The sequence below is a fragment of the Bacillus sp. FSL R5-0447 genome (genome assembly GCF_038606125.1).
Lineage (GTDB): Bacteria > Bacillota > Bacilli > Bacillales > Bacillaceae > Bacillus > Bacillus velezensis.
The window spans coordinates 3,780,943-3,838,613 of sequence record NZ_CP152012.1; the positions used below are offsets into that span (position 1 = coordinate 3,780,943).

Below are 57,671 nucleotides of genomic sequence, written 5' to 3' on the forward strand. Positions count from 1 at the left end.
CATAAAACACCACGAAGCCTTGATAAAATGCAGGCGCTCAATTTCTCTATAGACAAACCATGTTTTTTTGGCGGCTTTCCACTTGTTGCTTGAAATCGAATTCTGCACAAGCCTGTATTCTGAAAGGCACTCATTCAGGCCGTAAGCCGTAAATCCCCTTTTCAGCAGGGAAAGCCATGTCGCTAAATCCTGCCGCGTTCTGATATCAGGCATTTGAATCTGTCCCGTCTGCTCTCTGTCAATCATGACCGTTAAACATCCGATAATCGTGTTTTTTAAAGCTTCATCATATGACAGGCTTTCAGGGGCTTGAATCGTTTTGTCCGTCGGCGTTCCGTCCTGCTCCATGACGCTGTAGCCCGTAAATGAAAAAGCGCAGGACCGCTCTGCCATAAACGCAAGCTGTTTTTGAAGCTTTTCCTTTTTCCATCTGTCATCGCTGTCCAGAAATGCGACATAACGGCCCTTGGCATGTTTAAGGGCTGTATTTCTGGCAGCCGCGGCTCCCCCGTTTTTCTCTAAATAAACGACGCGGATCCGCTCATCCTTTTGTTCATATTGCCGTAAAATATCTCTCGTTCCGTCCGTTGAACAATCATCCGCGATAATCATTTCCCAATGCGGGTGGCTTTGATGTAAAACGGACTGAATCGTGTCTTCGATATATTCACTTGCATTATAAGACGGTGTAATGACAGATACGAAAGGTTTCCAGTTTGTCATGGTCACATCTCCATCGCAGATTTTTACAAGGACTCTCTAAAAAACTCAGGAATGACAATGAACATAAATGCAACTGCAATGCCGATTAAAACGCCCAGAACCGCTTTCTTTTTCGGCGGCATGCCTTGTCCCGCCGTTTCATTCATCGGCTCTGAATTGATGATGCCGGCCGCTTTCAGGTTCAGCTGCGTATTTTTCAATTCGTATAAAAATCGTTCCTTATCCACTTTGGCGTCCGCGCTGACGGTTTCTCCTTCAAGCGCAGCAATACTCTGCCGCACTACTTTTGCCCGTTTTTCAAACAGGTCCTGATCATTCTTCAGAAAAGTTTTTATGACGGCTTGAAACACCGATTCGGTCTCCTGTTTGTTTTGGCCGCTGTAGCTGACCGTGATCAATGAATCTGATTGTGTTTCGACAGTCAGTTTACTTTTCACGGCCGCTCTTTCTTCGTCTGTTTTATCAGGCAAAGCCTGCTTTAAAAAGGCATCGCTCGTCAAAAGGAGCGGGATTTCTTTTGTATTGTTATAAAGCGGATGATCATAATTTCCCGCGGCGATCGCGGCTTCTGATGTAAAACTGCTGCTCCCGCTGATTTTTGACGGCAATACATATCCCGCCGCCCCTAACACAACGGGCAGCGCAATGATCCAAATAATATTCTTTTTGATACGCCGGGTTATTCTTGTCAACATATCCTTCATCTCGCATCTCCCTGTTTTTCATAGTACGCCGTGACGGCAGGCTCCTTTTGTAAACGCCTCAATATATTGACCGCCGCGATCACGAGCGAGAGAAATACCCAGTGGAAAAATAAATTTGATACGGAGCTTGGGCTGATGCTGCTTACCAAAAAACCGGCCATCGCCGTGATAAGTCCTTCTGTGATCAGTCTTGACTGATTTTCCGATTTTCTTTCATGACATTTATAAAGTGTCCAAAAAAGGAACAAATAGACTGTCAGGTAACCGAGCATCGTAAACACGCCGAAGTTCGCCATAATCTCGACGAGCCAGTTGTGCACCTCAACTACGCCGCCCGTATCATAAACGGGCTCCGCTTTTAAATAGTAAGAGACGTTTCCGGCACCCACTCCAAACCCCCAGGAATCAATCACATAGTGAAAGGCGTTTTTTAAAAGATTCGCCCTCGCGAGGTTGGAAGGAAGCGGTTGCTGTCCCGGCATCGCCTGCGGAGCTGAAAACAGATTCAAGACGGCGTTGGTGATACGGCCCGCAAATAAAACCGCAAACAGCGCCGCACCCGCTCCCGCTGCGTACAGCGCGAGCTTTTTCAACAGGGAAGGCAGCAGAATGAAGACGTATACAGCCGCCCCCGCGCATATGCCCAGCAGACTCGCGCGCGAACCGGTCAAAATGATTAAATACAAAGCGCTGATCGCAAAGAGCAGGCTGACGGCCTTCACATAGCCGTTTTTCATATTTTTCACCGCCGCCGCATACAGAAAGAAACTGATGCACAAAAACGTCGCGAAATCATTTTGATTAAAGAAAACGGACGTCGGATAATGCTGTTTGTACTGCGGGCCGTTATAAAGCGTGGAGCTCGGCAGATGGTGGTGTGTAAAATGGTTGTAAAAGCCGATCGCCATCACAAAAATGGTCATCACAAGCCATATGCCGTAAAAAACCATCAGCTGATCAAAGCGCTGAATGAACATGACAATAAGATAAATCAGAAACATGCCCATTCCCATTAAAGCTAAATATTTAATCCCGTACGTCACGGATTTTGCCCACAATAACGATAGGAGACCGTATGTAAACCATAAGGCGAAAAACATCAGAACCCCTTTTACATTCACCCGATTCCATCTGTCAATATGATGACGGTTTGTTAGGATGCCGGCGACGTGAAGGGCGCCTGCTCCGATTAATAACAGCCGGTATATAAATAAGCTGAAAAAACCGAGATGGACCGCAAAGAAGGCCTGGTTTAAAAATGTACACGCGATCAGTATGTAAATGAGCCCCATAAACATCTGACCGTTTGTTGTAAAGGCGGATAGCAAAGCAAGTCCGGCAATGCCGATCATGGTGGCAAGCAGCAGCACGGTGATTTTTCCGAATCCGGCATCCGTCCTGACCGCCTCCAGCATGATGAATCCTCCTGTAATGAGAGCGGCAAGCAGCACAAGAACATGAGCCGCTGAACGTTTGATACTCACATGGCAAACCCCTTTCCAAAACCGGCAGCCGAGCCGGACTGCCGAGAGCCTGAAGACAAATCTTTTTCTATCTTGCCAGTTCTTTTATTTGCCGATCGGCATGAACCGCCGGACGTCCGACGGAATGATAAGTGAATCCTGAAACCCGCATATATTCCAGCGGGAACATATTTCTGCCGTCAATGATGACCGGCTGTTTGAGCAGCTGCTTCGCCCTCTGAAGATCCATCTCCTTGACTTCCGGCCAATCGGTTGTAATCAGGCATGCGTCCGCGTTTTTGATGGCACTGTACAGCTCTGTGTGATATTCAATGCCGCCGTCTCCTAATATCGCTGACGCTTCGGGAATCGCGATCGGATCATACGCTTTCACGTGAGCGCCCTGCTCTTTAAGACTTGTGATGATATCAAGAGCGGGGGCGGAGCGGACGTCATTTGTGTGCGGTTTAAAGGCCAGCCCCAGTACGGCCGCGGTTTTCCCTTTTAAGGGACCGATGGCGCGGTTCAATTTTTCCGTAATACGGACCCGCTGCTTCTCATTGGTTTCAATGACGGCTTCCATCATTTGAAACGGATAGCCGGCGGCGTTTGCGATATGCAATAAAGCCGTTGTATCCTTCGGAAAGCAGGATCCGCCGAATCCGATGCCCGCCTGGAGAAATTTATTCCCGATCCGGCTGTCAAGACCGACGCCTTCTGACACGTGGGAAATGTCCGCCCCGACACGTTCGCAAATATTGGCGATATCGTTAATAAAAGATATTTTGGCGGCTAAAAAAGCATTTGCGGCATACTTAATCATTTCCGCGCTTTCAAGATTGGTCTTTACGATCTTCGTACGGAACGGCTTATGAAGCTCTTCAATGACCGAAGCGGCATGTTCGCTTGTGGCGCCGATGACCGCCCGCTCCATCTGCATCGTATCCCGCACCGCCGAACCTTCGCGGAGGAATTCAGGATTTGACGCGACATCAAACGGATATTTTCCCTTTGACGCTTCGCTGACGATTTGGTAAACAAGCTTTCCTGTCCCGACCGGAACAGTGCTTTTGGTGACAATGATTTTGTATCCGTTCAGCTGTTCTCCGATTGTTTGCGCCGCTGCCTTAATGTAGGTCAGATCGGCTTCACCCGTCTTTGACATCGGCGTACCGACGGCGATATAGATGATATCAGCGGCTTTCACAGCCGGCTCGATTTCGGCTGTAAAGGATAACCGTCCGGTACTGACATTTTTTTCGGCTAATTCCTCAAGCCCCGGTTCATATATCGGGATGACTCCGTTTTGCAAGCTTCTGATTTTCGCTTCATTGATGTCACAGCAAGTCACATGATGGCCGATTTCCGCAAAACAAGTTCCAGATACAAGACCTACATACCCTGTTCCTAATACAGCGATTTTTTTCACAGCTTCATCCCTCTTTCGAAAGGTTCTCCTCTTGCCCGGCCCGGTTCATTACGGATCGGTATTTCTCTTTCAGCGCTTTCGCGTTTTGGCTTGCGTCAAAATACGTGCGGACGGTTTGATAAAGTTCCTCGGCTGTTTGCGGCGTCCAAGCCTCTCCTTCGTCATATTGCAGAATCGATTCTGCCAGCGTCTCAGGTGAACCCGGCTTGATCAGCAACCCCCGGTGTTTCCCGAATAAAGAAGCCAATCCTCCGACATCGGTGCAGATCACCGGCACCTTCAGAGCGAGCGCCTCAATGACCACAGTCGGCATGCCTTCGCTGTAGGACGGCAGCGCCATTACATCCGAAGCCAGCAGATAGTCCTGTACCTTGTCGTTCGGCACTTGCCCCGTGACGATATGAGCGGCTTCACGCAATGAAGATGCGGCGGGACCGTCACCGACAAAGACGGCTTCATATCTTTCATCCAATGATTGAACGGCTTTTGATAAGTCGAAAACACCTTTCTCTTTGACAAGCCTGCCGATGAACACGATCAGTTTTTTATCCGGAGGAAGGCCGAGCCGTTTTCTAACGGCTTCTTTCGTCTCGTTCCTTTTTCGGAAGGCGTCAAGCGTGATGCCGATCGGAAGCACGGTGCACTCCGCTTCGATGAGCTTTTTCATTTGTTCCCGCAGACTGCCGCTCACAGCGTAAATATCGGCTGCTTCCCGCACCGCAAATGTAAATGCGCGATGAGCGCTTTTGCTGTAATGCGGATAGACATTGACATCACTGCCATGCAAGGTCAGCACATATGGAATGCCTAAAGCCTTTGACACAATGGCGGCCGCTCCGCCTGACGGCATGGCGAAATGCGCGTGAATCAGATCGGGCTTCAGGCCATGATTTTTGATTTCGGAAAGAATGGATTCCGCCATTCTTTTATGCGGCTGCGCCCATTTCAGCTGCCCGGGAACCGCCTGATAAAACGGCCGGTGGACGGACACGCCTTTCCGCCATTCATACGCCGGCCTGATATCCTTTTGCCGATACGTCTTTTTCAGCACCCGGAATGGCGCGGCGAGTTTCGGCCGCGGACAAATGACGGTCATCTCCGCGCCAAGCTTTCTCAGTTCTTGGGCCTGCGTCTCATGAAAAACGCCTTCCCCCGGCTTCTCACTGCTCGGATAGACACTTGTCATCCACAATACCTTCATAGCAAACGTCCTTTTCTTAATTTACTTTTCATATGCGGATAAGCTTTTCCCAACAGGAATAAATAACACAACGCGCCGCAGGCTACGGAGATCGCCAGCCGCAGCTTGACATCAAGGCTGATCCGCTCCGTGCCGAAGCTGGCTGTAAAGGCGATGACACCCATTGCCGCCGTAAGCAGAAACGGTTTGGCCACGGCTTTGAAGTAAGCCGACAGCCGCAGCTTAATGACATATGCCAACAGCCAGCGCCCGATCAGGAAATTCAGGATGCTGATGAAAGCGTACGTCCAGGCTACCGTCAAGAGATTTCCGGACAGCACGGCGGCGTACAAAGATGCACCATACAGCAGCATCACCCCGGCGTCCCAATAAAACGCCAGATCGGCCCGCCCTTTTGCGAGCAGCACAGATCCGTTCGGATTCATCAGAACCCTTAATATCCCGACGATGGCGAGAACGTTTAAAACCGGGACAGCCGCCAGCCATTTTTCTCCGAATACCGAAGCCACGAATGCATCCGACACTGAAACCAAACCGAGCAAAAGCGGAAAGGATATCAGCGCGAGTATTTTGGTCATATTGAGAAATCCTTCTCTGATAACGCTGTTTTCATGCTTGTTTTTCGCAAAGACGGGAAACGCGACTCTCGTAATGATCGGATTAATTTTTAATACCGGAAGCGTGACAATCTGGTAGGCCAGATTGTAAATGCCGAGCGCCTCAGCGCCGATAAAACTGCCGATCAGAATCATATCAATATTCGCTCCGAGCCGGTTCACAAGCCGGGAAGACAGCTGAAAGGCCCCGAAAGAAAAGAAGCCTTTCATTCCTTTCAGATCAAAAACCAACGCCGGTCTCCATGTTTTTCTGCAGGCCATCCAGTACAGAATCCCTTTCGACGATTGCAGCAGCACCTGGGAAATCACATAGGCGAGAATCGGGTCCGTATAAAAAACCGCGGCCGCCAAATACACGAAGGACAGCACATTTGAAAAGATTTCAATCTTGCTTAACGTGTTAAATGCCAGCGCTTTTTGCAGCATATACTGGTATTGCTGACCGATGGGCGCGATTAAAAACATGACGGCCAGCACGCGGATTAAATAGACAAGCTCCTCCCGCCGATAAAAATCGGCGATGAGCGGACTGCTGAAAAACAGCAGCGCAAACAGCGCAAGCCCCGTTATGATATTCAGCCAGTACAAGGAAGACATCTGTTTATCAGTCACATGATCTTTTTGAATGAGAGCGGCGCCAAAACCCATATCAAGCGCAATTTGGGCAAACACCACTACCGTTGTGATCATGCCGACAAGGCCGAATTCAGCCAGTGACATGACCCGCCCGAGCAGGGCGAATTGGATGATTTGAATGACCGTAATACACGCTGTCGAAATACTTGTCCATTTGGCGCCGCTCAAGATTTGATTTGTAATACTAGGCATCGTTTTCCCTACTTTTTTGTCTGCTGACCAGAATTTTTATCGCGCCCCGTCACCGGTCCAGATCACTTTGCACGTTTTGAGCATAATCTTCAGTTCCAATGAAAAGGTCAGGTTGCGGATATAATATAAGTCAAACATTAGTTTTTCCCTCGGTGTCATGTCATATCCCCCGTTGACCTGCGCCCAGCCGCTTAATCCCGGCTTAACGGCCAGCCGCTCCGTAAACCCCGGAATCTCAGCCTGAAACTGTTCCGTAAACACGGGCCGCTCGGGACGCGGGCCGATCAGGCTCATTTCTCCCCGAAGCACATTTACCAGCTGCGGCAGCTCATCAATACGGGTCCTTCTGATAAAAGCGCCGACCTTTGTCACGCGGGGATCCTTTTTCAGCGCCCAGACCGCCCCCGATTTTTCAGCATCTATTTTCATAGAGCGGAGCTTATACAAATAAAACGGCTTCCCGTCTTTGCCTACCCGCTCCTGCTTATAAAAAGCCGGGCCGGGCGACTCCAAACGAATCAGGATGGAGAACAGGCCCATCACCGGGAGCGCCGCCAAGAGCCCCGCAAGCGCAAACACAATGTCCATGAATCGCTTAAAAGCCAAATAACGGGCCGTTCTTTCCGTAACGGCAGCGGAAGTCCCCTGCCGCACTGCATAGTTATTATTTACATTCATGCTTTTCTCTGCTCCCACTGACACACACCTCACGATTTGTTGGGATGTTTGATGACCTATGCCGTGAGTTTAGCAGATGGATGTTAATTGGAAGTAAAGGAAGCGTTAATGTTTATTAGAATGTTTCGATTATTGTTTTTTTATTGTAAATCTATTCATATCCATAAACAGCGGTTACTATAATTGAAAAGGATCACAACGAAAAAGCCTGCCGATCAATTTTGACCAGCAGGCTCGTACACAAATATATAAAAGTTTTACTTATAATAAGACACGATTCCATCATTGATGGCTGCAGCTGCCTTTTCCTTATAGGATGCTTGCTTTAATTTACTTGCATCAGACGGATTCGTAATAAAAGCCGTCTCTACTAATACACTAGGCATTTTGGAATACTTAATGACATAGAACGGAGCTGTTTTAACCTCTCTGTCTCTTGTTTTTAATGCATTAACAACCCTAGGCTGAATTTGTCCTGCCAGGCGTTTGCTTGCAGCGGCTTGATATGTCTCATCATAGTAGGTCTCAGTTCCGTTTGCAGAAGTTGCATCATTTGCATTGCCGTGAACGCTGATAAATAAATCCGCTCCTGCGGTTGCACCTTTATTTACCCTTTCCTGCAAGGAATAAAATGTATCATTAGACCTCGTCATGACCGGCAGAGCACCTGAAGCATTTAATTTTGTATTCAGCCTTTTAGCGATATCAAGATTGACGTCTTTTTCTAAAATGCCGTTACCTATAGAACCGGAATCTTTTCCCCCATGACCCGGATCAATTAAAATTGTTTTTCCTGCTGCCGGATTTTTCAGCTGGTTTGCAACATTTGAGCTGACAGCCGGGGTATTCCCGATAATGGTAAAGCTGCTTAATTTTTTTCTCCCGATAAAGACTCTTGTTTCTTTTGAAAGATTGCTGCCGTTTGTCAGAATGATAGATTGTTTTTTCTTTGCAGCAAGAGCAGCACCCGCTATGGAGTCTGCATACCCGAAACCATTGCTGACGAATACATTGCCTGTCGGAAGATTTAATTGCTGAACTAGATTGGCCGCAAGTTCGTATCGATTGCTTCCGCTGATTCTTTTTGGAGAAGGGAGTTTTTTAAAGACAGAGGCATTTATGCTCCCGGTTCCCCCTGCTACAATAGAGCTTTTGATCCCCTTGCTTTTTATAGCTCCTGCTGTGGCACTGTTGATAGCTGTTTTATTCGTAAACAAAATTGGATATCCGTTCTTTGCGGCATATGGAATTGCAGCTATTGCGTCAGCATATAAAAATCCGTTTGCAATAACGGCTTTTGAGGCGGCAGGCATTTCCTTTGCTACTTTAGCTGCCGTATCATATCGGTTGCTTCCTGAAATTCTCTTAACACTGATGCCGAGCGCTTTGATTTGATTTGCTGTATTTGCTGACACAGCAGGCGTTCCGCCGACAATAATGACCGTTTTTGTTTTTAATTCTTTCAGACGGGTTTTCGTCTCTGATGACAAATTATCTTTGTTTGTGTAAAGCAGCGGCGCATTTTTCTGATATGCCATCGGGGCAGCAGATATAGCATCTGCATACGAACCTCCTCCGACGACAACAGCTGTACTCGCTGTTGAATACACCTGCTTGGAAAGCGCAGCAGCCGTACCGTACCTGTTGCTTCCCCCTACTCTTTTAACCGCGTTGTCAGCTAAGGCTGACGGGATAAATAAGATGAGTCCCAGCATAGAAATGATCAGGACTTTAAGATAAGAACGCAATTGCCTTCCTCCTGCTCTCGTTTATTTAATAGTCAGTCAATGTGGTGCCCGGATAATAAAATTTTAAAATTGAACTATATGAATCTCCCGAATCCGCTCTTGCCTTAGCGCCGTATTGGCTCATACCGATGCCGTGTCCATATCCCTTTCCGCTGATTGTAAAAGCAGAACTGTTTTGACTGACGGTCACATAAGTGCTTTTAAACACGGAGGCTCCGATCATCGTTCTCAGTTCAGTCACCGGCACAGTCATTGCAGATGTTTTATTTGCCTCGTAATTTCCATTGTTTTGTTTGACAGCGTAATTCACTTTCAAAGTTGCTGTTTTAGCCCGCTGTCCTTTAGTTGTTCCGCTGAATGTAAGATCTTCTATTTTTAAAATTTTAATGGCGGAAGCGCCCGTTTCCTTATTTTTCAGAATCCAATTTTTAATACCGCTCAGTTGAGCTGCATTTGTCTCATTCTTTGAAGCAAACCAAGAGGCCGGCTTATTTACATCAATTGAATCCGGATTGATTTGCTGCTTAGAAAGCGTCAGACTCCAGGCAGTTTGAGGATCTTTTGTGTCTTTTTTCGCAGTTAAATAAGGAACGCTTGAACCCCATACTTCGCCGCTTGATTCTGTATAACCGCCATTACTCGATGAATAAGCCGCCGTAATTAAATTCCCTTTGTAAGTCAGCACCTTATTTTTTGTCTGCTGCACCGCTTTCGTTGTATTGGCATTCCAGCTGTACCCGCCATATACTTGAAAAGCAGTAGTATCAGCAACAGTGCTCCCGGTCTTCGTAATTGAGTATGTTCTTGCCGCAACCGTTTGCGCCTTCAGCGCTTCAAGAGACCAGCTTGCAGGCATTTCATTCGGTACGACACCTTTTAAATAATCTTCAAAAGGAATGTTTTCATTTACAGGTCTGATATATTTGCCTGACTCTATTGAAAAATTAACCGTCCCCAAGTATTCTTTTCCATTCAAACTGATCCGGTTGGATTCATTGTACGTTTCCGGTTTTATTCTCAATGAATTCCCATATGTTTTAATATGATTAAGATTTAACTTTCCATTATTGATTTGTAAGTTGTATGTGCTTCCGCCGGCTAAGTAAAAATGGTTTGAAAGCTCATTTTCAACCCCGGCGGAAATGGAGCTTGTACTTCCGATAAAGTCGTATGCATACGACGCCTTCTCTTTTGTCACTGATTTAGCTGCTGAAGGAACATCATCTTGTTTGATATATAATATTTGGCTGTTTTTTTTGGCGGCTAAAGAAGCGCCAACCAGGACATCAGCATATTTCGTTCCATTAGTCATGACGACTTTATCAGCCTTCAACTTTAGCTGATTAATGATATTAGCAGTCAATTCATACCGTGTTGATCCGGGTATTCGCTGCACATTTGAAGTTTTTTTAATTTGATTTTCTACAGCATCACTCACGCTGAACGAACTCCCGATAATTATGACTTGCTTCGGAAGATCATAATCCGGCAATTTATCCTTTTCAGTCAGTAAAATGGGATAGCCGTTTGCAGCGGCATACGGAGCAATGGCTAAAGCGTCTTGAAAAACATTACCTGTTACAACAATTGCTTTATCGTAATTTCCCATTTGTTTTGCAATGTTTTCAGACAGAACATAACGGTTTTTCCCGCTGATTCTTTTCACAGCTCCATAAGACTTAAGCTTATTTTCAACGTCCTTTGAAATACTTTTAGCCCCGCCGATGACCAGAATATTATCGGGATTGAACTTAGCAATCTGTTTTTCTGTTGTTTTTGTCAAAGCGTCCGGCTGTGTAAATAACACCGGCGCATCCAATTTTTTTGCCAGAGGAATTACTGGTAATGCATCGATAAAAACATCACGATTGACGAGAATAACGGTTTTAGGATTCGTCCATTGGGAGTCAGATGCAAGAGCCGCCGTCTCATATCGGGATGCCCCCGAAAAGCGGTTGGTTACAGACACATGATCACCGGTAACCTGATAAAAACCGGTTGGAGATAAAGAAATGCTTGATTGATTTCCTATGTAATTTGTCAGCTTAACAGATATATTTGAATCTGCCGCAAAGGAAACCGCCGGTATAAGCAATATAACAACAGCTAGAGTCAGTCCTATTAAATGTTTGCAAGTTTTCAAGATTACAGCATCCCCCTGTTCATTAATTTGCCGGTTCGATATCCTTCAGCATAAGCTGTCCCTTGCTATTTTTTTGATATTTTACTGTCACTTTGTCGCCATTATCCAAATTCTTAACATCGTCGGCTGATTCTTCAGTGATATCAAAACTTACCGGTTCATGATCCACAGTGACTTCTATTGTATGAGTATCCGCCAGTCCTACATAAGTGCCCTCTTTCGTTACCAGCTTTTCACCCGCATCCTCACCCTGAGATTTTTCATTATTAACTCCGCACCCGGCGAGAAGCAGTATAAAGAACAAACATCCAAAAATTTTTTTCATTTTTTTCACCTCATTATGGATTATCGACAATATATTATCTATTTTAAAGAAAAATTAAGAAACATTGAAACTTTTTTCGATAACATTCGACTATATTAGGATTTATTGTATTCTATTATAAAATATTGCATTTACTGGGAGTTCGATTTCCAATTTAAAACAGATGGGGTGTATTGAGATGAGAAGTAAACGAAGAAAAAAGACTTTGTTACTGGTCTTTCTGACAATCATCGGCATTTTTATTTTAGTTTCCGGCGGCTTTACATACTATCTATGGCATAAAGCGGCATCAACCGTCGCCAGTATTCACGAAGACATTAACAAATCGAATAAACGCAGAACTGAGGTGAAAATAAATAAACACGAACCGTTCTCTGTCTTGATCATGGGAGTGGACGAACGTAAAAATGATAAAGGAAGAGCCGACTCGCTCATTTACCTTACAGTCAATCCAAAGACAAAAACAACGGAAATGGTCAGTATTCCGCGTGACACTTATACAAAAATTATAGGCAAGGGCACGATGGATAAAATCAATCATTCATATGCATTTGGCGGTACGCAAATGGCAGTAGATACTGTGGAGAATTTCTTGAACCTGCCTGTAGATTATTTCATTAAAGTAAACATGGAAAGCTTTAAAGATGTCGTTGACACTTTAGGAGGCATCACTGTCAACAGTACATTCGCTTTCAACTATGACGGTTATTCCTTCAGCAAAGGCAATATTTCATTAAACGGTGATGAAGCCCTCGCTTACTCACGAATGAGAAAAGAAGATCCTAAAGGGGATTTCGGGCGCCAAGACAGACAGCGGCAGATTATAGAGGGTATTATCAATAAAGGGGCAAGTATCTCTTCTGTCACGAAATTCGGAGATATGTTTAAAGTAGTAGAGAACAATGTAAAAACGAATTTAACCTTTGATGATATGTGGGATATTCAATCCGGCTATAAAGATGCCCGCAAGAAAGTGATTCAGCATGAGCTGAAGGGTGACGGCACCAAAATCAACGGAATTTACTATTATAAAGCAGATGAAAACGGTCTTGCTTCCATTACTAAAGAATTGAGAAGCAGCCTCAACCTTTAAACTAATGCAGAAAAAGCAGCTTCGCATACTTTATGCGGAGCTGCTTTTTTGTTACACTTCAAAAGAATCAGGATGCTCTGAACGCAGTCCGAATTGATAGAGCAGTCCCTCAGCAATCCTTCTTGACGCCATGCCATCTCCATAGGGATTAGATGCCCGCGACATTTTTTCATATTCCTGCTTGTCTGTCAGCAGCTGTTTTGCCATCTGATAAATCGTTTCTTCATCAGTACCGGCTAATTTCAGAGTGCCCGCCTCCATTCCTTCGGGCCGTTCAGTCGTATCGCGCAATACGAGAACCGGCTTTCCTAAGGAAGGAGCTTCCTCCTGAACGCCTCCTGAATCAGTTAAAATAAAATACGACCTTGACGCAAAATTGTGGAAATCAATCACTTCAAGAGGTTCAATTAAATGGACGCGCTCCGAATCACCAAAGTGCTTATCAGCAGCTTCACGTACAGCAGGATTCAGGTGTACCGGATAAACGACTTGCACATCACTGAATTCATCTGCGATCCGGCGGATGGCTTTAAACATATGTTCCATCGGCTGACCTAAATTTTCCCGGCGATGCGCCGTCAGTAAAATCATTCTGTCATTGCCGATTTTCTCAATAATGTTATGGGAATATTCAGAGTGAACCGTTGTATGCAAAGCATCAATCGCTGTATTTCCGGTAACAAAAATGGAGCTTTCTTTTTTATTCTCATTCAATAAATTTTGCTTCGCTCGCTGAGTCGGAGCAAAGTGGATATCAGCAATCGCTCCGGTCATTTGGCGGTTCAATTCTTCCGGAAAAGGTGAATATTTGTTGCCCGTCCGCAATCCGGCCTCCACGTGTCCGACTGCAATCTGGTGATAGAAAGCTGCAAGGCTTCCGGCAAAGGTTGTTGTCGTGTCACCATGAACAAGAACAATATCAGGTTTGATTTCCTTAAACAGGCCGTCCAGTTTTACCAGGGCGTTTGAAGTAATTTCAGCCAGCGTCTGCCGTTCTTTCATAATATTCAAATCAAAGTCAGGCTTAATTTGAAATGCGTGAAGAACTTGATCCAGCATTTGTCTATGCTGGGCAGTCACAGTGACATATGATTCTATTTCAGGGCGTTTTTTTAATTCGAGCACAAGGGGCGCCATTTTTATCGCTTCAGGCCTTGTACCGAATACCGTCATGACTTTAAGTTTTTTCATATCTCTTTCTCCTGTATCAAGTTTGTGATCATTTTTCATTATCAACCCATTTTACACGATATGATCCGCCGGTTAAATATCTTGTATTATTTTTCCCCTAAATGAAAAAGGATATATCATTAAGGCTTTACGGATAAAACTTGTTTAATAATGGTTTATCTTATATCATTAAAAGTGTTAAAAATGAAATATCGGGTATACAGAAAATATCAGCAAGCCTGAGTCTGTATAGATATCATAACTTATATTTAAGTGATGCTAAGGAAGGTGCTTTAAAGTGAAAAAAGTACGCAAAGCCATAATTCCCGCTGCAGGTTTAGGGACACGCTTTCTGCCGGCAACAAAAGCCATGCCGAAAGAGATGCTTCCGATTGTAGACAAACCAACGATTCAATACATAATTGAAGAAGCGGTTGAAGCGGGTATTGAAGACATTATTATTGTTACGGGAAAAAGCAAGAGAGCCATTGAAGACCATTTTGATTACTCACCAGAGCTGGAAAGAAACCTAGAAGAAAAAGGGAAAGTCGAACTCTTAGAAAAAGTCCGAAAAGCCTCTAATCTTGCTGACATTCATTATATCCGGCAAAAGGAGCCAAAAGGTCTTGGACATGCCGTTTGGTGCGCACGTAATTTTATCGGTGACGAGCCATTCGCCGTCCTTCTCGGAGATGATATCGTTCAAGCTGAAAAACCAGGGCTTCGCCAGCTGATGGATGAATATGAAAAAACACTTTCTTCTATTATAGGGGTTCAGCAAGTGCCTGAAGAAGAAACCCATCGTTACGGAATTATTGATCCGCTGACAAGTGAAGGCCGCAGATATCAGGTGAAGAACTTTGTTGAGAAGCCGGCTCAAGGGACTGCTCCGTCCAATCTGGCAATACTGGGACGTTATGTCTTCACTCCTGAAATCTTCATGTACCTTGAAGAACAGCAAATTGGTGCCGGAGGAGAAATTCAGCTTACAGACGCTATTCAAAAGCTGAATGAAATCCAGCGGGTTTTTGCTTACGATTTTGAGGGCAAAAGATATGATGTTGGTGAAAAACTGGGTTTTATTACCACTACATTAGAATTTGCGATGCAGGATCGTGAACTGCGTGATCACCTTATCCCTTTCATGGAAGACCTGTTAAGAAAAGATGAATTATAAGAAAAAAAGCTGTTGGATTTATTCCAACAGCTTTTTATTTTATAATGCAGGTTAAAGTTTGATTATCGTTATTGATAATAAAAGCGTATTTATCATTTGCCGCAATATATTGCCGATTACTGCTGCCCTTTATAACATCTTTATTATTCAGGGATAGATCTGCCGGAGTAATAGCTGATATTCCTCTGAAAACAAGCTGCTCGGCCTTGCCATTATTCACTGCATAACTGACCTCGCCATTTTTAAGATATAGCGTCTCCCGGCCGTTCACTACTTCTTTCTGCAGCTCTTTCATTTCTTGCTGAATATCATTAACGCGCTCACCGAGATGTGACACAAGTTGATCAGTATCACCCTGCTTTACATACGGAGAAAAAGCGGATGCTTTCACATTTGAACTTTTTTCGTTATAGACCGCTGCATTTTCCGGGATATAGTACGTTTTATTATTGACCTCAATCTTTGCTGATTGCCTGTCTTCAGATACCACTTTCACCTGAGCACCGAACGGAATAAGGAAGTCCGCCTTTTTTTTCAGCTCTGTATCTTTATAGGCCTGCGTCTGGTCTTTTAATACGAAACCTTTTTTGTTCACCAATATCTGGTCTTTCCCCTTGTTAACATCATCTTGATATCCGATCTTACCGAAGGAAGCGATCGTACGAAGCGGGGCGCTGAAAAACATGGTTCCTGCCATAAACACAAGCAGTATTGATAAAATAGCAATTTGAATAGCATTGACTGCTGATCCGGATTTACTATTTTTCTTTTGTTCCTTCACAATTGCCTGCTGCTCAGGCGATTCTTTTTTACGTTCAGCAACCTGATCTTTCTTATATTTCTCTTTGTCTTTTTTGGAGAGTTTATTAAACCAATCGATAAATGCTTTGTACTCTTTGACGACGGTTTCAGTGTCGTCGAACATTCTTAATTCACCATAGTGCATCCAAGCCACACGGTCACACATTTTTTCAATCTGACCGATGGAATGACTCACAAAGAAAATGGTTTTTCCTCGTTCTTTAAATTCCTGGATCCGGTCAACACACTTCTGATAAAATGTCTGGTCTCCTACGGAGAGGGCTTCATCAATGATTAAAATATCCGGATCTATATGCACGGAAATAGCAAAACCAAGGCGGGACTTCATACCGCTTGAATAGTTTTTCACCGGCTGATTAATAAAATCACCGATCTCAGCAAACTCAACTATGCTTTCATACATCTCATCGATTTCTTTATTTGTCAGCCCCATCATTAAACATTTGAGTCTTATGTTATCCCGGCCCGTCAAAGCATTATTTAAACCGGCTGCAATCGCAATCAGCGACGGCTGGCCGTTCATTTCAATTTCACCGCTTGTCGGCGGTATCACTTTTGCAAGCAGATTGGACATCGTCGATTTACCCGATCCGTTAATTCCCACAAAGCCGATTGTCTCCCCTTCATATACATCAAAGGAGACATTTCGCACAGCGAAAAAACCGTTATCTTTAGCAGGGAAAAACAAACCTTTTATTTTGTCCGACTGTTTTTCATAAAGATGATACTGCTTTGAAACATTTCGAAACGAAACCTTTAGTTTCATCGTACAATCTCCTTACGTATTAAAGAAAGTCAATAAACTTATCTCTGAATTTCATGTGTAAAACAGAACCGACTGTTAACAAAAATAAGGTGAACAGCCAGAAATACATTGTATATTTCACATCTTGAAAGAACCACTGACCATCTAATAAGCTGTTCCTGAAACCGTCAATTATATAAAAAAGCGGATTCAGCTTCAAGACAGGAACCAATTCCGGGTGAGCTGCCCCCAGCTTTGAGTTAATATCCCAAAAAACCGGCAGGAGGAAAAACAAAAGTCTTGTCACTGCCTGCAGAAGAAACTGATAGTCTCGGATCAGCACGCTGATTGTCGAATTAAACAAGCTGAACGAAAATAAGAAAGCCATCAGACAAACAAAATAATAAATATATTGAAGCCAATGAAGGCTCGGATAGATTCCGCTGGCGAGCAATGCAATGATATAGATCACCATCATAATTGCATAACTGAACAAATTAGAAGCGATGGCGACAGACGGCAAAGAACTGATTGGGAAATTCATTTTAGCAACCATTTTAATTCTTTTAAATACACTATTTGATCCGTCCAGTATTGTCGGGCTTATAAAAAACCACGGTATCAGACCTGCAAGCATCCACAGAATAAAAGGCACTTCTCCGGCACCTGTAGCCATCGGCCCCCCTTTTCTGATCCCCAATCCAAAAACAAACCAATAGGCGAGCATTTGAATAAGAGGATTTAAAAACTGCCATAAAACGCCTAAATAATTCATTTGATATTTAGACTTTGTTTCATAGGCCGCTAATCGCATGATTAAAGGAAATGATGTTACTTGCTCTTTTAGTATTTTCACTACAGCATTCATTTTAATCTTCCTTAGGTTGATTTGATTTTATAAAGCATCGCTGATAATTGTACCAGAAATCAAATTTTTTTTCACTTTCAAGCCGCATGCAAATGCTGCTAAAAGGTTTGTAAATCATAATAGAAAAACCCCTTGATACAAAGGGGTTTTTCTATTATTCAGATTCAAACACAATTTTCACGACTTTCTCAGAAGAATGTCCTGACTCAAGATAACAGAATTTGTCATAAAAAGGTTTGAATGAAACCGGGTGCTGATAATCCGGTGATGAAATATGTTTGATTGCCTCGATCGTTTCCTCTGTCGTTTTCACTAACGGACCAGGAGCATCTTTCTCAAAATCGAAATAAAACCCTCTGAGTTTATCCCGGTATGTTTCAATATCGGGAACAAAAAACAGCATCGGGCGTTTTAGATTTGCAAAATCGAAAAATACAGAAGAGTAATCGGTAATTAACAGATCTGAAATCATATACAATTCCCGAATATCTTCGTGTGCAGAAAAGTCGTAAGCAAACCCTTCAAACGGACCGAGGTCAAAATTTTCGGCCACAAGATAATGCATTCTCAGAATAACGAGATATTCATCCCCGAGCTCTTCCCTTAATTTATGCAGGTCTAAATCAAGGTCAAATTTATAACGCCCTTTAGCATAAAACTGGTCATCTCTCCATGTCGGCGCATAAAGAATAATTTTCTTATCCTCAGGCAGGTTTAACCTTCTTTTTATCGCTGTGATTGTCTCATTATTATTGTCATTATGAAGAAAATCATTTCTCGGATAGCCTGATTCAATCATAGTTTTATCGAATTGGAAGGCGCGCGCAAATATCTCAGACGAGTAGGCATTAGGGGAAATTAAATAATCCCAATTGGATGCCTCTTTAATAAAATTCCTTTTATATTTTTTCGTATTAGTACCCGGCATATGAACTTCTTCCATATCCATTGCAAGTCTTTTTAAAGGCGTGCCGTGCCATGTTTGAAGATAGGTTGTATGTTCCGGCTTTGGAATCCATAAAGGCAGACGGCTGTTGACGACCCAATATTCTGCCCGCGCCATAGCAAACAGCCACTTGATAGAAAGCCTGTTAATGTATTGAATGCCCTTCTCTTTAAAAGGCGCTGCATACTGTTTATTTACGCTCCAATACATTTTATATTCCGGATGATTGATTTGCATGTATTCATAAATGGCTCTCGGATTACAGCTGTATTGTTTGCCGTTAAAGCTTTCAAAAATAATGGTCTTGCTTTTAACAGGCATTTTGCTCGCCATTCTGAAAACAACTTTATAACCTTTCGTAATGAGGGAATTTCTGCGTTTTTTCAGTTTTTTCATTTTGGAAATGAAACGTTTTTTCTTCCCTTTTATGAAGTATCTCATCCTTGTTTTCAGGCTGTAGTCGTTCACACGGATACAAACAGTCTGCTTTTTCTTCTTTTTATATACCTCATACCTGACCGGTCCGCTGTCTTTATTCACAACGCTTATGAGGCCTTTCAGTTTATTTTTTCTGTCTCCGAGCACAAGCGGAGTGCTGCTGAGAACAATAGGTTCAGCTTCGTCGTTTTCACAATGAAACTCCATAAACATACGGTAGACAAATCGTTTTTCCAGAGAATAAGGAATATCTTTTAATGGAATTTTTATTTGGAAATCAAAAATTTCAGGGGTGAATGCATCTTCCCGAAGCTGTTCAATATTCTCCGTTTTTTTCGTCATTTTAATAGGGAAATGTTTCTCTACGGGATCTTCTCCCCCTTTTTTAATGACAAATTGCAGGTTTTTAACTGAAAGCTGATTCTCCGAACTTAGATATCCTGCATACCCTGAAATTATAATCTCTTCTGCCTTCAGCTGAATCTCATCAAACTTCACAATTTTTGCTTCTCTTTTTACCTTTAAAGAGAAATTGCCCTTATCAGTTGTATAAGGTAAAATTAACAGCTCAGTCGTATGATCAAGGTGGTAGGCACGCTCAATCGCTTCAGCTTCCACGGTTAAACGCACCTGCTTCGGCTGTTCTTCTTCCGCTGCCGGTTCCCCCAGTACCACATAAAAATCATAAGTCTGTCCCATTTCTAAAGGTTCAGGAAACGAGTGAATATTAATTGATGCACTGTATTGAGCCGGGCTCTCTTTCTCTAAAATAACAACATCCTCGGCTCCGGAACGCCGTTCTTTTAATTTTAAATAACATTTCACTTCCTCAGCTAACGGTTCTTCGCTTTCAAGTGAAATAGAGAGTGCCAGGTCTCCCACATTATTTTTTAAGCTTTTCAAAATACATTTGCTCACGGTATTTTCATCCATACTTATTTTCTGCTCCTCTGAATTAAAGCTCTTCACTTAACCGATTTCACTTAATCGATGTGATCCTTTTTGTTTAATTTAATAGAGAAATTCCCTTTCACAGTCGTATAAGGTTCGAAAGTATATCCGTTATTCATAAACCGATCTTTTTCGCCGAAATTGACTTCACGGCTGGATACCCTTCTTAGAATACGGATATGGTCAGCTGTTATATATTGAATGTAAAAGTCAAGAACCGAAGTATGATTTGCGTCAATTTTTTCTTTTTGGATGTCCTTTTCAAAATCTATATAAAATGGCTGAGCCGGTTGATCAGCGGATACGGATATGATTTCAGATTTGTTTTTCCGATCAATCCCAACCATTCGGACTTTTTCAAATGCATCATTCTGGTCAGACACTGAAACGCTGATCGCTAATCCGTTGGCATTTTTTTCAAAAGATGTGATCGGGTGTTCTTTAGAACCGACTTTTTCAGCAAGCCGTTCCTTTTCTTTTCTCACTTCAACCATTTTGAAAAGAGCATATGACCAATTTTTAATATAGTTTGGTTTAGAGTATTTCTCCGCCATTTTAAAGGCTAGACGTGAAAATTGTTTGTGAGTGCTGTCATCTCTCATTAAAGAGATAATGGCCTCAGCCAGCTTTTCTATATTATATTGTTCAATTACATAGCCGTTTACTCCATCTTCTACCAAGCTTCTGGCACCGTAATCGTAATCGTAAGTTACGACCGGGCATCCATTGCTCAATGCTTCCATATTGGACAGACCGAAACCTTCAAAGTGAGAAGTTGAAATTGTCAGCCACGCTTTTTGAAACTCGTAATCAGGGTTGTTCGTGTAGCCTTTCAGCAATACATTATTCTTGAGGTTTTGAGCTTTTATTTCCTTTTTGATTTTCTCTGTTTCTCCTCCAGAACCGAATATTTCCAGTTTCGCATCCGGGATTTCATTTACAACAAGTTTGAACGCTTTAACGGCATGCGTCAGGTTTTTCATTGGTACAATCCGAGAGATAATAACCGCTTTATTTCGTTCGCTCGGAACTTTCAAAACCTCTTCATCAAGCGGTTTATTAATCGTATGCGGCGTAAAAAAGAATGTCTCTTTTTCCCCTGAAATCAAACTGAAATCTGCAATCTGCTCCTCAGTGATAAAAAATACGGCATCAAGGTTATTTATTTGACCGAAAAGTTCTTTATAGCGTCCTTTGATCTGGAACTTATTATCACCATAATGTTTATTGTGAATAATCGCGGCATAATAAGATGACGGCGCTTTTTTCACTCTGAAGACATGTTTATCCTGTAGTCTGCTGTCGACCAGAAATAGTTTAGGCCGATCGTTTTCTTTTTGGAGAATATCAATCCAATGCCTGCGCAACTCAAATTCATCCTTAAATGTTAAAGGGTCTTCTTCTGAGTACCAAGTAAAATGTGTGAATTTGACTGCTTCACTTTGGTCATCCCACATGAAGTGCTTTTCCAGATAAACGACATTTTCGTTGTTGATAAACTCCTGAAGGAAGATTTGATTCGTCTTTGTATCAAAATGAGAGACAATGACGGGTTTTCCTTCTTTATTGTATTCTTCCCTTTTGATTACTTGTTTTTCATCATTCAGGTAATCTACGTAACGCACGTCATCACTGCCTGAATAATAGGAAAGATTATAATCGTTTGATGATTTTCCGAACATTTTTGAGATAGTTTTGCTTACTTTCCCCTTACTGACATGTTTTTTTATTTGATTCAGCTCAATTTTCTCCGAATAAATCCGCTTGCCTTTTGTTCTTTTACTTAAAAAGTCATCGTACATGTTGATAACTTGTGTATATTGAGGGTCCGTTTTCTTTCTTTCAAAGAGTTCGTTTTTTTTTCTCCGAAATTCCAAATCAAATTTAAAAGTAAGAAAGGCGGTATTCTTTTGACTCTCTTCTCCGAATAGTTTAGAACGCAATAATAGTGATTTGGTCAGACCTCCGTAATCATCCGGGAGGCCTCCTGAGATAAAATAATACATCATATCGGGAAGCTCATTATTATCGTTAATAGGCTGATTGGACAAATTTTTTCTCCCTTTCACCATATGGAATTTAGTAAAACACTGCAAAATAATACTATTCCCTCAGATTATTATAACAAACCTATTTAAGCATCAAAAAGTACTCCTTATCAGCAAATAAGAAGTACTTTGAACAGTTCATACATTCAATAATTCCGTATTACACCCCGGCAATTTCTTTTTTAATCTGTGTGGTGGAAATGCCTTCGGTTCTAGGGAGGTAGATGACTTCGCATTGATCTTTAAGGAAATCGAATTTGCCTTCCCAATCGTCTCCCATTACGAACACGTCGATGTTGTGATCCGCTACGTCACGTACTTTTTGATCCCAGCTGTTTTCCGGAATGACTTCGTCGACATAACGGATCGTTTCCAGAATCAGCTTTCTGTGTTCATAGCTGTGGTAGGCCTTTTTTTGTTTTTGCAGGTTAAACTCGTCTGTTGAGATGGCAACAACAAGGTAATCTCCAAGCTGCTTTGCGCGCTCAAGCAGTTTAATATGACCCCAATGCAGTAAATCAAACGTTCCGTAAGTAATGACCTTCTTCATGAAACAAAAGCTCCTTTCTATCATCATACGTATAACAAGCAACTGCTCTGAAATGCTGCGCAGCTGTATCCTTAATCACTAAAGTGCCAATTTCGTACTCATGGAACCTCATTATATCACATAGCCCTGAAAAGGTTAAGCCAATGTAAAACGAAGTTACATTCCACTTATTAACAAATGTTATTACAATAGGAGTTTAGCAGGGTTTTTGCGCGTATGATTAAAGAAATTGTTATCTTATTTATATTTTTGTAAAACTATTGTTAAGTTTATCTGAAGGTATTATGTTAAAATAAAGCTTAGCCTAATTCACGAAAAAGTGAAAGAAAATCCCGTACAAAAAGGAGGACGGCAGATGCAGACTGAAATGGTGCACAACCTTTCTTATGTTAATGGAAATTTACAGGAGTTTATTTCATATTTAGACACTTATTATATCGCACAGAAGCAAGGAGCCGTCATTGCGACGGTCAATCCTGAGATCGGATACGCTGCGGCGAAAGACAAAGGTTATCATCAAGTCATTTCTTCCGCGGATTTCGTCCTGCCGGATGGTATCGGCGTCGTGTTAATGTCACGTTTGACGCAGCACCCGCTGAAATCAAGAATTGCGGGATTCGATGTGTTTCTTGCGCTGCTCGGCCTCGCAAACCGGCAGTCTAAAAAAATATTTTTATACGGAGCTAAGCAAGACGTGCTTGACGCCGTTTTGAACCGGATCAGCAAAGAGTATCCGAATATTGAGGTTGTCGGAGCCAGCAACGGTTATGAAGCGGATAAACGCTTCGTCGCCAAACAGATTTCCCGGGCGAAACCCGATCTCGTGTTTGTCGCCTTAGGATATCCCCATCAGGAACAATTTATTTATGAATACAAACATCTTTTCCCTCAGGCTGTATCGATCGGTTTGGGCGGAAGCTTTGATGTGTTCAGCGGAACGGTGAAACGCGCCCCTGAATGGATGATCAAAACGAATCTGGAATGGCTGTACAGACTGGTGACGAATCCGTGGAGATGGAAAAGGATGCTGAACATTCCGAAGTATGCTTTTACCGTTTTGAGAAATAATAAATCAAATAAAAGCCTGTATTCCAAGCAGGCAGAAGATCAAACGAAACAGCTTTAAACAAATAAAACAGCAAAAGAGATTGGTAATCTATGAACTTGCGATCTTTATTCGCCGCTTTTTATTCTATATATCTGTCTGTTCTCGGCGTTTTGTTCAAGCCTGTAAAGCCCAAGAACCACCTGACCCTGCTGGTATCTTTTGAAGAGAATGCGCAGGCTCTCATCCGTTCTTACAAAGCGCACGCTGAATCGCTTTCTTATGAAATGACGGTTTTGTATACGAGACATGCCGTCAGTCTGAAAAAAGAGCTGGAAGGTATCGGCTCTTTTTATCTGAACGAAAAACATCCGCTGCATCTTTTGAAGGCGGTTTTGATCCTTTTTAAGAGCAAAGCGGTGATAACGGATAACTATTTCCTCATGACAAGCGTCTTAAACCGCCGGCCGCAAACGACATGCATTCAGGTGTGGCATGCGAACGGCTCTTTGAAAAAGTTCGGCCTTGAGGATGTGACGAATCAAAACCGTCCGGCATCAGATATCAGCCGGTTTAAAAAAGTGTACCGCTCGTTTGACTTTGTCACCGTCGGTTCAGACGCGATGGCTGACGTTTTTAAAAAGTCGTTCGGCATACGGGACGGCCAGCTGTTAAAAACGGGTGTCCCCCTGACTGACGTCTATTATGAAGAACACAAGCCCGAACTGAAGCACAAATGGCCGAAAAAAATCATCCTGTACGCACCGACATTCAGGGATTATGATATGCAATCCTTTCGGCTGCCATTCACCGGAGAACAGCTCACAAACGCGTTAAACGGAGAGTATATGCTGCTTGTAAAGCTTCATCCTGCCGTTTTGCATCAGATTTCGGCTTCGTTTGAAAGCGAATTGATCAAGAACGTGTCTGACATGCGTCTTCATGATCTCTTGAAAGCCGCTGATATTTTAATTACGGATTACTCTTCCGTGCCTTTTGAATTCGCGCTCTTAAATAAACCGATTTTCTTTTTCACGTATGATCTGGAAGAATATGATCAAAAGCGCGGTTTAATCGACAATTATACTTCCGTCATCCCCGGAAAGGCTTGTCATGACAGCGAAGCCCTTCTGGAGGAAATGACGAAAAAGCCATTTCATGCAGAAGAAATGAAGCGGTTCGCGGACAAATGGAATATGTATTCAGATGGGAATTCGAGCAGCAAACTGCTCCAATTTGCAGAAGAACAAATAACATACAAAAACACCTGTTCACACAATTGAACGGGTGTTTTATATATTTATATTGCCTCCATAGTGCTTAAAAATAATCGTACAAACAAAAAGACATCTGTCCAATTTAATATTGAAAAAAGCTCGGAAGTATGACTCCGAGCTCTTTAACACGTTTATTTATAGACAGGAATATCATAGTAAAGCTGATAGTTATCTAACAGACTATAGAGACTGTACATTCTGTTTACCTGCTTATACGCCCAACCAATATCAGATGCATATTGGTGGCTTACAGAAGGCTCCCATCTCATTTTATACAAGGTATCTTGGTTGTATACGGCATTGTGTATATAACTCTGTCCGATAAATTTGGCCCCTCCAGTAATCGCTGCTTCAGGACTGAACCATCCTTGGTTATATGCATATTGGGCACCCTTGTTCACAGCGTCTCCGTCATATGCACCTATGCCATACATGTTATATACCTTTTTCCCATTATAGGTCACACCGTTTGCCAGCTCTGAGGTACCGTTTCCGGTCTCTAATAAAGCGTGAGAAATCAGGTAGAGCTCATTAATACTGTTAGATTCAGCTGCCTTAATAAAAGCTTCACCTTTTCCTTCAAGAATTCCTTTCCCTTTTAAAATCTTCGTATTGACTTCTGATGCTGTCAGTCCTGCATATTTCGATAACTTCAAAAACTGAAAATAACTTTTATCTGACACAGAAAAGTTTGCGGGGTTTACATAGTAGGAAACTTCTTCCTCGCTTGCTTTCCGCCAACCCATTTTAATTTTGGCCCAGTTATTCTCTACACTAATGATATTAACCTTATAACCTTTTGTCACTGTTCCTATAATATTATTGCTCTTTACCTCTGGAGTGGACCTGACATTAAGAAAATCTGCGGTTACGGTAGAATTTGCACTATTAATATAAGATAGAGATACGTAGGCACTTGAATCCGTCTGCGGGTTCGCTTTTAACTGCTTCGCGACCATTTCACTCATCGTAATATTATAATTTGTTTCCATTATTTGAGAACCGCTTTTCACCTCAACACTTGAAACTGCCCACCCATAAAGCTGCTTCACTTTGCTTGCAGCCTTATCAGCATTGCTTTTTCCTGTAAATTGTTCAGTAATCACTATACTGTATATTGGATTGTTTTTAGTAGTGTAGCTTGCTGATAAGTTCTTTGCCTTAAAGAAACTCAGTCCTTTGTTTAAAGCCGACGATGTGCTGATTTGATCTGTAACTAATTTATATTGCGTGTATGTGCTTTTGCCATTTTGTTTGGCGTTGCCTTTCGCATTATTTGTTTTAAAAAAAGTTAACACACGATCTATATCTTTTTGATTTAATAAGTCACTAACAGTGACTTGATATTGCGTATAAGCGGATTTACCGGTTTTTTCACTTACTGCCGTTAATTTTTTTGTCTTGAAGAAAGATTTGACTTGATTAATCTTAGCTGTGTCCAGCAAGGCTTCTGTCTTAATTTTATAAGTTATTCCTTTTGGTTGTTTTATAGATTTGGCAGTTGCATTAATACCGATTTTCTTTAAAGAGTTTAAACCTTTTGTTACTTTTGTTTTGTCAGCAGTCTGTTGTGATAACAGCTGATATTGATTAGCAGCTGTTTTTCCTGAATTTGATTTTGATGATTTTAATTTTTTTCTGCTAAGAAAATTTACTGCTTTATCTGCCTGTGCGTTTGTTACAGCATTTGTTATCACTTGATAAGTTGTTTGTGTTGACGTTTTTTTTACAGCTGTATAAGTCATATGCCATCTTTTCTTCTTAAAAAAGGCTTGAAGACTTTTTAGTTTTTCCGGGCTGACATCTTTCATTTTCACAAAATAATTATTTGTAGCCCCAACCTTTTGGTAGGTCCCTTTAATTCCAGTGTTATTTTTTATTTGGCTGATGGCATTCTTAACCATACTCAGTCCATTAAAATAACCCGTTTCTATATTATACGATGTGATAGTTTTTTTATTATTGATGGTTTTGTAACTGCTTTTGACGCCTGTGCTTTGTTCAAGCTGTTTGATAAGACTTTTCGCCTCATCTGCTTTATTAATCAAAGAATTCGTTGTAACAATGTAGTAAGACTGGCCTTTATCAGTCATGTTTAACGTGGCATTCAGCCCAGAATCTTTTTGAAAACTGCTTTTCACTTGGGATGCTGTTTTCTCTCCTTGAATTTTTCCGGATTGAATTTGAATGATCTCCGGTTCCTGTTCAAGTTTTTGATAATTAGCATTGACTCCAGTCTGCTTCTTTAACTCTTGAATAGCTGCCTTTACACTGGCCTCACTTGTCAGCTCAGATGTAACAATGCTTATATAAGGCTGCTTCACACCATTCGGTTTAACAGTACCGGTTAATCCTGTTTCCTTTTTCATTTTATCAAGCAAGTTATTAGCCTGCTGTTCACCTGAAATAGTGCCGGAAACTGCAGTATAATAGGGCTGCTTACTGCCCGTCGGACTTGATGTTCCTTTAATGCCTGTCTGCTTCGTAAAATCGCTTAGTACGCTTTTAGCATTCGTTTCGCTTGTCAGACCTGAAGCAGATATTTGATAGTTCTTAGACGTTCCGCTCTTTTGATAGTCTGCTTTCCATCCGGTATCTTTTTTCAATTTTGCAACTGCCTGAGAAGCCTCACTTTCAGAAGCAAACTTTTGTGTTGTTTCTAACTGATAAATGGAATTGTCAATATAAGCTGCCTTTACTGAGTCTGTTATCGTGAAAAATTCAAGAGTAACCGCTGACAATAACATTGCGGCAGCCAAACTTTTTTTCATTACCTCTCCTCCTTCTCTATATTTATCTATCACACTACTACTTTTATCGGAAAGTGCTTCAATTTTTAAAGTGAAATATATATAAAAAAACTTAATCCCAGAGCTGGGATTAAGTTTGGTTTTATATATGAGAAACGATGATCGTGCAATCTCCGTTTATCGTAAAGTCAGGCATCTGATCCGGCAGTATGAAATGCGCGCCTTTTTCAAGCTTGGCGGACTTGCCTTCACAGAGGATGGAGCCGCTTCCTTCTGTGACGCTGCACAGCATAAACGGAGCGTCCTGGGTCATTTCCGCCGTCCCGCTGATATCCCATTTGTATACAGAAAAATATTCTCCCTGCACAAAGGTTTTGATGGTGACGCCTTTTCTCGTTTCAGTTGATTCATCTAAAAATCCGTCCACATGAGGAACGGTGGCGGCGTTGACGGCATCGCGGATATGCAGCTCACGCGCCTGGCCGTTTTGATCTGTACGCCCGTAATCATATATCCGGTAGGCGGCCTCTGAATTCTGCTGTGTTTCAAGCACGAGCGCCCCCGCACAAATGGCATGGATGGTACCGCTCGGCACATAATAAAAATCGCCGGGTTTGATTTTCACACGGCGCAGCAGGCCTTCCCAGTCACCGCTGTTAATCATGGTGACAAGTTCCGCTTTCGAACGGGCCGTGTGACCGTATATGATTTCCGCATTTTCTTTACAGTCGATAATGTACCAGCACTCAGACTTCCCCGTTTCGCCCAGTCCATGCTCCTCGGCGTCATAATCGTCAGGATGGACTTTAACGGACAGATGTTGTTTGACGTCCAGTATTTTCGTCAGCAGCGGAAACCGGTCCCCTTCCGTTCCGCCGAATAATTCTCTATGCTGATCCCACAGTTCCACCAAGGTTTTCCCTTGATACGGACCGCTTTTGACCGTGCTCATTCCGTGCGGATGGGCTGATATCGCCCAGCATTCGCCGGTTGTTTCTGAAGGTATGTCATATCCGAATCGTTCGCGTAATAACGTGCCGCCCCATAATTTTTCTTTACATACAGGCTGTAAAAAAATCGGCTCTTGCGTCATGTTCGTTCCCCTCCCCTTAAAAAGCGGCTCATATCCCATTCCCCCTGTGTCTTTTTTTAAACACGGAGGGAGCCGCGGTTAAAAACAATATGTATAAAATGGCTGACCTGCTCATTATACCATTCGGATGGGGCGGAATGCTCAGTCATTTCCTATTCCAGAATAAAATGCCTTGTTTGTCGCAAATTAAAATAACTGATGGAAAGGGGGGAACATTGTGACGATACATGCGGAGCTCGGCAAAAACCTTGAAGTGCTGAAAAAACGGTTCGGCCAAAGCGATGACATGATGTTTTATTCGTTTACGTACGGAAACGGCAAATGTGACGCCTGTCTTATCTATATAGACGGACTGACCGACAATCAATTGCTTGCAGAATATATTATTTCGCCCGTTCAGGCGGCCGCCCGGCATCAAGAGGAACCGGCTGAAACACCGCCGTCATCCATCTCATTCGGCTATCGTCATACCCGGCTTTCTTCACTTAAGGACGCGGAGGCAGACATTTTCTCCGGCAAATCGGTTTTGCTGGCGGAGGGATGGGAGGAAGCTCTTTCGTTTGAGACGGAAACATTTAAAATGCGTGATATTGAAGAACCGGCTTCAGAAGTGCTTGAACGGGGGCCGAGGATAGGTTTTGTCGAAAAGCTTCGGACGAACACGGCGCTTTTGCGCGAGCAGTCCGGTGATCCCAACCTCCAGATCAAAGAGATCACACTCGGCGAACGGACAAAAAAGCGGATCGCCGTTGCCTACATTCGGGATATTGCCCCTGATGATGTTGTAAAAGAAGTGATGAAAAGACTGGAGTCCATCACCATTGACGACATTCCGGAATCAGGAGCGATCGAGCAGCTTATTGAAGATAACACGTATTCCATTTTCCCGACCGTCTTGACGACCGAACGGCCCGACCGGGTTATGGGCGCTCTTTTGGAAGGAAGGGTTTCCATTCTTGTAGACGGAACGCCTTTTACCCTTTTGGTGCCGGCTACCGTTGATGAATTTATCCACTCCCCTGACGATTATAATCAGCGGTGGGTTCCGGTTACCTTTCTCAGGCTGCTTCGGTATACATGCATTTTAATCACGATTTATTTACCCGGCCTTTACATATCGCTCGTTACGTTTCACACGGGGCTCTTGCCGACGAGAATGGCGGTTACGATTGCCGGAAGCAGATTGAATGTCCCGTTCCCGCCTTTTGTTGAAGCGTTCATAATGATTTTTACGATCGAGATGATCAGAGAAGCCGGACTCAGGCTGCCGAAGCCGATCGGACAGACGATCGGCCTGATCGGGGGCGTGGTGATCGGACAGGCCGCCGTTCAGGCGAATATTGTCAGCGCGATGATGGTCATTGTCGTATCCGTTACGGCGTTGGCTTCTTTTACGGCGCCCTCCTATGCGTTCAATTTTCCGCTGAGGCTCATCCGTATTTTTTCGATGATTTTGTCGGCGATATTAGGTTTATACGGACTGATCATGTGCTATCTGCTTGTCGTCGGCCATCTGATGCGTCTGAAAAGCTTCGGTCAGGACTATCTTATTCCGATCATGGCGCAGCCTGGCCAAGACTTAAAAGATACGATCGTCAGACTGCCGACGCCTCTTTTGAAAAAACGGCCGACCAGAAAAGAGACGAAAGATAAAATCAAGCAAAGGTGATCCCCATGAAAAAACCGGAAGACAAGCTGTCGTTTATGCAGACACTTCTCATGGTAAGCGGAACAATGATCGGAGCGGGCGTGTTAACACTGCCGCGCTCCGCCGCAACAGCGGACAGTCCGAGCGGATGGATCATTATTCTTGTGCAGAGTGTCGTGTTTATCGGCATCGTCCTGCTCTTTATGCCGTTTTTGCAGAAAAACAGCGGGGAAACCATTTATGAGCTGAATCAAAGCATCATGGGCCGCGCCATCGGTTCTCTTCTGAATTTATTCATCAGCTGTTATTTTGTCGTCACTGTCTGTTTTCAAGCCCGTTTTCTCGGTGAAGTCATCAATTACTTTTTACTGAAAAATACGCCGATGGGTGTCGTCATATTCATCTTTCTGGCGGTCGGCATTTACCATGTGACCGGCGGGGTCTATCCCATTTCAAAGCTTTATGCCTATCTGTTTCCGATTGCGATCGTCATCCTGATTACGCTGCTCATATTCAGTTTGAGACTTTTTAAGCTGGATTTCGTCCGCCCGGTCATGGAAGGAGGCTACAAAAGCTTTTTTGAGCTGTTTCCGCAAACCCTTCTGTATTTTTCGGGACTTGAGGTGATTCTTTATCTGGTGCCGTTTATGAAAAACCCGAAGCAGGCGAAAAAGGCGGCTGTCTTCGGCATCGCTGGCGCGAGCATTTTTTACAGCTTTACGCTGCTTGTCGTCATCGGCTGTATGTCGGTCGCTGAAGCCAAAACGGTGACGTATCCGACCATATCCCTGATTCATGCCTTGGAAATCCGGGGCATTTTCATAGAGCGGTTTGATATCTTTCTTTTAATTACGTGGACATGCCAGCAGTTCACCTGTATGCTCGGTTCTTTTAAAGGAGCGCATCTCGGATTAAACACCATTTTCAAACTGAAAAATAAAAACAATGCCTGGCTGCTGGGAGGCTTATTGGCAATGACATTCGGCCTTTCAATGTACCCCGATGATATCAACAGTGTGTTTGCATTCGCGAATATTCTCGGATATGCGTTTTTTGCCGTCATTATGATTCCTTTTCTCATCTGGTTTGTCAGCTGGATGAAAAAAATAGCTGGGAGGAAACAGACGTCATGACACTTTTCATCAAATGGGCGGCGGCGCTTTTCATACTGATGACGCTTTCAGGATGCTGGGACGCGAAGGAAGTCGAAAAGCTGTCTTTCGCCCGGGGGCTGGCGATAGACGAGACGAGTGACCGCCGATATAAATTAACCTATCAAAACCTGCTGCCCCAAAGCGAAAACAGCCAGGCTTCCGGCCGGCCCGTGTTTGTCAATGTGACGACGCGGGGGGATACCATTCTTGAAGCCGTCAGTGAAGTCGCTTTAAAAGATCCGCCTGTTTACAGCGATCACTTAAAAGTGCTGATATTCAGCGACAAATTGCTGGCCGACCAAAATATCCTGCAGATGATGAATCATTTTATCCGCGATGATGAATTAAGGCGGAGCAGCTATCTCTTCGCGGCAAGAGGAAAAGCGTCCGATATTCTGACGGAGCCGACGCCGAATCAGCAGCAGCCCATGGCCGCGGAAAAGCTGATCGACCTTACGAACAACGGCGGCTACAACGGGAAGATTTTACAACCGCTCCGAATCGGGAGAGCTTCGATTTACTGCCATAATAAACTCAGTTTTCTCATTCAGGCCGTCAGCAATCAAAAAGGAAAAACGGTGTATGACGGAGCGGCCATTATCAAAAACGCAAAACAAAACAGATTGGCGGGCTTTCTGTCATCATACGAAATACAGAGCCTGAATTGGCTGATGGGGACGATACGGGGCGGCGTGCTGCCCGCTTTGGATAAAGGGGGGCACCCGATTACCTTCGAGATCAAAAAATCAACATCCGTCATCACTCCCAGGCTGAAAAACGGGAAGCTGTCATTTCATGTAGCGGTAAAAACAAAAGGACTTTTGTCAGAGGATCAATATGCCGGAGAAGATTCATTCGATCAGCACTATTTAAACGGGCTGGAAAAGATTTTCGAAAAAAAACTGAAAAGCGATGTGAAAGAAGTCATCGATAAGCTGCAGAATCAATATGAAACGGACCCTGTATTCTTTTCTGACAGAGTCCGCATTCAATATCCCGACTATTGGAAGAAAGTAAAGCATCACTGGGATGAGACCTTCTCCGAAGCGGCCTTTGACTATGATGTTTCCATTCAGATTACCAACTTCGGAACGATGGGACGGTAGCCTTCAGCCTGTTTTTTCGACACGGAGGAGAATCTGATAAATCCGGCTTTGTTCGGGCAGCTGTGTCACCGGAAATTGCATCGATTGCGCCATTCGTGTGATTTCCTGTAAAAACAGCTGCACCCGCTCATCCACGTGAACATACGTATAGGACTGCTTTTTCACAGTAAATGTCTCTTCCGGAAAGAGCGTGCGCACCGTCTGCGGCGTAAAAAACCGCAAGTGGGTGCGGTCGAGAATGCCGGCGTCTCTGTATGTCCAGTCACCGAGCAGAAGCGGAAACAGCGCTTCGGCGTGGGAAATATTCGGAATGCTGCAAACGATTGATCCGGCAGGCGACAAATAGGATGAGTACGTTTCAATGACGCGCCACGGGTCTTTTAAGTGCTCAAGGATGTCCGCGAAAATGATGCAATCAAAAAAGCCTTCCGGATAAGGCAGCTTCACTTCTTCGACATCTTCCTGCAGAACCGCTTTATAATGCCCTTTTGCCGCTTGCGCCGCCAGCGGGTGCAGCTCTATTCCGTACAGTTCGCAAGGCTGTCTGTTTTGAAGTTCCAGCCCCGTAGCTCCCGCGCCGCAGCCGACATCAAGTATCCGTTTCGCCTCCCGGGGAACGAGCTCCGCAATTTCCGGTCTCGGATGAGTAAAATACGTAAAATCAGTGCCCCATTTTTCCGTAAAACGCTGGCGGTTCTCCGAATATAACTGATTGATATTGATATCCTGATTAGCCGTAAACGTCGCGTGACCGTGGTGATGCACAAAGGCATCGAGGGCGATGTGCAGGCTGTAGCCTTTTTGCAGGGCGCGCAGACATAGGTCATCATCTTCAAAAGAACCGTATCCGAATTGTTCATCGAACGGGCCGATGTCTTCAATGACGCTTCTTTTCACCAGAAGACAGAAACCGACAAGGCGCAGCACCCGCTTTGTATGATGCTTTTCCCGTTCGCAATACGCCTCCGCGAATGACTCCAGCTCATCAAGCGATTGATACGCGTCATGGATCATTTGCGCGCCGCTGACATAGTTGCTGACGGGCCCGACCATACCGGTTTTTTCAGATTGATACAGCACCCTCAGCATGGAGGTGAGCCAATTTTTCGTGACCATCGTATCGTTGTTCAGAAACAGCAGATTTTCTCCCCCTGCCGCTTCGATTCCCTGGTTGCACCCCTTGGCGAACCCGAGGTTTTTTTCATTTAGGATGACTTTGACGTCAGGCAGATTTGATATGTATTCTCTCGTTCCGTCTGAGGAACCGTTGTCAACTATAATCAGTTCAATCTTATCTTTGTCGGTGTATCGTTCAATGCTGGCCAGACATTTTTTCGTCAGCTCAAGTTCATTATATGTAAGGATAATAATACTCGTTTTCACCGGCATCCCCGCCTTTATCGTGACTTTATACAACGTATGACATATCCCCGTCATTTATGTGACCGGGCGCCCGCTCGGCATCCGTTTTGAGGGGGCCGGTGAATAACCGCCCCCCTAAAACTGAATATTACGGATGAACTGTCCGCCGATTTGATTCTGATCCCGAGCCTCCGTTACGGCTTTTCAGATCCTGCTCAATTTCTTCAAGGCTTTTCCCCTTCGTCTCGGTCACTTTAAACCGGACGAACAGGAATGCCAGTATCCCGATCGCGGCATAAATGAGAAATAAATAGCTGATGCCGACTGCTTCCATTAACATCGGATAGGTTAATGAGACAATCAATGTTCCGGCATGCAGCATCAAAGTGGAGACACCCGTCCCGATACCCCGGACATGCAGCGGGAATAATTCAGGAAGCATGACCCATACGGCAGGCCCCCAGCTGACCGCAAACACAATGATAAACAGGCCTAAACAAATCACCGTTGTCCATGATGCGGCTGCTGAATGTTCAAAGAAAAGATTGACCGCGGCCAATACGAGCAGACTGATGACCATGCCCGCATTTCCGGCCAGCAGCAGCGGCTTCCGGCCAATTTTATCAATGACTTTAATAGCCGCAAGCGTCATGATGACATTGACGGCGCCGATTCCGACCGTTCCCAATATAGACGCGGAATTGCCGAACCCGACACTGGTAAATGTTTTCGGGGCGTAATAAATAATTGTATTTGTCCCGATGAATTGCTGCAAAAAGGCAAGTCCGAGGCCGGCAATCAGCGCGGGTCTCACCCACGGCTCAAACAATTCTTTCAAGCCGCCTTCGTTTTCCTTTTCCGCTTCTTTCATCTGCTCAATCTCATCATCAATATTCTTCGTTCCCCGCAATGATGAAAGGATTTCTCTTGCTTTCTCTTCTTTGCCGATCGTAAACAGCCAGCGCGGGCTTTCCGGCATAAATAGGATTCCGATCAGCAGAATGACTGACGGCACAACCGCAAGTCCAAGCATCCAGCGCCAAGCGCCTGCATCGGCAAATATATAGTTCACGATATAAGAAACGAGGATTCCGACCGTAATCATCAGCTGATTCAGCGAAGAAAGCGCCCCCCGTTTATGCTTCGGAGCCAGCTCCGATAAATAGAGCGGAACGATCGTTGTAGATGTTCCGACAGCCAGTCCGAGAATGATCCGGAAAAGAACCATCACCTCTGTATTCGGGGCAAAAGCGACTCCTAAACCGCCTATACAAAACAGCAGCGCCGCTCCCATGATGGCCTTCCGCCTGCCGAACCGGTCGGTCAGTTTGCCGGCGAATCCCGATCCGAGAATCGCCCCCGCCAATAACGAACTGACGACGAGGCCTTCTGTAAAGGCGTTCAGTCCCAGTTCTTTTTTCATAAATAAAATAGCTCCGGAAATGACTCCGGTATCATATCCGTATAACGCGCCGCCGAGTGCGCCGAAAAAATAGAGCCATTTATTCGAGTGTATGCTTTTCATGTTATGTAGACTCCCTTCATCCAACGCTGTATCCGCGCGGAATTGTTCTACTGCTTCTTTTACCTGTTTTCGTCCGTTTCAAACCTTCCGCACCGTTAATATCCATTATTTTACTAATTATTTTTTGCAAAGCGACGAAACATTTCCCGCTTCCTGCCGTCCAATATAATGTGAACCTGATGCAAAAATAACAGTAGATGTTGTCGAAATAGAGAGAAAGATTTGGAATTTTCTCATTTGCAGAGTTGCTCCAAGTCAACAATTATGGTACGCTTCACAAAGAATAGAAACGAGAGGTAATGATATGGAAGAACGATCTCAACGCAGAAAAAAGAAAAGACGCCTCAGAAAATGGGTGAAATTTGTACTGGTATTCGCCGCTTTCTTATTGGTGATCGCCGGTTCCGTCGGCACCTACGCATTTGTGAAATTGAATAATGCGACCAAAGAAGCGCACGTCAGCCTTGACCGCGGCGACCAGTCCGTAAAACGGATCAAAGAATTTGACCCGAAGAAGGATTCTTTCACCGTATTGCTTTTAGGAATAGACGCCCGTGACAATAAGGGCGAATCAGTAGATGACGCAAGAAGTGACGCCAACGTGCTCGTCACCTTCAACCGGAAAAAGAAAACAGCGACGATGCTCAGCATTCCGCGGGATTCCTATGTCAACATCCCGGGACACGGCTATGACAAATTCGCGCACGCACATGCTTACGGCGGTTATAATTTAACTTATAAAACAGTAGAAAACATGCTTGATATTCCGGTAGATTATGTGGTTGAGAGCAACTTCGACGCGTTCCGCGATGTCGTCAATGAGTTGAACGGCGTTACGGTAAATGTGAAAAGCCAGAAAGTTGCCGATCGTATTAAAGTCGATACAAAAGGAAAAGTCGTGCTGAAGCCGGGCGTCCAGACGCTTGACGGTGAGCAGGCACTGGCTTATGTAAGAACACGCAAAGCGGACACCGATCTGATGCGCGGACAAAGACAGATGGAAGTGCTGAGCGCCATTATTAAAAAATCTAAATCGTTAAGCTCGATCCCATCTTATGACGATATCGTCGACAGCTTAGGGAAAAACTTAAAAATGAACTTATCTCTTAATGACGCCATCGGTCTGTTCCCGTTTATCACATCGCTGAAATCGGTGGATTCTTTGCAGCTGACAGGTTCAGACAGCTATATTTACACTCCTCAGTACGGCAAAAATATTTATTACTTCAAGCTGAATGAGGAAAACCTTCAAGAAGTGAAAACGAAATTAAAAAATGATTTAAACGCGTAAGACGTCACGGCGGGATTAGCAAATCCCGCCGTTTTTCTGTTGAAAAAAAGGACATGAAGGTATAGCCTTTTAACTGAAGGCTTTCTGCTGATTTCGCACAAAGCTGAACATACTACATGAAGCAGCTTTATTTTTAAGGAGGGCATCCATACATATGAAATTGATAGCCATTGACTTAGACGGCACATTACTGAACTCGGACAGTGTGATTTCTCCGGAAAACAGAGCGGCTTTACAAAGAGCGGATGAAGCGGGCATTCTCGTGGCCATCTGCACGGGCAGAGCCACGTTTGATGTAAAAGCGCTCTTGAAGGATTTGGATATTCCGATCATTGCGGCAAACGGCGGGACAGTCCATGACAAAGGATACCGCCTCGTCAGCCGGCTCTTAATGGATCAGCAGGCCGGGAAGGATATCGCCGCTTATTTAACGGACAAAGACATTTACTTTGAGGTCTATACAGATGATCATCTGCTGTCCCCATTTGACGGCGAGTCCAAACTGCAGGCAGAACTGGATATTCTGAAAAGCGCCAATCCCAAGGAAGATATTCAGACATTATGGGAGGGCGCAAAGACGCAGTTCAAACAATTCGGCATTAAACCCGTACAGGATATACAGGCGATTTTTAACGGAGACGAACATGTTTACAAGCTTCTTTGTTTCTCTTTTGATATGGAAAAACTGAGAAACGCCAAAGAAGAAATTACACATCATCCGAAATTATCCCAGACATCTTCCGGAAAACACATTATCGAAATCCTCCCTACCGGTTCCGGAAAGGGACGTGCTCTGACGGAGCTTGCCTCACTGTACGGAATTGAAAAACAGGATATTTACGCCATCGGCGACAGCCCGAATGATTTCTCCATGTTTGAAGCGGCGGGAAACCGCATCGCCATGGGCAATGCGATTGATGAACTGAAGGAAAAAAGCACGTATATTACAAAAAGCAACGATGAAAACGGCGTCGCGTATTTCATCAACCGGCTTCTCGACAACGATCAATAAAAGGAAAAAGCCAGGTCTTTCACGGCCTGGCTTTTCACGTTTCCCAAAAAAGAAATTCCTAAAAATGAAAATAAATTGTAAGATAAAGAAAAAAGGAGTTTCATGATGTCGAATGCAATCGCTATTATAGGATGTTTAGCTTTTCTCTGCGCAGTCGGATACGGAATATTCCACCTCAAATGCAAAGCTGCCAAAAAAGAAAAACGTTTTTCAAAAAAGCTGTTTTGGCGCCTTCTCATCGGCGGATTTATCCTGCTTCTGACCGGCGCCTCCCTCGCAGAGCCGGACGCCTCGGCCGTGAAGGCAGAGGAGAAATACAGCACCCTTGATACCGCTTATCAAAAATTGACGAAGGAACACCAGGCGCTTGAGAAAAAATATGAAAGCATCAGTGCCGCGGCCGAAAAGGAGAAATCCGAAGCCGAAGCCGGCAATGAAGAAAAACTCAGCAAACTCAGCCAAGAGATAAGCGAGCTGAAAAAAACAAACAAATCACTCAAACAAGACAATGAGACATTAAAAAATTCACAAAAGAAGCTCGAAAAGACCGCTGAAACGCTTCAGTCAGAAAATAAAACTTTAAAGCGGCAGAAAGCAGAAACAAAAACATCCGAAAACACGGAAACGGCGCAAAACAACGCCCCTTCCTCCGGCGGACATGCCGAAACGAAAGCAGCCGGCACCTCAAAGGGATGCGACATTAAAGGCAGCCGGAACGGCATTTATCACACGCCGGGAAGTACATACTACGACCGGACGACAGATCCCGCGGAAATGTTCTGTTCCGTAGAGGATGCGGTAGCGGCCGGATACAGAGCGCCGAAACGGTAAAAGAAAAAGACGTCAGAGACACTCTCTGACGTCTTTTTTTACGGAAGCCGGATGCCGCCCGCATATTTGTCCTTCCAATAAGCGCTTGTGTTCATATTTGTTATGGTAACGCCTGCGGACACGGTGACATGAATCACTTGTCCGTTCCCGATATAAATGGCCGGATTCAGGCTTTCCGCTTTAAAGAAGACCAGATCGCCGGGCTTCAGATCTTGTTTATCGACCGGAACGCCCGCCTGCATCTGCTTGTCCGCATAACGCGGCAGGCTGATTCCTTTCGCTTTTTGATAGATGTATTGAACAAATCCCGCCGTATCAAAGCCGGTTTCCGGTGAAACGCCGCCTTTCAGATAAGAAATTCCGATATGATCGGCCGCTGTGGACACAACGGGATTTTCTTTAGAAATGGCTAAATTGCTGAATCGGCGCACCCCTGTAAAATGTTTTTTCCAGTAATCTTCCGACAAATAAGAAATGGTGACTTTTGCGGAGCGGCTTGCTTGGATGAACCTTCCCTCTCCCGCATAAATGCCCGCATGGGAAATTCCTTTTTTATACGTGTCGCTGAAATAAATCACGTCCCCGGGCTTTATGCCGCTCAGTTTGATTTTCTCACCGACCAGCCACTGCTGTTCCGCTGATCTCGGCAGGTAAATGTGAAGCTTGTTTTCAAAAACATATTGGACCAGCCCCGAACAGTCGAATCCCTCCTCGGGCGTGCTTCCGCCGAATACATACGGAATGTCGAGGTAACGGGCTGCCTCCTGAACGATCGGGTCATCAGCCAGTTCCGGATCTTTTGTAATCCGCTTTGCGCCAAGATATAAATTCATCCAATAACTGCTTTTTTGAAAGCGTGTGACGGTTACGCCTTCTGACGGAGAACTGTGTATCATCTCTCCGTTTCCGATATAAAGACCGTCATGGACGGGCGCGTTTTGTGTTGAATCCGACTTTTTGAAAAACACAAGATCTCCCGGTAAAAGGTCATTTTCTTTGACGGCGGCTCCGACTTTCCATTGATCACTGACCGTTCTCGGCAGATGGATGTTCTGCCTGCTGAAAAGATAATGCATCAATCCGGACGGATCAAAACCGTCCTCAGGCTCTTCGCCTCCGTAAACATATTTATTTCCGACAAGTTTTTGCGCGTCTGAAACCATCAGGACAGAAACTTGAGAATCCGCTTCAGCAATTTCCGTTCTCGTTACTGCGGGTGCCACAAGACAAATCATAAGGCCGGCAAGGATGTACTTCCTCCAGCTTGTGAGCATGTTTTCTATTCACTCTCCTCATTTTTTGTAGTTTTTACATCGGTAACTTTTAACAAATGTTTAGGAGAGCACACAAAAAAAGAATGCCCGTTATGGGCATTCTTTACTGGATTCGGAACAAACAATATGCCGGCAAGCGGAATCATGCGCTTATTTTGCGCCCGCTGTGTCCTCTTGCTGAATTTTTTGCATTTCCGTGTCAATTTTTTGTTTTTCCTGATCTGTGAGCTGATCATTGTATTTAAACGCAGACATAAACATAAATACCATAATGATCGCGGCAAACGGCCATCCCGCTTTAATGATTTTCATTTGTTTTTCACTCCGCTTTCTTTTTTAAGATATCGCTGTGATCCACATCAAACGTTAATTTTCCATCCTTGACGCTCCAATCGAAATTCGATTCTTTCGTCAGTTCACGTACGATCGTTTTATGATTGATGCTGCCTTTTTTAACCGGCGCAGGCGTCGCTTCATGAATATTCATCGGCGTGACTTCAAAGCGTCCTGTGCCGTTTTTCTGCAGATGATATTGAACAAGCGCCGTGTCTCTCGTTCTTGTCCACCCCTGGTCGAATACGAAGTTGCCCAGGCTGTAGAAAATAACGGTGCCGTGGTACATTTCGATCGGTTCCAGCACGTGCGGATGGTGTCCGACGATAATATCCGCTCCGGCATCTGACATTGCTCTTGCCAATTGGCGCTGTCTGTCATTCGGATCATTATCGTATTCCTGTCCCCAGTGTGTTTGAACAATGACAAGATCGGCTTTCTTTTTGGCTTTAGAAATCATCGGAATAAACAGCTCTGGATCGGCCGGAAGCACACCCGGCGCATTTCGTTTAGCTGCAAAGCCTTTTCCGGAAACATCAGTGAAACCCAGTGTTGCGATTTTGATTCCGTTTACATCTTGATAAGAAATGTTCTGCTCGGCTTCCTTCAGCGTGAGGCCCGCGCCGACAAGTTCAAGATTTTGCTTTGAAAACTCTTCAACCGTATCCCGCATTCCTTGAGGGCCGTAATCCATCGCATGGTTGTTGGCTGCCGTGAGAACGGTGAAATTCATGTCTTTCAATACTTTTACGGCATCTTTGTTTGATTGAAGGTGGATATTTTTTTCTGCTTCTTTGTAGTTCTTTTTATATGTAACCGGGTTTTCAAAGTTCCCCGACACATAGTCGGATGCTTCGAAGAATGGCTTTGCGTAACGGAAGACACTCTCCGTGCCTTTATGCTTTGTCACTTTCTCGACATTCCGGCCCATCATAATATCTCCGACGAATGAGGCTGATACAAGGTCATCGGCATTTCTTTTCACACTCGGCGTTTCCGCCTTCCCTGTCAGGATGCAGACGAACATCAGGCAAAAGACGATCGGCAGCGCGATAAAAACGTGAAGATTGGTCTTCTTTTTCTGCTGTTTGGTCAGCTTCAGCAGTTTTTCTTGAAAGCTTAATTGTTTTTTCATCGTTTGACACACCTTACATTAGATTAAGTAGTAAGCAAACATAATGGCAAAAGTTGCGCCGCTTAAGAACAGCGTGCTGGCAAATGTAATCGTTAATCCCTGTTTCTGAATGGTATTGGCGATCAGACCCGGTACGATGATACCGATTCCTCGGAATTCTGATATCTCAAACGGTACGATCGGGTAAAGGAAATCAAGGGCGATTTTTAAGCAGATTCCCGTTATCAGCATAGCTGCGAATTTTCTGCGTCCGTACAAAATCATAAATCTGGATAAACCGTATTTGACGATCACGTATGTAAGAAGACTCACTAACAATACGAGTAAAATAAAGACCGGCTGGTTAAAAACGAGCCCTAAATAACCCGGCACGACTAAACCGGCAGGTACGATACCTGTTTTTTCCGCGAAAATTAAACTGATTAACACGCCTAAAATAAGTGAGATGTATAAATCTGATCCGAACATTTATCCTTTTCCTCCTAGCTAACGAGCTGTTTCACCTTATACTCTTGAATTTTTTCAATTAATGGTTCCGCTGAACCGTGGATATTGCCCACGCCATATATGACACGGTTTTGCATTCTTGTTTTCAGCACGTCCATGATTTCGTCTGTTGATTTATATTCCAGATCGTGCAATGTATCGGCAGGAATCTTGCCTTCTTCATAAGCTCTGACGATCGGTTCTGTCGTCTCGCCGATGAGTATGAGTTCCTTCGTTTTAATGTACGGAAGCACGTCGTTTGCGAACTGAATCGTTCTGTCCACACGGTCGGCGCGGCAGTTCATGATAACGATCGGTTCATCTGTCGGGTAGCCGATTTCCTTTACACGTTTCCATATATTTAAAGTAGAAGATGCATCATTTGCGGCAAAGCCGTTTACGAAATGACCGGGCTCCTTCGTGCTGAGCAGCGGCAGGATTCTCATGGCGCCAGGATCAGGCGGCGCATTCAGCATTCCTTTAAACGCCGTTTCTTCATCTATCCCAAGAGCCTGGGCAACGCCGAGCGCAAGGGAAGCGTTATCAGGAAAGACCATATATTCAAATTTTCGAAGGTATTCATCTGTAATTTTAGAGTTATCCGCAATAATGACCTCGGTATTCCGCTCTGCGGCTTTTTCTTTAAAGAAGTCTGTGTATTCACTGTCTGTAATGACAAGGTGACCGTTGTACGGTATCGTCGCGGTAAATGCTTCAGCGATTTCATCAAGCGTCGGCCCCATGACGTCCATATGGTCTTCAAGCACATTCACGATGACGCCGATGTTGGCTTGAAGGAGTTCTTCCTGAAAGATAATCTGATAATCCGGGTTTACCGCCATACATTCACTGACAATGGCATTGGCGCCCCGTTCTACGGTTTCCTTCATTACTTCTTTTTGCTCGCCGATATTCGGACCCTGCGGTTTCCGTTTGATCGGTTTCTCCTCAGGTGTATCCCAATAGATCATCCTTGCATCTGTTCCCGTCGTTTTTCCGACTGTTTTGTAGCCCGCCTCCATCAGTATTCCGGTCGTCAGCCTCGTTACGGTTGACTTTCCGCGGATACCATTAATATTGACGCGTACTGGCAGGGCATCGATATTCTTCTGATGCCGCCTTTTTTCAATGATTCCGATGATTAGTACGGCAGCACAGGCTATAATGAGTAACCACATTGATTTTTGACATCTCCTTCTGTATTGATAAATTCATTCATCAGTATATAGCTTCACTATGAATTCTCAATCGGCATTATGTAACATAATCTTCCCGCTTTCACTGAGCCAAACTTCTCTATTAGTGACGCTATTCTTCCTATTATCGAATTGCTTTTTTTGGGAATAGGCAGGACTTCAACCTTACTTCAATTTTTCAAAAGAAAAATGAATGCGTTTACATTTTCACACAGAAATTCATTTGGACCAATGGAACTATTCGCGTTCCGGAAGAAAAAGATGTAATGATAATCCATCTTTTCCAGCCCGTTTGTATCAGCGTTTTTCGCACTGCGCATACGTTTCGGGACTCTCTGTCCGCTGTGTGCAGACTACCTGTTTTGTTAAGGATAAGGTCTTAAAGTCATTCATTTTTCCCCCGTATCCTGCTTTCAGTCCCATTCCAAAATAACTAGCGGAATGACTGGTACATGACAGAAAAAGACGGGTCCGGAGTGTTTACAAGAAATACACATTTTATATGCGGAAAGCCTTTCTCCTTTTAAACCATTTACAGGACGTTTATCACTCTTTTGAAATAATTTTAATAAATCTTTATATTCGTTCAAGAAATATTCATCCATAATTGTGAAGTTCTTGGTAAAACATCGAGGAACTCCTCTATTTTATAAAATGCATAAAAAAGGAATACCCGCTGAAAACTACAGATAACCAGGAAAGGAGGCGGTCTGATGTCTGCGGATAAACAAAACAAACGGATTCCCGGCGATTTTGAATCGGCTGTACGGGAAATGCAGGAGCTGATGTGTGTTTGCGGTGATTTTAAAATACGAAGGATCAAACTGCAGGACCGTCATACCGCTTTCTTTTATATTGAACAAATGATAGAAGAACAGAAGCTGAATGAGTTTCTGTTAAGCGACACCCTGCAGAACGGCCCGCTTGAGGAAACGATGAATGCCGTCAGCAGTGCGGAAACGGATGAAACCAGAAAACTCATTGACGGGATTTTGGCCGGCCAGGTTGTTTTTCTCAGCGATGCATCGAGGAAAGCGAAGCTGTTTTCCGTCGGGCAGAATCCGCTGCGTTCCATTATGGAACCCGAATCTGAAAGTATCGTCCGCGGCGCCCATGACGGGTTTGTGGAAAGTTTGGAAACGAACATTCATCAGCTGCGGTTTCACATACAGGACCGCCATCTCTCCGTTCATTATATGGATATCGGGGAAAGAGCCAAATCAAAGGTTGCGGTTATCTTTGTTGAGAATATCGCCAATCCGGAGATTGTCGAGGAAGTGAAGCGGCGCCTGTCATACTTGCGTATAGACAGCGTGCTTGCGCCCGGGATTATCGAGGAATCAATAGAAGATAATTCGTTTTCCATTTTTCCGCAGATCATTCATACGGAACGGCCGGATAAAGCAAAAGCATGCGTGATGGAAGGCTGTGTACTGATCATGATGGACGGGAGTCCGTCGGCTTTGATTGCGCCGATCACATTCTTTTCCTTTTTTCAATCTCCGGATGACTACAGCACGAGGTGGATTTCTGCCAGTTTTTTAAGAGTGCTGAGATTTTTCGCCTTTATGATCGCGATTACGCTGCCCGCTTTTTATATCGCGCTGATTGCGTTTCATTTTGAAGTCATTCCCAACGATCTGATTATCACCATGAAAAATTCGATTGTTGATATTCCCTTTCCCCCGCTGATAGAAGCCATGATTATGGAAATTACGATTGAACTGATCCGCGAAGCCGGTATCAGGCTGCCGAGACCGATCAGTCAGACGATCGGCATTGTCGGCGGTCTCGTGATCGGTGACGCAGTCGTTCAGGCGGGACTCATTTCTAATATGATGATTATCGTCGTAGCCGTTACGGCTGTTTCTTCTTTTGTGCTTCCTTCATATGAAATGAGCACGTCCATCCGAACGCTCAGATTTCCGCTTATGTTTCTGGCATCCTCGTTCGGTTTTATCGGCATCGCACTCGGCTTCGGGCTTATTCTGATGAACCTGTGCAAGCTTGAATCACTCGGCGTTCCTTATTTATCATCTCTGACGCCGTTTCATTTCAGTGACTTGAAGGATGCATTTATCCGGCTGCCGGCTTGGTTTATTAAAAGAAGGCCTTTTTATTTGAGACCGCAAGACTCAAAGCAGATGAAACATGTTCGGGGGTGGAGAAAAGATGAAGCCTAAAAAAATCAGCCGGCTTCAAGGCGTGTTTTTCATTAATCAGACGCAGATCAGCATCGGCATTTTGGCGCTGCCCCATTTACTGATGATGAAATCGGGAAGCAGCGGATGGATTTCCATTCTGCTTACCGGATTGCTCGTCCAGCTTACATTCAGCCTGTATATGATATTATTTCACCGGTTTCCGAAGCTGAACCTGTACGAAATGCTGGAGGAGGTGTTCGGAACACTTGCCGGCAAAGGAGTGCAGGTGCTGTATATTTTATATTTCGCGTTTCTCTGCACGCTCATTCTTTCTGTATTTACACGGATATTGGATATCTGGGTGCTCCCTCAGACTCCGAATTGGGTGATCAGCTTAATGCTGATCCTCGGTTCTGTCTATATCGCCCAGGCTCCGCTGAATGCGATCGCCAGGTTCAGCTTTATTTTAACGCCGTTTTTGCTGCTGATCTCTCTGCCGCTTTTATACACGCTGGGAAAAGCCGATATCACATACATTATGCCGATTTTTCACGGAACCGCAAAAGACATGCTTACCGGGGTGCAGCAAACACTTGTCAGCATTACCGGCTTTCAGGCGGCGCTCGTGATCGGGCCCCTAATCAACTGCACCGTCAGCCAGCGCTACAAAATACTGACGATTTCAAACATCTTGATTATCCTTTATTACCTGTATATCACCCTTACTTGCTTTGTCACAATCAGCCCCGAAGAAATAAAAATGATCCCGGAGCCTGTGCTGTACCTGTTAAAAACCGTTTCATTCAGAATTATCGAACGGACGGATCTGCTCTTTTTGACGTTTTGGTTCGTGACCGTCTTTTCAACGCTGGCCAACGTGTTTTACTTGGCAAGCACCGGCATTGCCAAGCTGTTCAATCAAAAAGATCACAGCCGGTTTGTTTATCCGCTGGCCCTGCTCGTCTTCCTTCTGTCTATTTGGGCCACAAGCACAGATAAAACGATACAGCAGCTGGATCAGTTTTTCCGCATTTCCGATATTGTGTTTGTGTATTTGTTTCCGTTGTTTATGGTATTGATTGTCCTTGTACGCAAAAAGGGTGTCCGCCATGCGCATTAAAAAAGCGGTTCTTATCAGTCTCATGTGCGCAAGCCTGACACTTGCGGGCTGCTGGGATCAAAATTTGCTGAAAGATATTTCTCTCGTGCTGACCGCAAGCCTTGATGTTGATCATGACGGTAAAAATAAAATCGGCATCACCTATCGGAAGGTTCAGTCCTCCCAGGCGGAACAGGAAACGGGCGGCTCATTCATTACGACGGTGCTCAGCGCTTCCGGGCACACCATCCGTGAAGCGCGGTTTCAATTGGATAAGCTTGTCGATCAGCGCATTGACACGTCCAAGCAAAGAGTCTTATTAATCGGTGAGAAAATGGCGGAAAAACCGCTTTTTCCTTATCTCGATGTCTTTTACAGAGATCCGAAAAGCCCGCTTCTCGCTCATCCGGCGGTTGTAAAAGACGGCGAGGCAATTGAAGTGCTGAAGCTGATCGTCCGGCAGAAATTGATCGTCAGCAAGTATTTAACGAATTTATTAACAAGCGCTAATGCGGAATCAAATATCAGCATGGAAAATTTGCAATCCATCCGTTCAAGCATGCTGACGGCTGATAAGGATTTCGCCCTTCCTTATTTATCGATTAACGGACAGACGATAAAGGTAGAGGGTTCTGCCCTGTTCAGCGGCCAGCGAAAAGTGACTGAGGTGCTCGGTCAGGATTCGACCCTCCTGACCCTTTTAAGCGGGCAATTTAATAAATCGGCTAATATTAATCTGAAGCTGTGGGACAAATACAAAATGGATATTGAAAATTATCTTTCTCTCGGCATCACGGATGCCACGCGAAAGATTGTATTTATAGATACAGATCCGCAGCATATAAAAGTGAAAATCCGTTTAAAACTGAATGCACGCGTCTTGGAATATCCAAAGGACAAGCTGAATTCTTATACGGCAATCGACCAAATAAACAAACAAGCCTCAGCAAATTTGAACAGCCAGGCCAGATCGGTGATCAGCCATATTCAGGAGCACAATTCGGATATCCTCGGCATCGGCCGGAAATATCAAACCCATTATTATGAGCGGGGCAAGCGGCTCAATTGGCGTGGGGTCTATCCTTCCATCGAGATAATCCCTGATATTAAAGTGAATATCTCACAAATCGGCATCGTGAACTAAAAGAGACCCCGGTCTCTTTTTTTGTTGCCAACCGAAATGATTCGTGTTACTCTTTTTATGTAAACGGTTACATAGCTGAAGGAGGAGTGTTTGTTGGCAACGATTAAAGATGTGGCAGGCGCTGCCGGCGTCTCTGTTGCCACGGTTTCACGTGTCCTCAATGACAACGGCTACGTGCATGAAGATACACGAACGAAGGTCATGCTTGCCATGGAGAAGCTGAATTATTATCCGAATGAAGTTGCCCGCTCTCTTTATAAAAGAGAATCCAGACTGGTCGGGCTTTTGCTTCCGGATATTACGAATCCCTTTTTCCCTCAGCTTGCCCGCGGCGCTGAAGACGAGTTGCAGCGGGAAGGATACCGGCTGATCATCGGCAACAGCGATGAAGAATTGGAAAAAGAACTCGACTACCTGCAAACATTTAAACAAAATCAAGTTGCCGGTATTTTGGCGGCCACCCATTACCCCGACCTTCCCGAATACAGCGGCAGCCTTTACCCGGTCGTATTTCTGGACCGGACAAAAGAAGGCGCCCCATCCGTATTCAGTGACGGGCGGGCAGGCGGAAAACGGGCGGCTGAGGAAATGCTTCGCGGCAAAAGCACAAGCATCACGCTTGTCAAAGGCCCAGCCCACCTTCCGACCGCTCAGGAACGTTTTAACGGCGCACTTAACGTGCTGCAAAAAGCGAACGCGCAGTTCAATGTCATCTCCGCCGCTTCATTTTCCATCAAGGATGCCGCCATTTTAGCAGAAGAATTGTTTGCAGCATACCCTGAAACCGACGGAGTCATTGCCAGCAACGACATTGCGGCGGCTGCCGTCCTCCATGAGGCGCTGCGGCTCGGCAAAAAAGTTCCGGAGGAGATTCAGATCATCGGATACGACGATATTCCGCAGAGCAGGCTTTTGTTTCCGCCGCTTTCAACCATCCGCCAGCCTGCATATGAGATGGGAAAACAAGCGGCAAACCTGCTGCTGCAATTGATAAAGAAAGAGCCGCCGAAAGAGACGGCCATTCAAATGCCCGTGACTTACATAAGAAGACAAACGACAAGAAAGGATGATCACCATGAGTGAAATTTGTGTTATCGGAAGCTGTTCGATGGATCTGGTCGTCACATCTGAACGGCGTCCGAAAGCCGGAGAAACCGTACTGGGCACAGACTTTCAAACCGTGCCCGGAGGAAAAGGCGCAAATCAGGCCGTAGCCGCTTCCCGCCTGGGCGCAAACGTATATATGGTAGGAAAAGCAGGCAATGACAGCTACGGAAAAGCGATTATTGAAAACCTGAAGGCAAACGGTGTCAATACGGACTATATGGAAACGGTTACACATAAAAAAAGCGGAACGGCTCATATTGTGCTCGCTGAAGGAGACAACAGCATCGTCGTCGTAAAAGGCGCAAACGATGACATCTCCCCCGATTATGCCAAAAGTGCGCTGGCAAAACTTCCCGGCATTGATATCGTGCTGATCCAGCAGGAGATTCCTGAAGAAACCGTTGAAGAAGTGTGCAGCTACTGCCGCGCGCAGCAAATTCCGGTTATCCTGAATCCCGCGCCGGCCCGGCCGCTGAAACAATCGACGATTGAGGATGCCGCATATCTTACGCCGAACGAACATGAAGCATCCATTTTATTTCCTGACCGGACGAAAGAAGAAGCGCTCGCCGGCTATCCCGGCAAACTGTTCATTACCGAAGGAAAACAAGGCGTGCGCTACTCAGACGGCACCGCGGAACGGCTTGTTCCCGCCTTCCCTGCAGAAGCGGTCGACACGACGGGAGCCGGCGATACCTTTAATGCGGCACTTGCCGTCGCACTCGCGGAAGGACGGGACATTGAGCAAGCGCTCCTGTTTGCCAACCGCGCCGCCTCCCTGTCCGTGCAGCACTTCGGCGCCCAAGGCGGCATGCCGGCCAGAAAAGAAGTTGAGGAGCTGCTGTCATGAAAAAACACGGAATGTTAAACAGCCACATTGCCAAAGTATTGGCCGATCTGGGGCATACAGACCTCATCGCAATCGCAGATGCGGGTCTCCCCGTCCCTGACGGCGTCCCTAAAATTGATTTGTCCTTAATGGCGGGCGTTCCCGCCTTTCGGGACGTGACCAGCCTGGTAGCCGGGGAGATGGCAGTCGAAAAGGTGATCGCCGCTTCCGAGATCAAAGACGCAAATCCTGAGAATGCAAGTTTCATAGAAAGCCATTTCTCAGCGCAGACGATCGAGTACATGTCCCACGAGGAATTCAAACGGCTCACACAGAAAGCAAAAGCCGTCATCCGAACGGGTGAAATGACACCATACGCCAACTGCATCCTGCAGGCGGGTGTGATTTTCTAGAAAGAAGGGATCCAGCATGCACATCGGCATGACAGACATTCATAAAGCATTCGGCAAAAACCAAGTGCTCTCCGGCGTCTCATTTGAGCTTCTGCCGGGAGAAATCCACGCTTTAATGGGAGAAAACGGAGCGGGCAAATCGACGTTAATGAATCTGCTCACCGGGCTCTACCGGCTCGACAAGGGAAACATTACGATAAACGGAACAAACATGAACTTCTCCAATCCAAAGGAAGCCGAAAAGCACGGAATCGCCTTTATCCATCAGGAACTGAATATATGGCCGGACATGACGGTGCTTGAAAACCTTTTTATCGGCAAAGAGCTGACGACGGCATTCGGCGTTTTGGAAACGAAGAAAATGAAAGCGCTAGCAAAATCACAGCTTGAAAAACTGGGAGTCTCTCTTCCTCTTGACCGGGAAGCCGGACAATGTTCCGTCGGACAGCAGCAGATGATTGAGATTGCCAAAGCGCTGATGACAAACGCCGAAGTCATTATTATGGACGAACCGACCGCGGCGCTGACCGAACGGGAAATCAGCAAACTGTTTGACGTGATGACGGCGTTAAAGCGGGACGGCGTATCCATCGTCTATATTTCGCACCGAATGGAAGAGATATTTTCGATTTGCGACCGGATCACCATTATGCGGGACGGCCTCACTGTCGATACGGCGCATATGAAAGAAACTAATTTTGATGAAGTGGTCAAAAAAATGGTCGGGCGGGAGCTGACCGATCGGTATCCGACTCGCACGCCGTCACTCGGCGATAAGGTGCTCGAAGTGAAAAACGCCTCAAAAAAAGGAAGCTTTTCACAGATCAGTTTCCATGTGAGCGCCGGAGAAATCCTCGGCGTTTCCGGCTTAATGGGTGCCGGACGGACAGAAATCATGAGGGCGCTGTTCGGAATTGACAGGCTCGATTCCGGAGAGATCTGGATTTCCGGCCGAAAAACCGGCATTCGGGGTCCGTACGATGCCATCCGCAAGGGACTCGGCCTGATTACGGAGAACCGCAAAGATGAAGGGCTGCTGCTGGATACGTCCATTCGTGAAAATATCTCATTGCCGAACCTGCCCAGCTTCTCTCCGAAAGGCATCATTGACCGAAAACGCGAGGCGGAGTTCGTTGAGCTGCTCATCAAGCGTCTGACCATTAAGACCGCATCTCCGGAAACCGCCGCCCGGCATTTATCAGGAGGAAATCAACAAAAAGTCGTCATCGCCAAATGGATTGGAATCGGCCCGAAAGTTCTCATCCTTGATGAACCGACAAGAGGCGTCGACGTAGGCGCGAAAAGGGAAATCTATTCATTAATGAATGAACTGACCGATCGCGGAGTCGCCATCATCATGGTGTCTTCCGAGCTGCCGGAAATTCTCGGCATGAGTGACAGAATCATCGTCGTCCACGAAGGGCGCATCAGCGGAGAAATCAATGCGGCCGGCGCAACACAAGAACACATCATGACACTTGCCACGGGAGGGCAGCAGTATGAAAACTGAACCAATAACATCAACTGAACAAAAGCGATTTTCCATTCACACCTTCACGCAAAAACTCGGTCCGTTTCTCGGCTTACTGATTCTTGTGCTGATCGTTTCCGTTTTAAACCCGAGTTTTCTTGAACCCCTCAATATTCTCAACCTTCTTCGGCAGGTTGCGATTAACGCTCTGATTGCATTCGGAATGACGTTTGTCATTTTAACGGGAGGCATTGATCTCTCTGTCGGAGCCATCCTCGCCTTATCGAGCGCATTAGTCGCAGGTATGATGGTCTCAGGCATCGACCCGATCTTAGCCGTCATCATCGGCTGCGTAATCGGCGCCGTACTCGGCATGATAAACGGATTATTAATCACAAAAGGAAAAATGGCGCCGTTCATCGCCACTTTGGCGACAATGACCGTCTTTCGCGGACTGACCCTCGTCTATACGGACGGAAATCCGATTACGGGGCTCGGTTCAAATTACGCATTTCAATTATTCGGACGCGGTTATTTTCTCGGCATTCCCGTACCTGCCATTACGATGCTGATTGCATTTGCAACCCTGTGGGTTCTTCTGCACAAAACACCGTTCGGCCGCCGGACATACGCCATCGGCGGCAATGAGAAAGCGGCGCTGATATCGGGAATCAAAGTGCCCCGCATCAAGATCATGATCTATTCTCTGACAGGTTTATTATCGGCGCTGGCGGGAGCGATTCTGACATCACGCTTAAATTCCGCACAGCCGACGGCCGGGGAATCATACGAGCTGGACGCCATCGCAGCGGTCGTTCTCGGCGGAACGAGCCTGTCCGGCGGTCGAGGGCGCATCATCGGTACGCTGATCGGGGTTTTGATTATCGGTACGCTGAACAACGGCTTGAACCTTCTCGGCGTATCATCTTTTTATCAGCTCGTCGTCAAAGGAATCGTCATTTTAATCGCGGTGCTGCTGGACCGCAAAAAATCGGCATAGTAGGAGGACCATTATGAAGAAAGCCATCATCACGATCGCGGCATTATCACTGTTTTTGCTGTCCGCCTGTTCACTTGAACCGCCACAATGGGCAAAACCGTCAAACACAAAACATAAAAAAGAATTCACTATCGGGCTCTCCGTCTCCACATTGAACAATCCGTTCTTCGTTTCATTAAAAGAAGGCGTTGTAAAGGAAGCCAAAAAACGGGGCATGAAGGTCATTATTGTCGATGCCCAAAATGATTCATCTAAACAGTCAAATGACGTAGAAGATTTGATCCAGCAGGGAGTCGATGCGCTGCTGATCAACCCGACCGATTCCTCAGCGATTTCAACAGCCGTCGAATCGGCAAATTCCCTCGGCATTCCCGTCATTGCGCTTGATCGTTCAGCCGAACACGGCAAAGTCGAAACGCTTGTCGCCTCTGACAATGTCAAAGGAGGAGAAATGGCGGCTGACTACCTCGCCGACCAGCTCGGAAAAGGCGCCAAAGTGGCGGAATTGCAAGGGGTGCCGGGCGCATCCGCGACACGGGAACGCGGAACGGGCTTTCATCATATTGCCGACAAAAAGCTGGATGTCGTAACAAAGCAAGCGGCGGATTTTGACCGTACAAAAGGATTGACCGTCATGGAAAACCTGCTGCAGGGACATCCGGATATTAAAGCCGTGTTCGCCCATAATGATGAAATGGCACTCGGCGCGCTCGAAGCGATTAACAGCTCGGGCAAACACATTTTGGTCGTCGGTTTCGACGGAAATAAAGATGCGATTTCTTCCATTAAAAACGGAAAGCTGACAGCCACGGTCGCCCAGCAGCCGGAGCTGATCGGAAAACTGGCGGCCGAAGCGGCGGAGCAGGTGCTCAAAGGAGAAAAAGTCAAAAAAACCATTTCCGCTCCATTGAAACTTCAAACACAAAAATAACCGGCCGATGTTTAGACTTCCGATAAAACGTGAAAGGATGAAGTAAAAGGAGAGATACAGATGAAGAAAACAGCCAAAGCGGCATCCATTCTGACCCTTGCAGCGGGAATAACAGCGGCTTCAGCTGCCGGAATAACGCCTCTTCCGGAGACACACGCGCAAGAAGCGGTCAAAATTGACGATCTGTACAGCTACCCGCTTGACTCTTATCTCGTTTCCGCGGAAGCATTGAACGTCAGAACAAAAGCATCAGCAGCCAGTCCGAGAGCTGATACCCTTCATTTAGGCGACAGCTTAAAGATCGTTTCATTCCAGAACGCTGACTGGGCAAAAGTACATTATAAAAACGGAAAAACAGGATTTGTATCTACTCATTATATTGTTAAAGAAGCAACAACCGTAAAAACGACGGCAAAAACAAAAGTATATACAGACAAACAAGCGGTCAAAGCTTCCCTTGCTAACAACACGAGCGTTTCTTTCCTCGGATGGAAAAAGACAGCCGGCGGCGGCATTGACTTCGGCTGGGCGCTTGTCGATTACGGGGGCGCAACGGGATATATCAGCACAAAAGATCTGCAAAAACTGACATAATATCAAAACGGATTTCGCAAATTCAGCGCGAAATCCGTTTTTTCTTTCTTGGGCAGTCAGAAACGTCTAAGGTTCGAAATATTTCTCAGGAAATATTGTCGGATGAAGATGAATGCATACGACTCTAAAATGGCTTCTTTATGTAATCCGCCAGGCGTTTTGCATTGTCATGAATAGCCGCAGCATCGGCGCTGCTTACCCCGTACATCGCGAAAGCCGGCAAATAGGTCATACCCGTAAAATTAGCCATTGCCTGAAACGGCCTTAAGAGCTCGCTCAGTGAAAAATGGTTGGACCCGCCTGCCTGATATGCATCCTCTCCGGCACCTACAGAAACAGCCAGCAGCAATTCTTTGCCGTGCAGCGCCTTTCCTTTGGAACCGTAAGCCCAGCCATACGCCAGCACATGATCCATCCATGTTTTTAAAAGCGGAGGCGCACTGTACCAGTACAGCGGGAATTGAAATACGATCCGGTCATACTGTTCACACAGCTGCCGTTCCTTTTCCCCATCTATTTTCCCGTCCGGATATTCTTTATAAAGCTCACGGACCGTGATGTCATCATGATTTTTTAATTCTTCTGTCCACGCCTTATTGACCGCTGAGTTATCCATGTCAGGATGAACCGCTAATACCAATACTTTCACACCTACCACACCTTTCCCTTTTGACTGTATTTTACCTAATCTTTGCCAGTTCAGCCAAATAAAAAGAAAGCCCCCGAGAAAAATGGGGCTTTCTTTTTTAATTTATTCCGGGCTTCCTTCGGTTGTTTCGATATCCTTCGCAAAATTCGGATTATCTAAATTTGCGTTGAAAAAGTCCGCCGTATTCGGAAGCTTGAGGTTCATATTCATTTTTTGAGAAATGGTCACTTTACAATCTTTAATGACATAGTCAAACACGTGTCCCCCGGAATTGCGTCCTTCATCAATGAAGTGCAGGTGGTATCCGGAAACAGCGATGCCGTTTGCGTAACCCGGCGTCCAGAAGCCGGCGATTGTACCCTGAATGTCGTCAAAGTTGAACACAGGCTGTGTTTTCACCGCTTCGATCATCGGAACGTACGGTTTCTCCTGGCGTTCTACCGTTCTTGTCTGCACCTTTTTAAATACGCCGTCTAAACGGATCGCATAAAATAAGTTTTTACTAGGCAGAAGGCTGGCGATTTCCTGCTCGAATTCTTCACGGGTCATTTCGCCCTCGATCGTATGCGTCATATCAGGCGTGAAAAATGTGAATGAGCAGAATGGTGACAGGTCTCCGCCTTTAACAGGCGTAGCCGTTCCGTCGCCGCGCAGACGGTAAAATTCTCCGTCAAATCCGATTAATTCGCCGTCCAGTTTGTTGAACGTGCCGATTCCGAAATCACCGAACTTCGGAATGTCAGCCATATCAAAATCTCCGTCATATACTCCGTCCAGCAGAGATGTCATTGTTGAGACTTGATAGATCTGATCCTCAGGTGAGCCTTTTTCTCCGCGGCTCATCATATGGATGTCGCTTGCGTTTTTCATATTCCCTTCACTCCTTTTAAATTGGGCTGTTTTAGAAAACAGGTCATGGTGCGCAGAGTGCTAGAGAGCTTTTGCTTTCATTTTTTCTTTGAATTGCTTCGGAAGCATGTCGCTTGATAAATGGACATTGTCACTGTAATCGACAGGAATGTCAATGATGACAGGGCCTTCTGTGTTCAAGCCTTTTTGCAGCACGTCTGCCAGCTGTTCCGGTGACTCAACGCGCAAGCCGGTGGCGCCGAAGCTTTCTGCATATTTTACGATGTCAATGTTTCCGAAATCTACGCATGATGTACGGTTATATTTTTTCATTTGCTGGAATGCGACCATATCATATGTGCTGTCATTCCATACAAGGTGAACGATCGGCGCTTTTAAGCGGACTGCCGTTTCCAATTCCATTGCAGAGAACAGGAATCCTCCGTCTCCTGAAACGGATACGACTTTTTCACCCGGATTCACCAATGTGGCGGCAATCGCCCAAGGAAGCGCTACGCCTAATGTCTGCATGCCGTTGCTGATCAACAGTTTCAGCGGCTCATAAGCGCGGAAGTAGCGGGACATCCAGATCGCGTGAGAACCGATATCGCAAGTGACGGTTACGTCGTCATCAATTGCATTGCGCAGTTCTTGGACGATTTGCAGAGGATGCACTCTGTCGGATTTATGGTCGCTTGGCGCCTTCTCGCTGTCTGTGAGCATCTGTTTTAATTCGCTCAGCACTTCTTGTTCACGGCTGCCCATATCAAATGTCACAGCGTCGTGTTCAATTTGTTTAACCGTAGCGGCGATATCGCCTAATAATTCTAATTCCGGCTGATAGGCATGATCAATATCGGCCTGAATTTCGTCAAGATGGATAATAGCACGGTCACCGTTTACGTTCCAGAACTTCGGATCGTATTCAATCGGATCATAACCGATCGTTAATACGACATCCGCCTGTTCAAGCAGAAGATCGCCCGGCTGGTTGCGGAACAGTCCGATCCGGCCGAAATATTGGTCTTCCAGCTCTCTGGACAATGTGCCGGCCCCTTGGTACGTTTCTACGAAAGGCAGTTTTGTTTTGGCAAGCAGTTTGCGGATTTGTTTTACCGCCTCCGGTCTTCCGCCTTTCATGCCGACTAACAGAACGGGAAGTTTCGCCGTCTGGATTTTCGCGATAGCCGCGCTGACCGCTTCTTCCGGTGCAGGGCCTTGTTTCGGCGCCGGCACGCTGCGTACGTTTTTCACATTTGTGATTTCATTCACAACATCCTGCGGAAAGCTCACGAAAGCCGCGCCTGCCTGACCTGCTGACGCTGCCCTGAAGGCGTTTGTTACCGCTTCTGGTATATTCCCTGTTTCCTGTACTTCTACACTGTATTTTGTAATCGGCTGAAATAGCGCCGCATTGTCCAATGATTGGTGTGTCCGTTTTAACCGGTCTGCGCGAATTACGTTACCCGCCAGCGCCACTACCGGATCACCTTCTGTATTAGCCGTTAACAAGCCGGTCGCCAAGTTGGATGCCCCCGGGCCTGAAGTAACGAGACAAACGCCTGGTTTTCCAGTCAGTCTTCCGACAGCCGCAGCCATAAATGCAGCGTTCTGTTCGTGACGGCATAAAACCAGTTCAGGTCCTTTATCTTTTAACGCATCAAATACTGCATCAATTTTTGCACCCGGAATGCCAAAAACATGTGTGACACCTTGCTCCACTAAGCAATCAACAACAAGCTCCGCCCCCCGATTTTTTTCAGAGGTTTTTAGTTCATTTGTTGCTTTTGCCAACACCCTCACTCCTTATTATGCATATTAAATATAAAATTTTAAGTAATTTGTGATATTATTCACTATACACTCTTTGGAAATTGACCTCCAATATCAATTCGCCGTATGATTAATATGTTTCACGAATAATTAACAAAGAGAAAGGAATGGATAAGGATGGAGCTTCGCCATCTTCAATACTTTATTGCCGTTGCCGAAGAACTTCATTTCGGCAAAGCTGCGCTTCGGTTAAATATGACACAGCCGCCTCTCAGCCAGCAGATCAAACAGCTTGAGAAGGAAGTCGGCGTGACCTTATTAAAGCGCACGAAACGGGTTGTAGAGCTTTCAGCTGCCGGAGAAAGTTTTTTAAAACACAGCAGAAACGCGATCGAAGAAATAGACAAAGCGATTGAAATGGCGCAGAGAACGGCGCGGGGAGAGCTCGGCCGCCTTGTCGTCGGTTTTGTCGGCTCGGCCACA

Annotated in this window: 49 protein-coding genes (2 of these 49 only partly in view); 21 read left to right on the forward strand and 28 right to left on the reverse strand. The window is 45.0% G+C overall.

Features of this window, described 5'->3' with window-relative positions; all coding sequences use genetic code 11:
• From NYE68_RS19015 to NYE68_RS19060, 10 genes are all read right to left on the reverse strand, one after another.
• Positions 1–723, reverse strand: the 5' portion of a protein-coding gene (locus NYE68_RS19015) for a glycosyltransferase family 2 protein (RefSeq protein WP_012118576.1). Its footprint begins 36 nt before the window's first position; 723 of the gene's 759 nt are visible here — the first part of the coding sequence; its start codon is at positions 721–723; its stop codon lies beyond the left edge, outside the window.
• A 23-nt stretch (positions 724–746) separates the two neighbouring features.
• Positions 747–1,427: a Teichuronic acid biosynthesis protein TuaF gene (locus tag NYE68_RS19020; protein ID WP_033575219.1), complete on the reverse strand. Its 681-nt coding sequence runs from the start codon at positions 1,425–1,427 to the stop codon at positions 747–749.
• Positions 1,424–2,911 (reverse strand): O-antigen ligase family protein, encoded by a 1,488-nt coding sequence (locus tag NYE68_RS19025; protein WP_064115324.1) that lies wholly within the window; start codon positions 2,909–2,911, stop codon positions 1,424–1,426. Before NYE68_RS19025 ends, NYE68_RS19020 begins: the two co-directional genes overlap by 4 nt.
• Positions 2,912–2,978: 67 nt before the next feature.
• Positions 2,979–4,319, reverse strand: coding sequence for a UDP-glucose/GDP-mannose dehydrogenase family protein (locus NYE68_RS19030; protein WP_064115323.1), 1,341 nt, complete (start codon positions 4,317–4,319; stop codon positions 2,979–2,981).
• A 4-nt stretch (positions 4,320–4,323) separates the two neighbouring features.
• A complete protein-coding gene (locus tag NYE68_RS19035) occupies positions 4,324–5,520 on the reverse strand; it encodes a glycosyltransferase family 4 protein (protein ID WP_015418342.1) in 1,197 nt (398 codons plus the stop codon).
• Entirely contained in the window at positions 5,517–6,965 is a 1,449-nt protein-coding gene (locus NYE68_RS19040) for an MOP flippase family protein (RefSeq protein WP_042635535.1), read from the reverse strand. Before NYE68_RS19040 ends, NYE68_RS19035 begins: the two co-directional genes overlap by 4 nt.
• A 36-nt stretch (positions 6,966–7,001) precedes the next feature.
• Positions 7,002–7,661 carry an exopolysaccharide biosynthesis polyprenyl glycosylphosphotransferase gene (locus NYE68_RS19045; RefSeq protein ID WP_003151373.1) on the reverse strand — a complete coding sequence of 220 codons (660 nt, stop codon included), beginning with the start codon at positions 7,659–7,661 and terminating at the stop codon, positions 7,002–7,004.
• Positions 7,662–7,900: 239 nt separating this feature from the next.
• On the reverse strand, positions 7,901–9,391 hold the full coding sequence (locus NYE68_RS19050) for an N-acetylmuramoyl-L-alanine amidase (protein WP_053574018.1): 1,491 nt from the start codon (positions 9,389–9,391) through the stop codon (positions 7,901–7,903).
• Between the two features lie 25 nt (positions 9,392–9,416).
• On the reverse strand, positions 9,417–11,534 hold the full coding sequence (locus NYE68_RS19055) for a SpoIID/LytB domain-containing protein (protein WP_324636349.1): 2,118 nt from the start codon (positions 11,532–11,534) through the stop codon (positions 9,417–9,419).
• Positions 11,535–11,556: 22 nt separating this feature from the next.
• The gene (locus NYE68_RS19060) at positions 11,557–11,859 is read right to left on the reverse strand and encodes a membrane protein (RefSeq protein ID WP_017418804.1); all 303 of its coding nucleotides are present in this window, start codon (positions 11,857–11,859) and stop codon (positions 11,557–11,559) included.
• Positions 11,860–12,037: 178 nt separating this feature from the next.
• Here NYE68_RS19060 and NYE68_RS19065 point away from each other — a divergent pair, with 178 nt between their 5' ends.
• On the forward strand, positions 12,038–12,952 hold the full coding sequence (locus tag NYE68_RS19065) for a LytR family transcriptional regulator (RefSeq protein WP_053574020.1): 915 nt from the start codon (positions 12,038–12,040) through the stop codon (positions 12,950–12,952).
• A gap of 51 nt (positions 12,953–13,003) precedes the next feature.
• Here the strand turns inward: NYE68_RS19065 and wecB are convergent, their stop codons facing one another.
• On the reverse strand, positions 13,004–14,143 hold the full coding sequence (gene wecB, locus NYE68_RS19070) for a UDP-N-acetylglucosamine 2-epimerase (non-hydrolyzing) (RefSeq protein ID WP_053574021.1): 1,140 nt from the start codon (positions 14,141–14,143) through the stop codon (positions 13,004–13,006).
• A gap of 277 nt (positions 14,144–14,420) precedes the next feature.
• Here wecB and galU point away from each other — a divergent pair, with 277 nt between their 5' ends.
• Positions 14,421–15,299 (forward strand): UTP--glucose-1-phosphate uridylyltransferase GalU, encoded by an 879-nt coding sequence (gene galU, locus NYE68_RS19075; RefSeq protein ID WP_015240700.1) that lies wholly within the window; start codon positions 14,421–14,423, stop codon positions 15,297–15,299.
• A gap of 34 nt (positions 15,300–15,333) precedes the next feature.
• Here the strand turns inward: galU and tagH are convergent, their stop codons facing one another.
• The 5 genes from tagH to tagD all read right to left on the reverse strand — a co-directional run bounded on the left by tagH (position 15,334) and on the right by tagD (position 22,667).
• Positions 15,334–16,887, reverse strand: coding sequence for a teichoic acids export ABC transporter ATP-binding subunit TagH (gene tagH, locus NYE68_RS19080; RefSeq protein ID WP_095352601.1), 1,554 nt, complete (start codon positions 16,885–16,887; stop codon positions 15,334–15,336).
• 19 nt (positions 16,888–16,906) lie between these two features.
• Positions 16,907–17,734, reverse strand: coding sequence for a teichoic acids export ABC transporter permease subunit TagG (gene tagG, locus NYE68_RS19085; protein ID WP_095352600.1), 828 nt, complete (start codon positions 17,732–17,734; stop codon positions 16,907–16,909).
• A gap of 154 nt (positions 17,735–17,888) precedes the next feature.
• A complete protein-coding gene (locus NYE68_RS19090) occupies positions 17,889–20,051 on the reverse strand; it encodes a CDP-glycerol glycerophosphotransferase family protein (protein ID WP_053574023.1) in 2,163 nt (720 codons plus the stop codon).
• Between the two features lie 50 nt (positions 20,052–20,101).
• Positions 20,102–22,120, reverse strand: a complete 2,019-nt coding sequence (locus NYE68_RS19095; protein ID WP_060673961.1) for an alpha-glucosyltransferase N-terminal domain-containing protein — start codon at positions 22,118–22,120, stop codon at positions 20,102–20,104.
• A 157-nt stretch (positions 22,121–22,277) separates the two neighbouring features.
• On the reverse strand, positions 22,278–22,667 hold the full coding sequence (gene tagD, locus NYE68_RS19100; protein ID WP_003151361.1) for a glycerol-3-phosphate cytidylyltransferase: 390 nt from the start codon (positions 22,665–22,667) through the stop codon (positions 22,278–22,280).
• A 355-nt stretch (positions 22,668–23,022) separates the two neighbouring features.
• Here tagD and NYE68_RS19105 point away from each other — a divergent pair, with 355 nt between their 5' ends.
• Positions 23,023–23,793, forward strand: coding sequence for a WecB/TagA/CpsF family glycosyltransferase (locus NYE68_RS19105; protein ID WP_007407501.1), 771 nt, complete (start codon positions 23,023–23,025; stop codon positions 23,791–23,793).
• 32 nt (positions 23,794–23,825) lie between these two features.
• A complete protein-coding gene (locus NYE68_RS19110) occupies positions 23,826–24,995 on the forward strand; it encodes a CDP-glycerol glycerophosphotransferase family protein (RefSeq protein WP_324636346.1) in 1,170 nt (389 codons plus the stop codon).
• A 125-nt stretch (positions 24,996–25,120) separates the two neighbouring features.
• Here NYE68_RS19110 and NYE68_RS19115 read toward each other — a convergent pair whose 3' ends face one another.
• Positions 25,121–27,760: an N-acetylglucosaminidase gene (locus tag NYE68_RS19115; RefSeq protein WP_324636344.1), complete on the reverse strand. Its 2,640-nt coding sequence runs from the start codon at positions 27,758–27,760 to the stop codon at positions 25,121–25,123.
• A gap of 121 nt (positions 27,761–27,881) precedes the next feature.
• Complete coding sequence (gene manA, locus NYE68_RS19120; protein ID WP_324636343.1) at positions 27,882–28,832, reverse strand: mannose-6-phosphate isomerase, class I; 951 nt, start codon at positions 28,830–28,832, stop codon at positions 27,882–27,884.
• A 217-nt stretch (positions 28,833–29,049) separates the two neighbouring features.
• Between manA and NYE68_RS19125 the strand changes: the two genes are divergently transcribed.
• The 3 genes from NYE68_RS19125 to NYE68_RS19135 are packed head-to-tail and all read left to right on the forward strand — an operon-like array spanning position 29,050 to position 32,740.
• On the forward strand, positions 29,050–30,501 hold the full coding sequence (locus NYE68_RS19125) for a spore germination protein (RefSeq protein WP_095284715.1): 1,452 nt from the start codon (positions 29,050–29,052) through the stop codon (positions 30,499–30,501).
• Positions 30,502–30,506: 5 nt separating this feature from the next.
• A complete protein-coding gene (locus NYE68_RS19130; protein WP_040238808.1) occupies positions 30,507–31,613 on the forward strand; it encodes a GerAB/ArcD/ProY family transporter in 1,107 nt (368 codons plus the stop codon).
• The gene (locus NYE68_RS19135) at positions 31,610–32,740 is read left to right on the forward strand and encodes a Ger(x)C family spore germination protein (RefSeq protein WP_015418355.1); all 1,131 of its coding nucleotides are present in this window, start codon (positions 31,610–31,612) and stop codon (positions 32,738–32,740) included. Before NYE68_RS19130 ends, NYE68_RS19135 begins: the two co-directional genes overlap by 4 nt.
• Before the next feature lie 3 nt (positions 32,741–32,743).
• Here the strand turns inward: NYE68_RS19135 and NYE68_RS19140 are convergent, their stop codons facing one another.
• Both NYE68_RS19140 and NYE68_RS19145 read right to left on the reverse strand, forming a co-directional pair.
• Positions 32,744–34,156, reverse strand: a complete 1,413-nt coding sequence (locus NYE68_RS19140; RefSeq protein ID WP_077392091.1) for a bifunctional glycosyltransferase family 2 protein/class I SAM-dependent methyltransferase — start codon at positions 34,154–34,156, stop codon at positions 32,744–32,746.
• Positions 34,157–34,250: 94 nt separating this feature from the next.
• Positions 34,251–35,627 (reverse strand): sugar porter family MFS transporter, encoded by a 1,377-nt coding sequence (locus tag NYE68_RS19145; RefSeq protein WP_015418357.1) that lies wholly within the window; start codon positions 35,625–35,627, stop codon positions 34,251–34,253.
• A gap of 304 nt (positions 35,628–35,931) precedes the next feature.
• On the opposite strand from NYE68_RS19145, the gene NYE68_RS19150 reads away from it, so the two are divergent.
• From NYE68_RS19150 to NYE68_RS19160, 3 genes are all read left to right on the forward strand, one after another.
• A complete protein-coding gene (locus tag NYE68_RS19150) occupies positions 35,932–36,918 on the forward strand; it encodes an LCP family protein (RefSeq protein WP_015418358.1) in 987 nt (328 codons plus the stop codon).
• A gap of 154 nt (positions 36,919–37,072) precedes the next feature.
• Positions 37,073–37,930: a Cof-type HAD-IIB family hydrolase gene (locus NYE68_RS19155; RefSeq protein WP_324636339.1), complete on the forward strand. Its 858-nt coding sequence runs from the start codon at positions 37,073–37,075 to the stop codon at positions 37,928–37,930.
• A gap of 105 nt (positions 37,931–38,035) precedes the next feature.
• The gene (locus NYE68_RS19160) at positions 38,036–38,761 is read left to right on the forward strand and encodes a hypothetical protein (protein WP_324636338.1); all 726 of its coding nucleotides are present in this window, start codon (positions 38,036–38,038) and stop codon (positions 38,759–38,761) included.
• Positions 38,762–38,799: 38 nt separating this feature from the next.
• On the opposite strand, the gene NYE68_RS19165 is transcribed toward NYE68_RS19160, so the two are convergent.
• From NYE68_RS19165 to pgsB, 5 genes are all read right to left on the reverse strand, one after another.
• Positions 38,800–40,035 (reverse strand): C40 family peptidase, encoded by a 1,236-nt coding sequence (locus NYE68_RS19165; protein WP_015418360.1) that lies wholly within the window; start codon positions 40,033–40,035, stop codon positions 38,800–38,802.
• A 150-nt stretch (positions 40,036–40,185) separates the two neighbouring features.
• Positions 40,186–40,347: a hypothetical protein gene (locus NYE68_RS19170; protein ID WP_003151344.1), complete on the reverse strand. Its 162-nt coding sequence runs from the start codon at positions 40,345–40,347 to the stop codon at positions 40,186–40,188.
• A 7-nt stretch (positions 40,348–40,354) separates the two neighbouring features.
• Entirely contained in the window at positions 40,355–41,503 is a 1,149-nt protein-coding gene (locus NYE68_RS19175; RefSeq protein ID WP_007614174.1) for a CapA family protein, read from the reverse strand.
• A gap of 18 nt (positions 41,504–41,521) precedes the next feature.
• The gene (pgsC, locus tag NYE68_RS19180) at positions 41,522–41,971 is read right to left on the reverse strand and encodes a poly-gamma-glutamate biosynthesis protein PgsC (protein ID WP_003151340.1); all 450 of its coding nucleotides are present in this window, start codon (positions 41,969–41,971) and stop codon (positions 41,522–41,524) included.
• Positions 41,972–41,985: 14 nt separating this feature from the next.
• The gene (gene pgsB / locus NYE68_RS19185) at positions 41,986–43,167 is read right to left on the reverse strand and encodes a poly-gamma-glutamate synthase PgsB (RefSeq protein WP_003151337.1); all 1,182 of its coding nucleotides are present in this window, start codon (positions 43,165–43,167) and stop codon (positions 41,986–41,988) included.
• Between the two features lie 731 nt (positions 43,168–43,898).
• Between pgsB and NYE68_RS19190 the strand changes: the two genes are divergently transcribed.
• From NYE68_RS19190 to NYE68_RS19235, 10 genes are all read left to right on the forward strand, one after another.
• Entirely contained in the window at positions 43,899–45,368 is a 1,470-nt protein-coding gene (locus tag NYE68_RS19190; protein WP_023357161.1) for a spore germination protein, read from the forward strand.
• On the forward strand, positions 45,358–46,449 hold the full coding sequence (locus NYE68_RS19195) for an endospore germination permease (protein ID WP_031379309.1): 1,092 nt from the start codon (positions 45,358–45,360) through the stop codon (positions 46,447–46,449). Before NYE68_RS19190 ends, NYE68_RS19195 begins: the two co-directional genes overlap by 11 nt.
• On the forward strand, positions 46,439–47,572 hold the full coding sequence (locus tag NYE68_RS19200; RefSeq protein WP_039253592.1) for a Ger(x)C family spore germination protein: 1,134 nt from the start codon (positions 46,439–46,441) through the stop codon (positions 47,570–47,572). Before NYE68_RS19195 ends, NYE68_RS19200 begins: the two co-directional genes overlap by 11 nt.
• 93 nt (positions 47,573–47,665) lie before the next feature.
• On the forward strand, positions 47,666–48,655 hold the full coding sequence (locus NYE68_RS19205; protein WP_015418365.1) for a LacI family DNA-binding transcriptional regulator: 990 nt from the start codon (positions 47,666–47,668) through the stop codon (positions 48,653–48,655).
• Entirely contained in the window at positions 48,648–49,529 is an 882-nt protein-coding gene (gene rbsK / locus NYE68_RS19210) for a ribokinase (protein WP_007407520.1), read from the forward strand. Before NYE68_RS19205 ends, rbsK begins: the two co-directional genes overlap by 8 nt.
• Entirely contained in the window at positions 49,526–49,921 is a 396-nt protein-coding gene (rbsD, locus tag NYE68_RS19215) for a D-ribose pyranase (protein WP_015418366.1), read from the forward strand. The genes rbsK and rbsD overlap by 4 nt, the downstream gene beginning before the upstream one ends.
• Before the next feature lie 16 nt (positions 49,922–49,937).
• On the forward strand, positions 49,938–51,431 hold the full coding sequence (locus NYE68_RS19220; RefSeq protein WP_053574029.1) for a sugar ABC transporter ATP-binding protein: 1,494 nt from the start codon (positions 49,938–49,940) through the stop codon (positions 51,429–51,431).
• Positions 51,421–52,392 (forward strand): ribose ABC transporter permease RbsC, encoded by a 972-nt coding sequence (gene rbsC / locus NYE68_RS19225; RefSeq protein WP_254003437.1) that lies wholly within the window; start codon positions 51,421–51,423, stop codon positions 52,390–52,392. The genes NYE68_RS19220 and rbsC overlap by 11 nt, the downstream gene beginning before the upstream one ends.
• Before the next feature lie 13 nt (positions 52,393–52,405).
• The gene (rbsB, locus tag NYE68_RS19230; protein ID WP_007407524.1) at positions 52,406–53,323 is read left to right on the forward strand and encodes a ribose ABC transporter substrate-binding protein RbsB; all 918 of its coding nucleotides are present in this window, start codon (positions 52,406–52,408) and stop codon (positions 53,321–53,323) included.
• A gap of 60 nt (positions 53,324–53,383) precedes the next feature.
• The gene (locus NYE68_RS19235; protein WP_324636332.1) at positions 53,384–53,917 is read left to right on the forward strand and encodes an SH3 domain-containing protein; all 534 of its coding nucleotides are present in this window, start codon (positions 53,384–53,386) and stop codon (positions 53,915–53,917) included.
• Positions 53,918–54,041: 124 nt separating this feature from the next.
• On the opposite strand, the gene NYE68_RS19240 is transcribed toward NYE68_RS19235, so the two are convergent.
• The 3 genes from NYE68_RS19240 to alsS all read right to left on the reverse strand — a co-directional run bounded on the left by NYE68_RS19240 (position 54,042) and on the right by alsS (position 57,209).
• Positions 54,042–54,566, reverse strand: coding sequence for an NAD(P)H-dependent oxidoreductase (locus NYE68_RS19240; protein WP_033574420.1), 525 nt, complete (start codon positions 54,564–54,566; stop codon positions 54,042–54,044).
• 102 nt (positions 54,567–54,668) lie between these two features.
• Entirely contained in the window at positions 54,669–55,436 is a 768-nt protein-coding gene (budA, locus tag NYE68_RS19245) for an acetolactate decarboxylase (RefSeq protein WP_064115310.1), read from the reverse strand.
• A 60-nt stretch (positions 55,437–55,496) separates the two neighbouring features.
• Positions 55,497–57,209 carry an acetolactate synthase AlsS gene (gene alsS, locus NYE68_RS19250; RefSeq protein WP_032860108.1) on the reverse strand — a complete coding sequence of 571 codons (1,713 nt, stop codon included), beginning with the start codon at positions 57,207–57,209 and terminating at the stop codon, positions 55,497–55,499.
• 156 nt (positions 57,210–57,365) lie between these two features.
• Here alsS and alsR point away from each other — a divergent pair, with 156 nt between their 5' ends.
• On the forward strand, positions 57,366–57,671 hold the 5' end (the start) of the coding sequence (gene alsR, locus NYE68_RS19255; protein ID WP_007407528.1) for an acetoin biosynthesis transcriptional regulator AlsR. Its footprint extends 603 nt past the window's final position; the window shows 306 of its 909 coding nt (coding positions 1–306); its start codon is at positions 57,366–57,368; its stop codon lies off the right edge, out of view.

What these genes read in the sequence shown, in the direction of transcription:
- NYE68_RS19020 (WP_033575219.1), bottom strand. Translation starts at nt 1,427, where the DNA reads ATGAAGGATATGTTGACAAGAATAACCCGGCGTATCAAAAAGAATATT.
- NYE68_RS19035 (WP_015418342.1), bottom strand. Translation starts at nt 5,520, where the DNA reads ATGAAGGTATTGTGGATGACAAGTGTCTATCCGAGCAGTGAGAAGCCG.
- NYE68_RS19040 (WP_042635535.1), bottom strand. Translation starts at nt 6,965, where the DNA reads ATGCCTAGTATTACAAATCAAATCTTGAGCGGCGCCAAATGGACAAGT.
- NYE68_RS19060 (WP_017418804.1), bottom strand. Translation starts at nt 11,859, where the DNA reads ATGAAAAAAATTTTTGGATGTTTGTTCTTTATACTGCTTCTCGCCGGG.
- NYE68_RS19065 (WP_053574020.1), top strand. Translation starts at nt 12,038, where the DNA reads ATGAGAAGTAAACGAAGAAAAAAGACTTTGTTACTGGTCTTTCTGACA.
- wecB (WP_053574021.1), bottom strand. Translation starts at nt 14,143, where the DNA reads ATGAAAAAACTTAAAGTCATGACGGTATTCGGTACAAGGCCTGAAGCG.
- tagH (WP_095352601.1), bottom strand. Translation starts at nt 16,887, where the DNA reads ATGAAACTAAAGGTTTCGTTTCGAAATGTTTCAAAGCAGTATCATCTT.
- tagG (WP_095352600.1), bottom strand. Translation starts at nt 17,734, where the DNA reads ATGAATGCTGTAGTGAAAATACTAAAAGAGCAAGTAACATCATTTCCT.
- NYE68_RS19090 (WP_053574023.1), bottom strand. Translation starts at nt 20,051, where the DNA reads ATGGATGAAAATACCGTGAGCAAATGTATTTTGAAAAGCTTAAAAAAT.
- tagD (WP_003151361.1), bottom strand. Translation starts at nt 22,667, where the DNA reads ATGAAGAAGGTCATTACTTACGGAACGTTTGATTTACTGCATTGGGGT.
- NYE68_RS19105 (WP_007407501.1), top strand. Translation starts at nt 23,023, where the DNA reads ATGCAGACTGAAATGGTGCACAACCTTTCTTATGTTAATGGAAATTTA.
- NYE68_RS19110 (WP_324636346.1), top strand. Translation starts at nt 23,826, where the DNA reads ATGAACTTGCGATCTTTATTCGCCGCTTTTTATTCTATATATCTGTCT.
- NYE68_RS19115 (WP_324636344.1), bottom strand. Translation starts at nt 27,760, where the DNA reads ATGAAAAAAAGTTTGGCTGCCGCAATGTTATTGTCAGCGGTTACTCTT.
- manA (WP_324636343.1), bottom strand. Translation starts at nt 28,832, where the DNA reads ATGACGCAAGAGCCGATTTTTTTACAGCCTGTATGTAAAGAAAAATTA.
- NYE68_RS19130 (WP_040238808.1), top strand. Translation starts at nt 30,507, where the DNA reads ATGAAAAAACCGGAAGACAAGCTGTCGTTTATGCAGACACTTCTCATG.
- NYE68_RS19135 (WP_015418355.1), top strand. Translation starts at nt 31,610, where the DNA reads ATGACACTTTTCATCAAATGGGCGGCGGCGCTTTTCATACTGATGACG.
- NYE68_RS19145 (WP_015418357.1), bottom strand. Translation starts at nt 35,627, where the DNA reads ATGAAAAGCATACACTCGAATAAATGGCTCTATTTTTTCGGCGCACTC.
- NYE68_RS19150 (WP_015418358.1), top strand. Translation starts at nt 35,932, where the DNA reads ATGGAAGAACGATCTCAACGCAGAAAAAAGAAAAGACGCCTCAGAAAA.
- NYE68_RS19155 (WP_324636339.1), top strand. Translation starts at nt 37,073, where the DNA reads ATGAAATTGATAGCCATTGACTTAGACGGCACATTACTGAACTCGGAC.
- NYE68_RS19160 (WP_324636338.1), top strand. Translation starts at nt 38,036, where the DNA reads ATGTCGAATGCAATCGCTATTATAGGATGTTTAGCTTTTCTCTGCGCA.
- NYE68_RS19165 (WP_015418360.1), bottom strand. Translation starts at nt 40,035, where the DNA reads ATGCTCACAAGCTGGAGGAAGTACATCCTTGCCGGCCTTATGATTTGT.
- NYE68_RS19170 (WP_003151344.1), bottom strand. Translation starts at nt 40,347, where the DNA reads ATGAAAATCATTAAAGCGGGATGGCCGTTTGCCGCGATCATTATGGTA.
- NYE68_RS19175 (WP_007614174.1), bottom strand. Translation starts at nt 41,503, where the DNA reads ATGAAAAAACAATTAAGCTTTCAAGAAAAACTGCTGAAGCTGACCAAA.
- pgsC (WP_003151340.1), bottom strand. Translation starts at nt 41,971, where the DNA reads ATGTTCGGATCAGATTTATACATCTCACTTATTTTAGGCGTGTTAATC.
- pgsB (WP_003151337.1), bottom strand. Translation starts at nt 43,167, where the DNA reads ATGTGGTTACTCATTATAGCCTGTGCTGCCGTACTAATCATCGGAATC.
- NYE68_RS19190 (WP_023357161.1), top strand. Translation starts at nt 43,899, where the DNA reads ATGTCTGCGGATAAACAAAACAAACGGATTCCCGGCGATTTTGAATCG.
- NYE68_RS19195 (WP_031379309.1), top strand. Translation starts at nt 45,358, where the DNA reads ATGAAGCCTAAAAAAATCAGCCGGCTTCAAGGCGTGTTTTTCATTAAT.
- NYE68_RS19200 (WP_039253592.1), top strand. Translation starts at nt 46,439, where the DNA reads ATGCGCATTAAAAAAGCGGTTCTTATCAGTCTCATGTGCGCAAGCCTG.
- rbsK (WP_007407520.1), top strand. Translation starts at nt 48,648, where the DNA reads ATGAGTGAAATTTGTGTTATCGGAAGCTGTTCGATGGATCTGGTCGTC.
- rbsD (WP_015418366.1), top strand. Translation starts at nt 49,526, where the DNA reads ATGAAAAAACACGGAATGTTAAACAGCCACATTGCCAAAGTATTGGCC.
- NYE68_RS19220 (WP_053574029.1), top strand. Translation starts at nt 49,938, where the DNA reads ATGCACATCGGCATGACAGACATTCATAAAGCATTCGGCAAAAACCAA.
- rbsC (WP_254003437.1), top strand. Translation starts at nt 51,421, where the DNA reads ATGAAAACTGAACCAATAACATCAACTGAACAAAAGCGATTTTCCATT.
- rbsB (WP_007407524.1), top strand. Translation starts at nt 52,406, where the DNA reads ATGAAGAAAGCCATCATCACGATCGCGGCATTATCACTGTTTTTGCTG.
- NYE68_RS19235 (WP_324636332.1), top strand. Translation starts at nt 53,384, where the DNA reads ATGAAGAAAACAGCCAAAGCGGCATCCATTCTGACCCTTGCAGCGGGA.
- budA (WP_064115310.1), bottom strand. Translation starts at nt 55,436, where the DNA reads ATGAAAAACGCAAGCGACATCCATATGATGAGCCGCGGAGAAAAAGGC.